Origin of the sequence: Aporhodopirellula aestuarii (genome assembly GCF_023701485.1) — a bacterium.
Taxonomy (GTDB): Bacteria; Planctomycetota; Planctomycetia; order Pirellulales; family Pirellulaceae; genus Rhodopirellula; species Rhodopirellula aestuarii.
Map to the genome: position 1 here is coordinate 1 of NZ_JAMQBK010000044.1, position 57,671 is coordinate 57,671.

At 54.1% G+C, this 57,671-nt stretch carries 46 protein-coding genes (1 of these 46 running past the window's edge); 25 read left to right on the plus strand and 21 right to left on the minus strand.

What is annotated here, in order from left to right; translation table 11 throughout:
• Positions 1-197 precede the first annotated feature (197 nt).
• From NB063_RS16985 to NB063_RS17005, 5 genes are all read right to left on the minus strand, one after another.
• On the minus strand, positions 198-1,733 hold the full coding sequence (locus NB063_RS16985) for an IS1380 family transposase (RefSeq protein WP_250929942.1): 1,536 nt from the start codon (positions 1,731-1,733) through the stop codon (positions 198-200).
• Positions 1,734-2,021: 288 nt separating this feature from the next.
• The gene (locus NB063_RS16990) at positions 2,022-2,168 is read right to left on the minus strand and encodes a hypothetical protein (RefSeq protein WP_250929943.1); all 147 of its coding nucleotides are present in this window, start codon (positions 2,166-2,168) and stop codon (positions 2,022-2,024) included.
• A 269-nt stretch (positions 2,169-2,437) separates the two neighbouring features.
• Entirely contained in the window at positions 2,438-3,214 is a 777-nt protein-coding gene (locus tag NB063_RS16995; RefSeq protein ID WP_250929944.1) for a hypothetical protein, read from the minus strand.
• A gap of 74 nt (positions 3,215-3,288) precedes the next feature.
• Entirely contained in the window at positions 3,289-5,979 is a 2,691-nt protein-coding gene (locus tag NB063_RS17000) for a WD40 repeat domain-containing protein (protein WP_250929945.1), read from the minus strand.
• A gap of 451 nt (positions 5,980-6,430) precedes the next feature.
• Positions 6,431-7,783: a protein kinase domain-containing protein gene (locus NB063_RS17005; protein WP_250929946.1), complete on the minus strand. Its 1,353-nt coding sequence runs from the start codon at positions 7,781-7,783 to the stop codon at positions 6,431-6,433.
• Between the two features lie 1,100 nt (positions 7,784-8,883).
• Here NB063_RS17005 and NB063_RS17010 point away from each other — a divergent pair.
• Positions 8,884-9,969, plus strand: coding sequence for a sulfotransferase family protein (locus NB063_RS17010; RefSeq protein ID WP_250929947.1), 1,086 nt, complete (start codon positions 8,884-8,886; stop codon positions 9,967-9,969).
• A gap of 24 nt (positions 9,970-9,993) precedes the next feature.
• On the opposite strand, the gene NB063_RS17015 is transcribed toward NB063_RS17010, so the two are convergent.
• On the minus strand, positions 9,994-11,601 hold the full coding sequence (locus NB063_RS17015; RefSeq protein ID WP_250929948.1) for a cytochrome P450: 1,608 nt from the start codon (positions 11,599-11,601) through the stop codon (positions 9,994-9,996).
• Between the two features lie 962 nt (positions 11,602-12,563).
• Between NB063_RS17015 and NB063_RS17020 the strand changes: the two genes are divergently transcribed.
• From NB063_RS17020 to NB063_RS17030, 3 genes are all read left to right on the plus strand, one after another.
• Positions 12,564-12,965 carry a hypothetical protein gene (locus NB063_RS17020; protein ID WP_250929949.1) on the plus strand — a complete coding sequence of 134 codons (402 nt, stop codon included), beginning with the start codon at positions 12,564-12,566 and terminating at the stop codon, positions 12,963-12,965.
• Positions 12,966-13,113: 148 nt separating this feature from the next.
• Entirely contained in the window at positions 13,114-13,341 is a 228-nt protein-coding gene (locus NB063_RS17025; RefSeq protein ID WP_250929950.1) for a hypothetical protein, read from the plus strand.
• 241 nt (positions 13,342-13,582) lie between these two features.
• Positions 13,583-13,882 (plus strand): hypothetical protein, encoded by a 300-nt coding sequence (locus tag NB063_RS17030; protein WP_250929951.1) that lies wholly within the window; start codon positions 13,583-13,585, stop codon positions 13,880-13,882.
• Positions 13,883-14,360: 478 nt separating this feature from the next.
• Here NB063_RS17030 and NB063_RS17035 read toward each other — a convergent pair whose 3' ends face one another.
• The 9 genes from NB063_RS17035 to NB063_RS17075 form a co-directional block, all read right to left on the minus strand.
• A complete protein-coding gene (locus NB063_RS17035) occupies positions 14,361-18,758 on the minus strand; it encodes a protein kinase domain-containing protein (protein WP_250929952.1) in 4,398 nt (1,465 codons plus the stop codon).
• A 220-nt stretch (positions 18,759-18,978) separates the two neighbouring features.
• Positions 18,979-19,365: a hypothetical protein gene (locus NB063_RS17040; RefSeq protein ID WP_250929953.1), complete on the minus strand. Its 387-nt coding sequence runs from the start codon at positions 19,363-19,365 to the stop codon at positions 18,979-18,981.
• Positions 19,366-19,639: 274 nt separating this feature from the next.
• Positions 19,640-19,780 (minus strand): hypothetical protein, encoded by a 141-nt coding sequence (locus NB063_RS17045; RefSeq protein WP_250929954.1) that lies wholly within the window; start codon positions 19,778-19,780, stop codon positions 19,640-19,642.
• Complete coding sequence (locus NB063_RS17050) at positions 19,758-20,006, minus strand: hypothetical protein (RefSeq protein ID WP_250929955.1); 249 nt, start codon at positions 20,004-20,006, stop codon at positions 19,758-19,760. Before NB063_RS17050 ends, NB063_RS17045 begins: the two co-directional genes overlap by 23 nt.
• Before the next feature lie 267 nt (positions 20,007-20,273).
• Complete coding sequence (locus NB063_RS17055) at positions 20,274-21,020, minus strand: ABC transporter permease (protein WP_250929956.1); 747 nt, start codon at positions 21,018-21,020, stop codon at positions 20,274-20,276.
• Positions 21,017-21,286, minus strand: a complete 270-nt coding sequence (locus NB063_RS17060; protein WP_250929957.1) for a hypothetical protein — start codon at positions 21,284-21,286, stop codon at positions 21,017-21,019. The genes NB063_RS17055 and NB063_RS17060 overlap by 4 nt, the downstream gene beginning before the upstream one ends.
• Positions 21,279-22,019, minus strand: a complete 741-nt coding sequence (locus NB063_RS17065; RefSeq protein ID WP_250929958.1) for a hypothetical protein — start codon at positions 22,017-22,019, stop codon at positions 21,279-21,281. Before NB063_RS17065 ends, NB063_RS17060 begins: the two co-directional genes overlap by 8 nt.
• Positions 22,020-22,185: 166 nt before the next feature.
• Positions 22,186-22,437 carry a hypothetical protein gene (locus NB063_RS17070; protein ID WP_250929959.1) on the minus strand — a complete coding sequence of 84 codons (252 nt, stop codon included), beginning with the start codon at positions 22,435-22,437 and terminating at the stop codon, positions 22,186-22,188.
• Positions 22,421-27,118: a protein kinase domain-containing protein gene (locus tag NB063_RS17075; RefSeq protein WP_250929960.1), complete on the minus strand. Its 4,698-nt coding sequence runs from the start codon at positions 27,116-27,118 to the stop codon at positions 22,421-22,423. Before NB063_RS17075 ends, NB063_RS17070 begins: the two co-directional genes overlap by 17 nt.
• Positions 27,119-27,282: 164 nt before the next feature.
• Between NB063_RS17075 and NB063_RS17080 the strand changes: the two genes are divergently transcribed.
• The 6 genes from NB063_RS17080 to NB063_RS17105 all read left to right on the plus strand — a co-directional run bounded on the left by NB063_RS17080 (position 27,283) and on the right by NB063_RS17105 (position 30,548).
• On the plus strand, positions 27,283-27,843 hold the full coding sequence (locus NB063_RS17080) for a sigma-70 family RNA polymerase sigma factor (protein WP_250929961.1): 561 nt from the start codon (positions 27,283-27,285) through the stop codon (positions 27,841-27,843).
• A gap of 305 nt (positions 27,844-28,148) precedes the next feature.
• Positions 28,149-28,646, plus strand: a complete 498-nt coding sequence (locus NB063_RS17085) for a YrzE family protein (RefSeq protein ID WP_250929962.1) — start codon at positions 28,149-28,151, stop codon at positions 28,644-28,646.
• The gene (locus NB063_RS17090; RefSeq protein WP_250929963.1) at positions 28,643-29,497 is read left to right on the plus strand and encodes a hypothetical protein; all 855 of its coding nucleotides are present in this window, start codon (positions 28,643-28,645) and stop codon (positions 29,495-29,497) included. The genes NB063_RS17085 and NB063_RS17090 overlap by 4 nt, the downstream gene beginning before the upstream one ends.
• Positions 29,494-29,928 (plus strand): hypothetical protein, encoded by a 435-nt coding sequence (locus tag NB063_RS17095; RefSeq protein WP_250929964.1) that lies wholly within the window; start codon positions 29,494-29,496, stop codon positions 29,926-29,928. The genes NB063_RS17090 and NB063_RS17095 overlap by 4 nt, the downstream gene beginning before the upstream one ends.
• A 61-nt stretch (positions 29,929-29,989) precedes the next feature.
• Complete coding sequence (locus tag NB063_RS17100; protein ID WP_250929965.1) at positions 29,990-30,169, plus strand: hypothetical protein; 180 nt, start codon at positions 29,990-29,992, stop codon at positions 30,167-30,169.
• On the plus strand, positions 30,159-30,548 hold the full coding sequence (locus NB063_RS17105) for a hypothetical protein (protein WP_250929966.1): 390 nt from the start codon (positions 30,159-30,161) through the stop codon (positions 30,546-30,548). Before NB063_RS17100 ends, NB063_RS17105 begins: the two co-directional genes overlap by 11 nt.
• 86 nt (positions 30,549-30,634) lie before the next feature.
• Here the strand turns inward: NB063_RS17105 and NB063_RS17110 are convergent, their stop codons facing one another.
• Positions 30,635-31,714, minus strand: a complete 1,080-nt coding sequence (locus NB063_RS17110; RefSeq protein WP_250929967.1) for a WD40 repeat domain-containing protein — start codon at positions 31,712-31,714, stop codon at positions 30,635-30,637.
• A gap of 565 nt (positions 31,715-32,279) precedes the next feature.
• Here NB063_RS17110 and NB063_RS17115 point away from each other — a divergent pair.
• The 10 genes from NB063_RS17115 (at position 32,280) to NB063_RS17160 (ending at position 43,969) form a co-directional block, all read left to right on the plus strand.
• The gene (locus NB063_RS17115; protein ID WP_250929968.1) at positions 32,280-32,849 is read left to right on the plus strand and encodes an RNA polymerase sigma factor; all 570 of its coding nucleotides are present in this window, start codon (positions 32,280-32,282) and stop codon (positions 32,847-32,849) included.
• Positions 32,850-33,512: 663 nt separating this feature from the next.
• Complete coding sequence (locus tag NB063_RS17120; RefSeq protein ID WP_250929969.1) at positions 33,513-34,634, plus strand: DUF1349 domain-containing protein; 1,122 nt, start codon at positions 33,513-33,515, stop codon at positions 34,632-34,634.
• 84 nt (positions 34,635-34,718) lie between these two features.
• Positions 34,719-35,096 (plus strand): hypothetical protein, encoded by a 378-nt coding sequence (locus NB063_RS17125; protein ID WP_250929970.1) that lies wholly within the window; start codon positions 34,719-34,721, stop codon positions 35,094-35,096.
• A 15-nt stretch (positions 35,097-35,111) separates the two neighbouring features.
• Positions 35,112-38,870 carry a WD40 repeat domain-containing serine/threonine protein kinase gene (locus NB063_RS17130; protein ID WP_250929990.1) on the plus strand — a complete coding sequence of 1,253 codons (3,759 nt, stop codon included), beginning with the start codon at positions 35,112-35,114 and terminating at the stop codon, positions 38,868-38,870.
• A 2-nt stretch (positions 38,871-38,872) separates the two neighbouring features.
• Positions 38,873-39,925, plus strand: coding sequence for a HEAT repeat domain-containing protein (locus tag NB063_RS17135; RefSeq protein ID WP_250929971.1), 1,053 nt, complete (start codon positions 38,873-38,875; stop codon positions 39,923-39,925).
• Positions 39,922-40,407, plus strand: a complete 486-nt coding sequence (locus tag NB063_RS17140; RefSeq protein ID WP_250929972.1) for a hypothetical protein — start codon at positions 39,922-39,924, stop codon at positions 40,405-40,407. Before NB063_RS17135 ends, NB063_RS17140 begins: the two co-directional genes overlap by 4 nt.
• Before the next feature lie 88 nt (positions 40,408-40,495).
• On the plus strand, positions 40,496-40,888 hold the full coding sequence (locus tag NB063_RS17145) for a hypothetical protein (protein WP_250929973.1): 393 nt from the start codon (positions 40,496-40,498) through the stop codon (positions 40,886-40,888).
• Positions 40,889-40,937: 49 nt separating this feature from the next.
• Complete coding sequence (locus NB063_RS17150) at positions 40,938-41,933, plus strand: hypothetical protein (protein ID WP_250929974.1); 996 nt, start codon at positions 40,938-40,940, stop codon at positions 41,931-41,933.
• 16 nt (positions 41,934-41,949) lie between these two features.
• Positions 41,950-43,203 (plus strand): hypothetical protein, encoded by a 1,254-nt coding sequence (locus NB063_RS17155; protein WP_250929975.1) that lies wholly within the window; start codon positions 41,950-41,952, stop codon positions 43,201-43,203.
• A 49-nt stretch (positions 43,204-43,252) separates the two neighbouring features.
• Entirely contained in the window at positions 43,253-43,969 is a 717-nt protein-coding gene (locus NB063_RS17160) for an ABC transporter permease (protein ID WP_250929976.1), read from the plus strand.
• 79 nt (positions 43,970-44,048) lie between these two features.
• Here NB063_RS17160 and NB063_RS17165 read toward each other — a convergent pair whose 3' ends face one another.
• Positions 44,049-46,376: a leucine-rich repeat domain-containing protein gene (locus NB063_RS17165; protein WP_250929977.1), complete on the minus strand. Its 2,328-nt coding sequence runs from the start codon at positions 46,374-46,376 to the stop codon at positions 44,049-44,051.
• A gap of 395 nt (positions 46,377-46,771) precedes the next feature.
• Between NB063_RS17165 and NB063_RS17170 the strand changes: the two genes are divergently transcribed.
• The 4 genes from NB063_RS17170 to NB063_RS17185 all read left to right on the plus strand — a co-directional run bounded on the left by NB063_RS17170 (position 46,772) and on the right by NB063_RS17185 (position 51,763).
• Positions 46,772-47,380 (plus strand): hypothetical protein, encoded by a 609-nt coding sequence (locus NB063_RS17170; protein WP_250929978.1) that lies wholly within the window; start codon positions 46,772-46,774, stop codon positions 47,378-47,380.
• Positions 47,381-47,428: 48 nt separating this feature from the next.
• Positions 47,429-47,800 carry a flotillin-like FloA family protein gene (locus tag NB063_RS17175; RefSeq protein WP_250929979.1) on the plus strand — a complete coding sequence of 124 codons (372 nt, stop codon included), beginning with the start codon at positions 47,429-47,431 and terminating at the stop codon, positions 47,798-47,800.
• Positions 47,801-48,216: 416 nt separating this feature from the next.
• On the plus strand, positions 48,217-49,431 hold the full coding sequence (locus NB063_RS17180; protein ID WP_250929980.1) for a GNAT family N-acetyltransferase: 1,215 nt from the start codon (positions 48,217-48,219) through the stop codon (positions 49,429-49,431).
• Positions 49,415-51,763 carry a YncE family protein gene (locus NB063_RS17185; RefSeq protein WP_250929981.1) on the plus strand — a complete coding sequence of 783 codons (2,349 nt, stop codon included), beginning with the start codon at positions 49,415-49,417 and terminating at the stop codon, positions 51,761-51,763. The genes NB063_RS17180 and NB063_RS17185 overlap by 17 nt, the downstream gene beginning before the upstream one ends.
• Positions 51,764-51,820: 57 nt before the next feature.
• Here the strand turns inward: NB063_RS17185 and NB063_RS17190 are convergent, their stop codons facing one another.
• The 4 genes from NB063_RS17190 to NB063_RS17205 all read right to left on the minus strand — a co-directional run bounded on the left by NB063_RS17190 (position 51,821) and on the right by NB063_RS17205 (position 56,712).
• The gene (locus NB063_RS17190; protein ID WP_250929982.1) at positions 51,821-53,500 is read right to left on the minus strand and encodes a WD40 repeat domain-containing protein; all 1,680 of its coding nucleotides are present in this window, start codon (positions 53,498-53,500) and stop codon (positions 51,821-51,823) included.
• Complete coding sequence (locus tag NB063_RS17195; protein ID WP_250929983.1) at positions 53,497-54,612, minus strand: hypothetical protein; 1,116 nt, start codon at positions 54,610-54,612, stop codon at positions 53,497-53,499. The genes NB063_RS17190 and NB063_RS17195 overlap by 4 nt, the downstream gene beginning before the upstream one ends.
• Positions 54,613-54,743: 131 nt before the next feature.
• Complete coding sequence (locus NB063_RS17200) at positions 54,744-55,802, minus strand: hypothetical protein (protein ID WP_250929984.1); 1,059 nt, start codon at positions 55,800-55,802, stop codon at positions 54,744-54,746.
• Positions 55,803-56,040: 238 nt separating this feature from the next.
• On the minus strand, positions 56,041-56,712 hold the full coding sequence (locus tag NB063_RS17205) for a hypothetical protein (RefSeq protein WP_250929985.1): 672 nt from the start codon (positions 56,710-56,712) through the stop codon (positions 56,041-56,043).
• Positions 56,713-57,109: 397 nt separating this feature from the next.
• Between NB063_RS17205 and NB063_RS17210 the strand changes: the two genes are divergently transcribed.
• Positions 57,110-57,671: the beginning of a thioredoxin-like domain-containing protein gene (locus NB063_RS17210; protein WP_250929986.1), read on the plus strand. Its footprint extends 992 nt past the window's final position; the window shows 562 of its 1,554 coding nt (coding positions 1-562); its start codon is at positions 57,110-57,112; the stop codon falls past the right edge of the window.

A 57,671-nucleotide genomic window follows, 5' to 3' on the forward strand; every position in this document is an offset into this window, starting at 1 on the left:
CCTGAATCAAGCGAACGCTTGATTCATTATCCCAGAAATCTGGCGTGTTCTGAGCGCGCGAGCGGCGAGCTCCCAGCTTGAGCTGGCAATGATTTTCAATGATGTCAGTGGGCATGATGGTGAGTTTCTTTCTGGGTGGGGCGGCCAGCGGCGGTACCAAGAGCATCCACGCCCTTGGCTTCATTGAGCATTGCATGTCAGCATCGAAGTGGCATCGCGATGTGATCCGAGAGCGTCAGTAAACAATCAACGCTTGGGCGGTAAGCTAACAGGCGTAGCTTTAATTGCCGTGCGCTGCGGATCACTTGAGCGGGGATCAGCATCAATGAGTTCAGATAGGTCGAGAATTCCATCCGAATGACTTTGCGTCTGACCTCCGCACGCACTCGACGCTGATTCGGGTTGCCTTTGACACGAACCAGCATCCCGCTCCATAACTTCAGCGTCCATGCCAGCGAAGCCATGACCATGTACGCCCAGTTGCTCTCCAGCGTGTCAAGCGGCGCACTTAGCGCACCACACGCCTTCCCCTGGCTGATCGTGTTCTCTTGATCGCAACGTTGGTTTCCATTTCGAATCACCTCGCGAGCGGAAACCTCCTTCTCCTGTTCGTTGGTGATGTAGAAAAAGTATTTCTGCGTGTCAAAAAGATGCTGCTGCCCACGCATCACCTTGATGTCTTTCCGGACAATGACCATCCGGTATTTGCGATTACAGGCGACAGGCTGGTAGTCGAATTCCGCGTAGCTCTCGCCTTGCAGAATTTGGTTTTCATATTCGTTGGCAACCACAATTCGCTCTTTGTAATTGGGGCGTTTGGCTCGCCCGTTCTCGGGCATGGGTCTTTGACGCGAAAGCGTGTTCCACGCCGATTGCGGCAGTAAATCGGCAATCCCGACAAGTGTTTTGTTCGCATCGTAACCCAGCACAAACGTCACGCCCTCGCGATCCCAATGATCCAAGTGCGTTGTTGACGAGAAGTCGGTGTCACCTCGCAGCCGGATTTTGCGAAAACCAGCTTCCTTGCACAACTCAATCGCTGAGTTGAAGTACATTGCGGAGTTCTCGTGGGAAGGACGATTGCCGCTTCGATTGGCGAGATAAAGAAGCTCTTGTGTCTCGGCGAGCGTGATGACCAACGGATGGTAACCCCACTGACCTTTGTGATTGATACCGATGCCTTGCTTCTTCTCACCGTAGGTTTCCACCATCGTGCCATCGGCTTCGATTGTCGCTTGATCGAGGAACTCATCGGGTTGTTGCTTCCAGACTTTCAGACGAGCTCGGTTGATCCCCTGCATCAACTGCATGATTTTGAACGAATCAAACCGTCGGCAGAAATCTCCAGCGGTCGTTGGATCCGGAATCCTCTGAGCTCCCAAAGCGTTCAGATAGGCTTCGTCGGTTCGACGAAGCTCGATGTGTTCCAAGCAGGTTCCACCAGCGAGCAAATTCATCGCGATATTGAAGACGTGGTCCGCTTCATCATAGGGCAGGTTCATCTTGAACACCGATGCGGCTTCATTGATGTGCTTTCGCAGGTCAAGTTGCTTGACAATCTGCATGATGAGACCGATACCACCGCACGAAATAGCCTGTGTTCTTTCGCTCAATTCAAACTTGGTGGCAGTGGGTCGGATCGCAGGAGACTGAAAAATGCCTTCGCATTTGTCGATGCGTTGTCGAATTCTCTGGTTGCGTTTTCGCAACTGTCGGCGTACTTTGGCGTTCACTCGGAACCCTCGTTTGCGTGCGTGGATTGAAGTCTTGGTAACCTCCAATACACGCGTAAAACGCCGAGGGTTTTCGAGTTTCTTAATTAAGACGAAAATCAAGCTTCGCTTGATTGAGGACTAGTTCGATTTTACCCAACTGAATCACCAGCCGCGGAGTATCGGGCGACCTCAAATAAAAGTCGCCTATCGTTGCACCATGCGAAACACCGTTTTTTATTCAGCTCAGTTCCTTGCAATTGTGCTTCCCGTTCTGGCGGCTGTGAGATTCGCGAAGTGAACTTCGGATCAGATGTCGTAGCGATGACTCTTGCCGGTCCAAGTCGGAAACAACAAGCACACCAACAGCCACAACCAAACGGCGATTAGATAAGCTCGCGGTACCAGCGGTACGCTAAGCGGTCTTTTCGTCTCGGTTCGAGAAACAGCGGTCATGAACTTTCAGCCTTCACGAATCGACGAAAACAGTTTAGTTGTTGTGCAGAGCCCCAAAGCAGCAGTACGCAGCGCTCTCGCACAAGATTTCGTATGGATCGCCAAACCAACAAAGGCAAATTGCGGATGCGAACTTGCTGAGCGGTGGAGAAGGAATGACTGACGCAGTTTAACGCTTACGGTTGCCGTCATGTCATTCAGCCGGTGTGCTGGACGCCAGATGACGTTCGTTGTTTTCAAAATTTCTGAAACACGCAAATTCCTTGGGTTCACTGGTAGATTTGCAGGAAGATTGGAATCAATACGGCGAAGACGCAAACGATGGTTGTCAGGATGCCAATGCGGGTTCGATTTGGATAGGCGGAAAGCAGGTGCAGTCCGCTCAACATGCCAACGATGCCGCCACCTGCCGTGATGCCGGCAAGAAACCCCGCTATTTGGCCTGCCGCAATGAAGGTGGTTACTAAGGCGGCAACAATGCAAACCGTGATAAAAGTCTGGAAACCTGCGGCAGCCAGCCCCGGCGACGCACTACCCTCGGCTTGCAACGATTCGACGACCGCGCGGCGCTTGCGGACGATCCAAGCGATGAGCAAGTGACAGGCAAGAGTGCTACCGATCGCGCTCAACAATACTGTGAAAGCGATAAAGATGGTTTGCTTCGCATCGGTACTGATCAGGGCTCCATAGATGAGCCAAATCACAGGCGCTATCAACGCGACTGCGAGAGCCACCAGGAGGCGTTGTCCTCTCGTCGCTCCACAAATCAAGCCACTCAAAGTTCCTCCTGACAACCCACAGACGGGAAGAAAGACTATCCCGAGCTCCATGAACCCGCCTTGGATGCCGAACCAATCCAAAAGGCCTGACTTGATTGCGATGGCGATCAGCATTACTGCGAGAAATGGAACCAGGCAGCTGCCATAGAGCGATCCAACTATCGCGCCGAGTCCACGATGAAGCACCGCGGGACCTTCGACCGGATCGACTCTGCGGTTTTCGTCCGGAACTCGTCCTGGTTCGTAAGGATTTGGATTGCTTGTCATGTTTTGATCGGGCGCGAGGTCTAGCTCAGTGATCAGCAGCAGGCTATGCGCCATCACAAAGCAGAAGCGACAACTTAATCTGCGGCGCCGTGTGTAAATTCGCTGACTTGCCATAACTTAATGCTCTTTGGTCCCACACTCGCTAAGATCTTTCCGTCGGGCGAGAAATGAAAGCCGGTTGCTGCTTCATGAGATAGCACTCCAAGCATCCGCCCGGTGCGAGTGTCCCAAAGATCAATTCCGGCCACCGAAGACGTTCTCTCGGCTTGTAAATAACCGCGATGATGGCGGATCAGTTTCGTTGATCGAGGCACCATTCTAAGCACGGCAACCACTTCGCCCTCGGGACTGAATTGAATTGACGCACCTCTCGAATGGCCCAAACGCACCACAAGACGTCCGGTTTCTGGATCGAGAATCGTCGTAGTGAAACGCTCTGGCCGGATGCTCCCGGTCACCAACTGACTGTCCGGTGTGAAATCGACGCTTCGCACACCATTGTGGTTGAATACTTCGAGAAGTTCCTTGTTTTCCACGTCCCAAAGTGATATCTCCCCATTAATGGTGTGAAAGCTTGCTGGGCAGCTGGCAATCAACCGGTCCGATGCAATCATCGCAAACTCACCGCTGATCAACACGACGTCCGTTGGTCGAAACACTTGTTTTGCTGAGGGTTGAAGTACAAACTTCCAGTAGCGGGAAATCACCTCGGAGCGGTCTGCTGAAGGTCGTGTTAATTGATCTGCTGAGTCTCCCCGGCCTCTTAGCTCGGAGACTCGAACTTCGTACAAGTGATTTGTCCCGAGATACAATTTTTCTCCATCCTTGGAAAACTGAAGTTGGTGAACGGGGCCGTAGATTCGATCGATGGATCGAAATTCGCCGTTTGGCATATTCCAAAGTGACAATTGGGCATTTCCGCCAACGGCAAGTAGTTTGTCATCGGAAGAAAATGCCAGGCTGTGCGGCTTACTAAGCGTGTTCTGGTGCTTTCCGTATGGACTTTCAGATGGCGAACTAAGCGAGCTCTGGCGCTTTTCGTACTTATTTTCAGATGGCGAACGAACAACGGCATTCGAGGGCGGTAGCTGCAGGCTCAATAATTTGGTTCCAGTCGAGACCTCCCACAAACCGACCTCCGGGCCGGATTGGCTGACAATGCGGCCAATCGCAAGATGTTCCCCTCGACTATCAAATGCCAAACAGAGAACTTTGCCACCTTGATCAATGATCGTGCGGACGAGTTCCCCCGTTTTAAGATCCCAAAGTTTGACTTCGCCGGTCTTTGCATCCCACTGTTGGATTGCTCCCGACCCCGTAGCAATCAGGCGACTATCGGGCGATAGGCATAGAGAAGAAACAAAATGATTGTGACCACTCAACTGGTATTGACGCTTGCCTGTTGCAAAATCGTATGCCGCTATGCGGCAGCTACGTTGCTTCTGAAGATCGTTCCTCCCAGCTTCCAGTACAACGATTGTCTTGCCATCTTTCGCGACGCGTACCAGCGGTGACGTCGAATCGACTTTCCAGTGCTTCCCGCCAAGTTGCAAGTCGGGTTCGTCGAGGGCGATCGACCGAGCTATCTTGCCATTCGCTGTTTCCCAAATGTCAACCGTGCGAGAAACAACATATTCGTCTTTGGTCGTGAAGCCCAACGCATTGTCAAAGACCCAGGGAAGGCTCTGAATCGAGTGACGAAAATTCAATTGTGGAACCGTATTGACAGGCTGTTCCTTCACGGGATTGATAAATTTGGCAATTGGTTCGCCTTCGTGCGAATCCCAGACAAATATCTTGCCCTCGATGATCCTCGCCCGCTTTTTTGAATGCTGGGAATGTAATCTAGGGTGAACGTACAAGCTGAACCAACTCACGTCGCGTTCGAGATCGAAAGAGTTGGAAATTGGTTTCAATTTGGCAGCTTCGATTTCCCAACATACGTGAGATACGAAGAGCGATTTACCGTCGCGTGTGAATCCGATAAGAGGACCAGACCAGCCAGTAGAAGCCGTGCGAAGCGAATCTGGTAACAACTTTGGGATCGGCAGCTCTCGACCCGTTTCAACTTCCCATAGTTTCAACTGTGATGTCCCATTCTTCACGTTCTGTGGCGCCGGCTTGTACCCAGCAACATATTTTCCATCGGCCGAAACGGTAGGACTAATCAGTGGCATGGAGCGGTCGATTTTTGTCTCAACTCGCTCCCAAGTCTTGGTGTTCCAAAATCGCAGTTCTGACGGAACAAGATCAAGCTGCTCTCTGCCCCGTGTCTGTGTAACCAATAGCTCTGCCTGCAGCAGAAACTGTGCGTGTTCGACATCACGATGAACCAGCGTTGCCAGACGATTTCCTGATTCCGGATCTAGAATGCTGACCTCCTGATCTGTCCAAACCGCCAGCACGCTACCGCTGTTATTGAATGCGAAACCCAACCACCCATCCGCGATTTTCGCTTTCGCATCTCCAGTTTCAACATCCCAAATGATCAAATCCACTCCGCGTCTTATGACTGAGTTAAGAGTTGTTCCATAATTCAACCTGCGAGACGTTGCCAGGAGAGAACCATCAGGACTAAAGATCGGTTGCGTTCGCCCCTGCGTCGTTCCGAAATGAAGTTCAGTTAACGGTTTCACCGACTCGTCATCCAACGGCGCAGCAGCAAGTCGGAAAACCGGAAAAAGGAAAAAGAATGAAAAGAAGAACGGAGTCAGGACGTAGCCCTGGTTCAGTCGCCATGCGATCGAAAGGAATCTAGAATCCATCGTTGAACACCCTCTTAGAAACAGAAAGAACGCTTATGCGGCGTGCTGAGTCTCGTAGCGAGCCGACATTTTACCAGCTGACCTGTTCTCCATCCCGAACCAATGAAGTGTACGATATGAATTTTGGTTCCAAGGGTTCGCATACGCCCTTTGGTTCAATGCTAGTCAGTGCTGCCCTGTGCATTTGGATGCATCGGCCGAGGCGGGCTAGCTCGTGGCAGGAATCGCGTCGGTATCTTCAGAATCCGGACACCGAAGCGCCGAAACGGCCCTCACCGAAAGTGCTCCGGTTTCATCGACCGGTGGATCGAAGGCGGAAACTTCGGCGTCGGCCACCGGAGCGCAGTTGAAAAACAGATTGCGATGTCCAATTTTCGACCGCTCTCACCCACCGCTCATCAACGCCGAACATGGTTGGGAACCCCGGAACGCACCCAACAGTGACATCAGATCATCCCTTACGAAGAAGCTCATCAATGGCGGCAAGTAGATTCTGCTGAAGCGGCGAACGTGCTTGATCAAGAAAGCCTCTGTCCCCAATTTGCCAGCGGCCCAGTTCAACGGGCTGATCATTCGGAAAGATGATTGACGCGCCGGTATACGGCTGCAAGGTGACGACGAAGCAAGAGTCCTCGATTGCCGTTCTCACCGATAACGAAAGGCCGCCAGCCTGACCGTGTCTATGCCGAAACGAAATCGTCTTTTGCGCCATACCTTCATTATCAGCTGGAAATGAAAAGTCGAGCGCCCTATCGGTTGTGTCAACCTTTAAAATAGACGCAGACCCTTCCGCAATTGGAACCAGAATGCGTTCGACAAGATCGAGCAATTTCTTCGACATGTCTTTTCCTTGATTATGAACGTCAAGTTTCGCCTGAATCTGGGATTGTCGAACGAGTTCCTCTGTTTCTAGCTTGAGTCGCTCATCAGGACTTACTGAGGCGTTAAGCAAATGACGCACTTGTTCCAAGAGCACGTCCGCGCTCGCCCATCGTCTATCGGGGTGCCACTCAAATCCCTTGTCGAAAATTTGCTCTAGGGTTTCGCGTTTCCATTTATCGATGCCCGAATCGAGTTTAGCACGGGCGCGCTCGTGCGGCTTTTGCCCAATCTCGTCCAGGAGGATTCCAGGTTCATCGCCGGTCAAAGCATAGAAAAGCAAGCCCACACATTGGCATATGTCAGTAGTATCGTTGCGAGTGGTCAAAGATGTTCCGGGTGAGTGCTCTGGCCCGACCAGAAATCGATTTCCCTTACGTTGACCGATTACGGTTGTGGCGCCGCTTGGCTGGTTATCGTCTATGTACGCCAGCCCAAAATCAATCAGCACGGGTGATTCGTATTCACCCGCGTCGGCGAAGACATGGCACGGTTTTATGTCACGATGGACAATACCCCGACTGTGGCAGTGCTTGATTATGTCGAGAACACCGATCGTCAATTGAAGTGCTTCTTCAAATACCAGGCCTTGCGCCACAAAATCTTCCAGATCATGCCCCATGACCCTCCGGGTGATCAGGTACAAATCCTCGGAGGACTCGTAGTCTTCCGCATTTGTATCCTCGACAGGCAGGACGCCTGGATGGTCAAGCAGACCCATAGCCCGTATCTCCGCGCAGAACATCGCCCGTCGGTCAGCAACGTTTTGACGCCGAAGTTTCTTGAGGATATAGCCAAACCCATCTTCAGGATCGGTTACTCGCCGAGCTAGAAAAGCATGCGATTGATTCCCGGCCTTGTCCGCCGCAATTTGCTCATCGCGAATCCAACCGCGTTCGAGTAGTACCTTGTCGAATTTATTCATAGTTCTCAAGCGAATGGTCGCTTCCACACCGTGCTCCCAGAAATCATCGGCAGGTTCACCAATCCGGTAATGACTTCCTGATGTTAGTGCTCGCCCCCCTCCTTCGCCAGGAGTCCGCAGTCACAAGAGTACAGACATTCTTTCATTCCCAATGTTCGCGGCAATTAGTCTTTGGAGCGCGTGGCAGTGTCGAATTCTGCACTGGAGAGCGGCGCCTACCGGAAGTAGTCGACGGCAATGTGAAAGGCTCTTCAGATGCCAACAGGTTTTCCATCAGCAGTTGGACGCTATTGCAAGTTCCAGAAGCACCTAAAAGGAACGCGCGACGCGTGCAAAGCAACCGTCCGAAAGTGGATCAGTCCCGAGACATCCGCTTTCATGGCTCTGCTACACGGAATCGAGGGCGAGTGCCTTTGCTACCAACGGAAGTTCTTGGGCGAATAGCTAACGGTCGATGAAGCCGGAGCACTTTCGGTGAGGACCATTTCGGCGCGTCGGTGCCCGAATTCTGAAGGCACCGAAGCGAGTTTCACCCCGAACGAGCTCAGTTCGGTCGATGCAGACCTCCGCGTTTTGGGTGAACGAATTGGTGAGGCCGTTAGCGACATAACGATCAACGCGGTGATTCTTAAGAGACGCCCTTTTCTATCCGTTGTGCATGGGGAGTCCCTTAAAACGGTGACGTTTGCATAACGCGTCGCATTGAGTTCGGCGGGCGTACCGGTGTGGCGACATCTCCACGCCCGTCTTCAAGGTGAGAAACACGCCGCGACGAGGCACTGCCTAACGCCGGCGATCAGGAGATTATGGGACATTCGTGTCAGATTACCGCTGCGGCGCGCGGTTCGCTGAGTTTTGCACCCTTCGTAGTTTGCGTTTCAGTTGCGTTTCCCGTACTTTACAAACCCGGACCGACGCTTGAGGGCGGCTCTTTACTTCATCGGCGATCAGGTCGCGAAGTTCACGGCTTCAGCCAGCGAGCGGGCCAAATCATGCCCAGGTCCGTTTCCTGCTGTGAACGAAATCACGCACTCAATCCGCGGCTGGCTGGGTGGCCGACCAAACCAAATGCCGAGCTGTGAGAAAGTGTTGGATCTGAAATGCAAACGTCCTTTTGCATGTGGCACGGCCTGACCTTCAACGGACTTTGTCGGGTCCTTCGCTGCCAGCCTCGATTGGCATGGTCTTACCTGCCGCGTTGGTTCTCGATTGCCGCCATGAGTGTCGTCAACTCGCTTGAAAATGTGGCTGAATCCGCCATCAATGGGCGCAGAATTCGCAACAGTTCTATACGACATCCCCCTCTCTTCATCCTGGGCCATTGGCGAAGTGGCACCACCCTTCTTCACAACTTGATGGCACTCGATACGAGTTTCTCATACCTCAATCTTTATCAGAGCATGTGTCCGGGACACTTTCTGTTGACCGAACCCATCGTCGCGCCACTAACGTCTTGGTGTCTGCCGAAGACGCGTCCGATGGATAATATGCCACTAGGCTGGAACGTACCGATGGAAGATGAAATGGCGGTCGCGGTGGACTGTTGTGTCTCACCTTACTTGATGGCCGCGTTTCAGGATCGCTTTGAACTTTACGAACGTTTTCTTGAGCCCGAACGATGGACCGACAAAGAGATGCGTCGTTGGGAGCAGTCGTTCTTGACGTTACTGAAAAAGCTACAGCTTCGCGACGACAAACCCGTTCTCCTCAAGTCCCCGACTCACACGTTTCGAATCCCAACGCTGTTGAACCTGTTTCCGGAAGCGAAGTTCATCTACCTCTTCCGAGATCCCTACGCTGTCATCCGTTCGACGCTGCATTTACGCCGCACGATGTTGGCGAGCAATTCGCTGGAACCGCCACACGGCCAGACAGCCTTAAAAGATACGCTTGAATTGTACGAACGATGTATCCGTCGTTATGAACAGACCAAACAGACCATCCCAGCCAATCAGCTCTGCGAGATGCGGTTCGAAGACCTCGAACTCGATCCGCTTGAACAGACACGTCGCGTCTACGAAGAACTGCAGCTATCGACATGGGACGAAGCATTTCCCGCGATTGGCGAGCACGTCAAGTCCATTCGAGGCTATCGCAAAAACGATTACACAGTGGACCGTGAATTGAAGCAACAGGTCCTCAGCCGGTTTGAATGGGTCTTCGAACTATATGGCTACAGTCAGTAAGCCGAACAGTTCGCAACCCGACACTCATGCGTGGTCATTCAACCCTTGATTAGAATGCGGACAGCCGGATCCTCGAATTGCATCGAAGATTCGGCGATCGCTGATTGGAGCGTCGTCTCGAAGCTCGAGTTTTACCAACGCCCCATCGGCAGGTTTTGTCGAAATGCCCGCGACGGCTGGGTTGTCCGGGCTTTGGGCAGAAAAGCGAAACAGCCTGATGAACGCCCCGACGACCAACGCGACTTCAAGTTCGCCTAGGTGTTTTCCAGGGCAAACACGAGGGCCGTGCCCAAAACCAAAATGAAGAAACTCCTTCGAACTTCGCTGGTGTTCGGCCAACCACTCCCAGCGTTCCGGTGCAAATGCCATCGCCGGATAACCGGTCGATTCAACTCCCCAATGATCTTCGTGACGGTTTGCATTCCAGTGATCCAACAAAACGTAGGCACCGGGGGGAACAACCAAGTCTCGCCCGTCCGGAAGTTCGACACGAATCTTTGTCGGTGCTCGTCGCGGCAGGAAGTAGAGAGGTGGGGTCAAGCGAAGCGTTTCTTCCAAGACTCGACGAAAGTAGGTTGCGCCCTCGAGCAGCTCGGGTGTATAGCGTTCAGCCTGCTGGATCTCTTGGAAAGCTCTCTGTTGGGCCTCCTGGTTACGAGCGAGGTGGGAGATCGCCCAACTTGCCAATGACGTCGTCGCTTCCAAAGCGCCAGCAAGAACGAGCCGCAGATTGCTCCTCAATGCATCGTCTGGAGCATCGGATTTGAACCGTTCCCACAGGCCACGGCCGGCATGTCGCCCTTCCAAAACAAGATCCACCAGCTCATTGAATATACGGTAATCCTCTCTCGCTGCAGCGACACCTGGAAAGAACCTCGGAAGTTCTCGGTAGGGGACGCCCAGCTTGATAACGGTATCGCCGACCATACGGTCGATCACGCGATCCAACGCAGGGACGTAACGCTCCACGATCTGCTGGTAGGAGACTTCGGCTCCGAAAAAGTTATGGGAAAGCAACTCAAGCATGATGGGCTTGATTTCGGTTTCCAAAGCGACGTGAACATTCGACCCGGTTTGTTGGATCCGCTCGTACAGCTTCTTTAAGCGTTTGCGAACGGTTTCACGGAATGTCTGTTCAAACTCCTGAAAACGCTCCGGCTGAAACAGCGATGTCTTTCCAAACGGCGCGGCAGCAAGCTTACGCTGACGGCGCCATTGAGGTCCGTTTGCGTACAGCAGCATGTCGTAGCCCGTCCCCTTGGCGATCCCCGTTGCAAGAATCGTATCTCGCTCGAATTGGCCGTCGCGATCGCCGGTTTCTTTGGAAATGGCCCGAATCAGTGCCGGATCGCGGGTGATCAGGACCGGTGGGAATCCCAAGACGTCGAGATAGCGTGAATGTCTTCCGTCACCCTCCAAATCATCAGCGTTCCAGTGGCAGCTCTGAAGAATCTGCAGCGGATTGCGGTAGTTCCAAAGGTGCGGGAACGGCAAACAGGGTCTCCCGCGACACACCCACGTCGGAATCCGCACAGGAACAATGCTACCAGCGAAAGGATTGCGTTGAAGCAACTGTCCGGGAAGCCGGCGAAGCATCGACGATCCGGTCACGGAACTTTGATGTTCATTCATTGGTCTCTATGTCCCATGCACTTGATATCACCGGCATTCGCCATCAGCTTTCTCCCTTTAATTATCACATCGTACAACGCCGGACGCTGTCGATGCTACAGTTGCTGCATTGGCCATTAGCAGCGAATTAGGTGAAGTCGGTGGAGTAAGTGCCACGCCGCTCATTCACGATCGGCCGCGACTTCCGACGATTGGATACTGCCATCGAGCAACGGATTACTCCCCACCGCAACCGCTATATGTCCGTCTGTGCCTGATTCGCCACGTCGGACATCGCGAGTCTTCCCTCGCCGCCTCGACAGTGCGTGGCGGCTGAGAGCGGCATTCAGAGATAGCAGACCACGGCGGCGACTGAGGTTGAGATGATGGCGGGAGTAAGATCTCCTGAACAGCCGTTTTGCCGCTATTGTCGAGCGTTGCCAAACCATCGCTCAGTCAGCGAAGTTGGACCAGCCGCCAGCTTGAACTTTTCCCAGAAAATGCCGTCGGTGCCTCACACCGAAGCGACTTTTCACGATTCTGTTCGGTGCCCCGGCGGCCGACTCCGGAGAAATTTCGCTAGACAGCGACCAAACTCAAGCATGGTAGGCTCGAAATTCTGAACCTTCCGCCACGGTTGCGGGGCTCATCGTTGCGATTTTTGTTGTACTGCCTCTTCGTCTGTGGTGATCGCCCCAACCAACACCCCATGTTCGCCGAGTAAGTCACCGCCGAGTACTTCATCAAAACCGAGCGCCGCGGTCGGACTGTCGACGAATGGAAAGCTCGACCTGAACAGCCCAACAACCACTGGCTGGACTGCCTCGTCGGCTGCGCCGTCGCCTCAAGGCATGCCCCCCGAACGCCAGCGACGATGAATTGCGGTCGTTCCTTGAAACCAAAGCGATTCCTCAATGCGGACTTTGTCCTAGCAAGCGTGTTCCGTTCAAACATCCCGACCCGACTCAAAGGAGTGAGATTCAATGAGACGTCCACCTGGTTCATTCAGTGGCGACGGTCCGCCGTCATGGCACCCATTCGTTCCACCATTCGATCCGGCTGGCAGTCCATCACCACCAATGCCGCCACCCACCGATCCGCCTGAAGGCTCAAGCACTGATGACGATACCTCTGCCTCAGAGAACGACGAGCGTCCCGATTGGTGGCCCGAGGATTGGCCGTGGCCGCCTGAACCCGAAGGCTCGACCGAAGTACTCGTCCCGCCGCCGCGGCACGTCTGGCCGCGTCTTCCGCCCGACCACCCATACCATTTGCCGCCTGGATTCTGGTGGCCAGACAACATGCCGCCCGGACATCCGGGCACGCCCGAGCCCGGAGACGAACCAGGTGGTAGCGATACTTCGTCAAGCGGAGAATGGGTGTGAGCCAATAGATAATGTGAACACGATCTCTTCGCATCGTAGATGACAGTCAGTTCTCGTCGAGCGTGACCTGCATTTTCATCATGCCTTTCGACGGTTAAAACACTTGCTAGGAATTCGCTCTACCCACTCCAGCAAGGACAGACTCGTCATGGCAAAGAAGAAAGCAAAGGCAGCGACCAAAAAAAAGGCATTGACGCTCAACGACATCTACGACCAGGTTTCTCGCAAGGCAGACACTCAGGGCGTCAAGATCAACGTCGCAGAAACCAAACGTGTTCTCGCTTGCTTTTTCGATGTTCTCGAAGACTACAAACCGGCCGACGCGTTCGACTTTGTCGCCAAAGGATTGAAGCGGGCTGGCACTCGCCGGCGTTAGCCATTTTTAGTGAGTCTCTGCATGCGGTTTGCTTCGCTTTGAGCGCCGCTTGTTTTGATGGACGAGCTTGAGACGAACGACTATCTGAAAAGTGGAATGCATCCACTTCGATCAGCTTGCTTGCCATCGAATGTATCGCTACGTTCGATAGAAGCGAGAGGCAATCGTGACGACAACGCGTTAGTTCTTGCTATGAATGAACGACCCATGCATTCTAGGTGAACTGAGGGAACTCTTTGCGATGTCCGAACCACTGTTGAAAATCAGTAATCATCACGTTCCTGGATCAGGCGATCCACCAATCATTGATGACGCACAGGCAGATCAGTACATCGGCTACTTTGAGAATCTGTTCGGTGAGCAATGGGTATTTACACGAGATCGGGCAACGGGCATTGCGATTCTGCGCGGAGGCGACATCGGCTGGAACACACCCATCAATGTGACCGATGGCATCACTGGAAAGTTGACGCTCAACCCAAGTGAAGCACAGTGGTTGGAGTCTTGTCTCGCCGCCAGCCAAGCATTTGCGAGAAGGTAACACGCCGCTTGTGCAGCCGATCGGAATTCCTAGCAAGGCAGTCGCACGCCTCCTCTGCTCTTCTGCAGTCACGATTCAGTTCGTAGTGATCGTGACGATCACGCAAGCCTTCAGCGTCCGATAACATGGGCTATGTCGCGAGGAGTTGCGGGTCTCGCCGATTGTGCGGCTCGGGTCTAAGCGATTACTCGCACTGGACCGCTACGACTCAGTAGGCAATCAGGATCGCGAGGACCGCACCAACGATTCGAGACCGAACAGGACCCATCGAGCGACTCCAAGTGCTTCGGGCGTGTCAGTTAGCGGGCGACCCGCCGCTTCCTCATTGCGTCGTTTATTCTTGACATTCGTTTTCTTGTGTTCCGAGCTATCGAGCGATTTCTTCAATTCTCGTTTCCGGGCCCTGCCTCAACTGATGGATCCGAACTCGCACTGTCTTCAATTTCAACGGTGAGACATACGTTGTCGTGTGGTGGGGTCACGGTTGCGATCCGTTGTTTTCCATACCGCTCCACTTGCGGTACTCCGCCCTTGTGATGAGCTCGTCTAGCATGTAGAAGCTGAGGCTGCCACGGAACTCTTGGCGACCGTCGCCAGCCACGCTGTGTAGCACTCCATCGTTGTCATACACAGCGGCGAACACCGGACCATGATGGCCTTGCAGAGTATCAAGACTCGTGCCGTCGGCCGTTTCCAGCACATGAATCTCGCCTTGTTCGGTGGAGCATGCGAGTCTTGAGCCGCTTGGCGAGAAGGCCACGTGATGAACCAGCAAGTTGGCCAATTCTCGCCGGAAGATCAACGCACCCGACTTGATGTCGCGCACTTCAACCACGCCACCCGAAAATGCGATTGCCAAACGCGACTCATTGGGCGAAAAACACAGGGCAACTACCGCGGATTGATCATCGAGGTCGCTTGATTTTGCTGTGGACGGGTTCGAATCTGTCACTTCATCGTCTGCAGTGGTCGCTTGCGGTATGACGGTGATTGCGGCGCTCGCTTCGGCCTCCGACTTGAATATTTCGCTAGTCAACCGCCAACATTGGACGGTGCCATCTTCCCGTCCGACTGCTAGCAGCTTGCGGTCATGGCTGAATTCCAACTTGACCGCGGGGGACATCTTCGACGACAGCGTCCTCCGCTGGCTAGTCTTCACATTGAACAACTGAACCTCGCCTTCCTCGAGACCGCACGCAAGCAGCGTTGCGTCGCGACTTAAGTCGAGCGAGCGGACCTTCGACTCCACCTCGCCCAAGACGGTTCGTTGCTCATCGGTCATTGACTGCAGATAGAGCTGATCGACGCCATCCCATGGTCCCTGGGCCCACGCGACCGTCAGCCCCTGATCGTAAAAGACGGCGCGCGCGTTTCTCGCCGTTTGAAAATTCGCCTGCTCCAGTTGTCGCCCCGTCGTTAAATCCCAAATCATGATCGGCGCGTCATCGCCGTAGGTCGCCAACCGCGTGCGGGATCGATCCAACGTCACTCCGAGCTCGCCGTCGGCGTAGCCGGGCAAGGGCAGAAACTGCTGAGGTCGACTCACCACCCATGATCGCACGGTGCCGTCTTTGCTGCCACTGAGCAGCGTGCCGTTGGTCGACAACGCCAGCGACTGTATCTCGTCTTGATGACCGGTTAGGGTCAGGAGTTGAAGTCCGTTCGTCGCATCCCATACTCGCACCGTCCGATCGCGTGAGCTGCTGAAGAGTCGTCGCCCTCGTGGTCCGAACAGCACCGAGGTGGTGGGCCGGCCATGCCCGTCGAGTACAGCAAGCGACTTTCCGCTGCGCGCGTCCCAGATCTGCAAGCCGCCATGGTGGCTGGCACTGGCAAGTTGGGCGCCATCAGGACTGAAGGCGATGGCGACGCTCACGTTTTCGGCTGTCGGTCGGACGCGGTGTTCGTTGGCGAAGATTTGCTTGCCAGTCTCTGCGGACCATAGTTGGACCTGTCGTCCCCCCGTGGCGACAGATTTGCCGTCGGGGCTGAACGCAATGCCGTTCACACGGCCGTCGATGTCGCTGACGACGAGACGCTGGTCGCCGGTCGTTGCATTCCAAATTCGCCACTCGCCTGGCCGCACGGCGTCTTCGTCGGGGCGTCGTCGATACGCGCCTCCGCCGCTTGCGATCCATCGGCCGTCCGTGCTCCAAGCCACTGACTTCACGGTGACCCGATGTCCCTTGAGGGTCATCAGCTCGTTGCCCGTTTCGGCGTCCCAGAGACGAACGATGCCGTCTTTGCCCGTGTAGCCCCCGACAGTAGCGAGCCGCTTGCCATCGGGACTGAATGCCATGCTCCAGATCGTGTTCAGATGAGCGTTGAATTTGCAGAGCCGCACGTGCCTTCGCCGCTCCCAAACCTCGACCGATCCCTCCGGCCCGTCGACCGCCAAGCGACCACCGTCACTGCTGATCGCGATCTGGCCGACAGGCTCGTCTCGCTGCACTTCATAGGGCTCGGGCTGCGCGGGCCAGAGCCGCACGACACCATCATCGCCGCCGCTGGCCACAAGTTGTTGATCAGGTGAGATGTCAACACTTAAAACGGCGCCGAGATGGCCTCGATGCAGCGTCCTGGGTTCGCCCGTCGCTAGATCCCAGGTCCGCACGGTACCGTCGTCGCCACCACTGACCAACACCTGATCGTTGCGACTGATCGCTAACGTCCGCACATCATCGACATGGCCCGTCATGACTCGCAGCATGCGGCCCAAATCAATATCCCAGACACGAATCAATCCGTCAGCACCTGCCGTCACGAGACGCTCGCCTTTGAAGTCGAACCGTAGGGCATGAATCGCTTGCTGACCGGCCTCCAGCCGAAGCTGCTCCTCGCCCGTCTCGGCGGACCAGACTAGCACCTGGCCATTCTGCAGTCCGGCAGCGACCTGCTTGCCATCCGGCGAGATGCACGTCGTGAGCGCACCGACATCAGTGGCTTGACTCCAAAGCGGCTCGCCGGTCGCGGTGTCGCACCACTGAACCTTGCCTTCAGGCCATCTTGTGGCCACGGCCAGCCGCGTTCCGTCGTGACTGAGCGCCAGGGCATCGGCACGCAGCTTCCGCTTGCTGGCGGTTGCCATCACACGCTTCATCTCCGCTCCATTCCAGAGCTCCACCATGCTGCGGTCGCCAATGGCAATTGTTTCGGACGACAGATTGGCTGCCGCGGCCGACAAACTTAGTTTGGTCGTGGTGGTCGTCATGAGTCGCCCCTCGGCGACATCCCATCTCCGCAGTGTTTTGTCGGTGGCCGCGCTGATCAGTTGCCGGCCTTCATCAGCGAAAGTGACGAACTTGACGGCACGCGTGTGGCCTCGCAACGCGCGACCTCGCGTGAGTTGTGTATGAATAAAATCGTGCTCCCAACCGCGCAGGTCCCAGCGACAACCATCCAATGCGGACCAAGCCGAACGTGTTCGGTTGGACTGCAGGCTTTGAAACGCGTCGCCAATCCGCATTGCATACACCTGTCGCTCGGAGTGTTCCTGAGCGGCCGTGGCTTCGGCCGCCAGTGCTTCGGCCTGGAGTTGGAGTGACGCGGACCTCTGCGAAGCCTCTTCGGCGATGCCCCTCTGTCTTGCTTCTTCGCGAGCGCGACTCTCTGCGAGGATGGCGAGCGAGCTGGAAACGGCAAGACCAATGACCAGCGACAGGCCGAGCAAACTCAACAGCGACGCGACCAGTGGATTCCGCCGACACCATCGCCAGCCTCGTTGCACGCGACCGATAGGCCGAGCCCGCACGGGGCGACCATCCAGAAAGTTGCTCAGATCATCCGCCAGCAGCGCGGCTGTTCCGTACCGCTTGTGCGGTTCTTTCTCGAGGCACTTTAAACAAATCGTCTCCAGGTCCTTGGGCACGTTGGGATTCAGGGTCGCTGGCCATACCGGTTCCTTGTGAATGACCTGCAACAGTGTGTCGACTGCGGAGTCGGCGACAAATGGCGCGCGACCGGTGAGGCACGCGTAAAGCACGGCGCCGAGCGCGTAGACATCCGCGGCGGGGCCAACGAGGTTTTGTCGGGCTGCGGCCTGTTCCGGCGACATGTAGCCAGGCGTTCCCAAAATTTGACCGCTAGCGGTCAACTCCTCCTCACCTGCGCCGCCCTTTTCGTCCTCAAGTATTTTGGCCAATCCAAAGTCCGTCACGTGCGTCTGATTCTCCGCGTCGACCAAGATATTGGCCGGCTTCAGGTCTCGATGGAGCGTACCCTGTTGATGAGCGAAATGGACGGCCTCAGCCACCTGCCGCACGAGCGTGGCGGCGTGAATGGGCGACAGCGTCTGATCCCGAACTTCTTCCGAAAGGCCATGCCCGTTGATATAGTCCATGGCGATGTAGTGATGACCATCATGCTCGCCGACTTCGTGAATCGTAACAATGTGAGGATGCTGAAGACGACCGGCTGCCCGAGCCTCGCGATAGAACCGTTCGACATCACTTGCTCCCGCCAGTCGACCGGCCAGGATCATTTTCAGAGCAACGGTTCGCCCTAGTTTTTGCTGACGCGCCTTGAACACCACGCCCATGCCACCACGGGCAATCTCTTCGATGATTTCATACTCACCGATGTACCGAATCGACTCTCCCTGTTTGAAGTCCTTGGGGCCGGATACCGAATCCATCGTGTTCTCATAGGCGGAAATAGCAACACGCGATGGTGGGACGTCACCAAAGTCTGATGCCACTTGCTCGAGCAATTGCCGATCATTGAGAAACCGACCAATCTCCTCGGCGAACTTGGGAAAGTCTTTGACTAATGCGTCCCGGTCGATGGTCTCGCCCCGCTCGAGCGACTCCAGACAACCAACCAACAGCGATTGGAACTCGGGATCGTCGAGGAATTGGGATTCCGATGGACTGGTCATGACTCTTCAATGAGAACGGAAACGCTACGCAGCAACCTAATCAGCCTACTGATTCAGGCGGGAACGAAAGGTGGAGATGACGGAGATTCTTGACGAATTTACTTGATTGAACCGAATCGACCGCGGGCCTGACCTGCTGGTCGATCTGGAAAAACTCGTGTGGTCGCGGCAGCGCACAACAAACGCAGTTGTAGGCTGCTAAAGCCGATAGACGCGAAATTCAACTTGCCACCAACCAACGCAAAAAGAAAAAAGCGATCAAACACGATGGAATTTGTACGATCACCAGGGCGACTTTCGCTCGCGGATACGATCGAAAGCCAAGCTTCATCCCGATGAAGGAGAGGATGACGACCGGACTGACGGGGAATCCGAGGAACAGAAGCCAGAGAATATCTCGACGCTCGAATGATTCGATGGTCATGTGCAGCAGCGCGGCTGTCGTCAGCGGGAACACGATCGCTGAGAGCACGCCCAAGGCTTCGGGCAGCCCATCGTACCAATGCCCAAAGTGGGTTTCGTCGTGCCCATCATTCGCGTCGGTCTTCTCGTCATCCGAGAGCGGCGCAGTATCGTCGAGGAACAACGAATCATCTGTCCCAGTCATTCGTTGCCTCCGGGCGAGTGGTTTCGTCTTCGGATTGCATCTTCGCATGTCGCCGAATGCCGGAGCCAATGGCGATCCCAAGCACTGTTACGCAAACGCTTGAGATCATTTCGGCTTCTGTGAAGTCCGACGCTCCGAACCGATAGTTTGAAAGACAAAGCTGCGAAACTGCGGCGACGGAAAAAGCCAAGCGAAGCGACTGCTTTCGCAGTCCAGTCGCCAGGATCCAGGTTGTTAATTGAATGACGTGAAACATGTTTGAGCAAATCCAATGTTAATTCGCGATCGCGACGAGGTAATCATAGGATGCACCCGAATTGGGGCGATCAGACCGCCGCCGCGATCCGGCGTACTCCAGCAAGACTGCCGTCACGGCACCGAGAACGCACACGTTAAGCTTGCTGATTATTGTCATGCGAGTGTTTCTTAATCGCGGCATGCTGCCTGGAGCTGTGAATCGAGGAGGCGATGACAAACCCTCCCACCAAGGCGGCCGAAGTCAGAATCAACACGCGCCAGATCGGGACTTGATCGTATTGAACCATCTGCCTTGCCATCTCGCCGATAATTACACCGAAAATCGCACCGGTGAACGATTCAGCGAACCGCCGATTCTTCTTTTTGTTAGTCAGTTTTGGCATTGTTTCGGTGTGTTCTGATATATTGAGCAACGTCTTCAGTTCTCGACGGAAGACGAAGAAGTCCACCAATACGTGTCTACCCTGCGTAGGAAACACTCCAGGCGGTTGGGCAAAGGATCGGGCAATGTTTCTAATCGCCCGGCGTATCGTGTGAGCCGGTGAAGCGTGAGTGATCGGCATCCAGGGCCATCGGTGTCAGGGGATCGAGACGAATGCGCTCGCATGCAACGATACGTTTCGACAGCACACTTCATCAACGACTCAATCTCATTGCCCCAAAACCATGTCATGCTCAGCAAGGATGGAATATTGAATCCCTGGATGATTGCGAGCCAGCACGTTTCGGATGATTTTCTTCGTCGGCGTGACCTCGCCCAGGTCGCCGACTTTGATCCAGATCCGATCGAGTGGTAATGTGGGCGGCAGGTCTCCGGGGCTGGGAACGGGTTGAATCGTCGAAGGCTCCAGATGTGGATTCAGGTCCATGTAGATATCCGCAAGAGCCACTCCATGACGGGTGACTTTCGGTTTCCCCACAACACCAATGATCTTGAATTCACGATTGTTCAGTAAAACCGTTTTGCCTATTGCCTCTGCCCCCGCAAACAGCTCGTCGGCCATCGTTTGCGAGATCACAATCACGGCATGACTATTTTTCGCGTCTTCGATGCTGAAGAAGCGTCCACTGGAAAGTTCGGCTCGTGCATCAGTGAGCAGATCTTGCGCGTCCAACAACGTCGCACAAATTTGCACCTGCCGTGTTGTGTCGCCGATGGATATCGCTGCATCGGTCCGGCGTTCAGGAACTGCTTTCTGTGCGGTTGGAATGCTGGCTCTGAACTCATTGAAATCTCGCTCGGTCAAAATGGCGTCAGAGTCTTGCTGGCCTTCGGCGACCTCAATACGAATCCACCGGATCGGAAGCATCTTTTCGGTTGGTTGTGAAAGCTGGCAACCTGCCATGACGCAGAATGCCAACGTTGCGACGGCCGTTTTCATCAGTCGGATGCTCATTTTTTGGCTTGGAGGTAGTTCACGATCCAACTTGCCAGGTAGCCCAGTGCAAGGATAACGAACATCAGACTCGCACCTAAAGCAACGCCAACTAAGTTCGGTGTTGAGTAAATGGCTGCGCCAAATGCGGCAAGCGCCACAAACACTGCCGTCGGTAAAATAACTCGTTGGATCATGACTAACTGTTGCTCCCGGATCGTGTGTTTCTTTGTGGTGCTAGTGAGTTGATCGTGGTTGTGATGTGCGTCGGCGAGTTTGCTATTCACTGTCTTTCGATCTTTGATGTTGAACTTCACTCTTCTTTGCGAACGCGCGTTCCGGAAACTTTTTCATGGCGACTGTGTAGTAACATGCCCATGGCAAAAGTTCCTTGCCGGTCCCCGTCATCTGATCCGGCGCCGCGTCAAATCCCCAGAACAGGTAGAACGGTTTTTCAGCGATCAAAAGATAGTGATCATCTCGGCTCACTTCGTGACCAATCGGGATGAGACTTGCATTGGCTCCCGAGTGTTGGATGCTGATTTGGCGGGACTTTGTAAAACAGTCGTGAGTGCCTTTCTCGGTTGGCTGCGGGCGAAAACTGTCCCAGAAGATGGCTTCCACGACAGGCTGAATCGTGGTCAGCTCCCCACGATTGACATTCAGGTTGCCGAGTTGCATTCCCAACTCGCTCAATAGTTGTTGGCCGCCGCCGCCCATCGCCAGAATGGGAAGTTTGGCGTTTTTAATCACATCGTCGGCGGCATTGAATCCCCAAACGGGAGTCGTGTCCGCGCCGATAATGATCAGATCTTTCCCAGCGAATACCTGCTCGTCCAGGTCGTAGGCTGGCAGAATCTGCGTATCAATCCGCCGCAGCTTCAGCAGCTTGGCGAATTCTTGCGCCGCACGTTTTTGGTCTGCATAAACAAAGACGACTTTCAGCGGCTCTTTAAAACCTTTGGAGCGTTCACCATCCTGCTGTTCAGCTTGCTGAGCTCGACAATGCGAATCAGGCAAGACGGCAATGCCAACAAACGCTATCAGTATCAAACCCGCAAGGAAACGTTGCTGAGGCCAGAACGACTGAATTGGTGTGGATGGGTTGATGGAGATGGTTGGGGGGCGTCCAACGTTGCCACGTGCTATGCGCCGGCTAGCGTTCAGGTCGTGTCGTCGTTGATCTTCAATCTGATTCGCTGGCTGATTCATTGTTGTGGGATTTGTTCTGTGCTGGGGAGGAATCCTGTTTGGAACTGCGCAACGAGAAGGCGATGGCAAACCCTCCAACCAAGGCAGCCGTGATAAGAATCAACACTCGCCAGAGAGGGACGTGATCGTATTGAACCATTTGCCTCGCCATCTCGCCGATAATTACACCTAAAATCGCACCGGTGAACGATTCAGCGAACCGCCGATTCTTATTTTTCTCGTTCATTTTCGACGCTCTTTTCGTTGTGTTCCGAGAGATTGAGCAATTCCTTTAGTTCTTGACGCAGGGCAAGGAAGTCCACCCATACGTGTCTACCTTGCGTAGGAAACACTCCAGGAGGTTGCTCGAATGACTTTGCAATTGCATTCCCTACGCGAAAAACCTCTTCGGCTTCGTCCGCTTTTCCTTGATCGTAAAGGATCAATCCACGTCGAAAAAAGAGACTCGCTTTGTTGAGTCCTTTCAGATCTGGAAAGATTGCATCGATTCGGTCCAGTTCTTCAATCGCCTCGTCCAGATGTCCGATTCGGTGCAGCACACCAACCAAGGCGATCTGCCGCCAGTTGTTCTTTGGTCGTGCTGCGGCACTCGCGCGTATTTGCTCTAGCAGCGATTGATCAATGCCCGCATCACCTGGAACGAGCGCGGCAATCCTTGCGGCCAACCAGATCGACTCGATGCGATCTGGCTGTTGAAAGCGATCGAGCAACAATTCTGCCACCTGTGCGGCGATCTCGTACTCGCCAGCGAGAATGGCACTGGTCGTCGCTGCTTCAAAAACATCAACGTCGTCGGGATTGAGCTCAAGTGCTCGCCCCAAGTCATTCATCGCGTCGGACCAACGATGCCAGCGGCGGTGAAGATCGCCGCGATGAGCGAGCAGTGCGGCGTCTTCCGGATTGGCGTCAATCGCCTCGTTCAACGCTTGCAGAGCAATCTCGCTGACTTCTCGCCAGATCAGGAGATCCCAGATGATGTCGCTAAAGCCTTCTCGTTCGATGTAACGCCCACGTCCGAGTGGTGGCATGTCGCGTGCGTATCTGTCGGCGGCACGTTTGAGAATCTCGCTTGCCTCGTGAACCTCGCCCAGCCGGTACAGGGCACCCGCATGGAGAAACTGATGCGTGACGCTGGCTCTCCCAATGCCATCATTCTGTTTTCTGAATTCGACAATCTCGTCATCGCGCCCTTGTCGGAACAGAGTGTATAGCAATGACAGTCCGGTCAGTTTTTCCTTTTCTTGCCAGGCTCTTCTGGCGATTCGCAACGATTGCTCAGGATTCGGGTCCGTGTCGGGACGCAATTGGGCTGCCAGAATCAAACGAGCTGCGAGAGAAAGATTACTTTCCTCGTACTCCTTTGCACGCTTCGCGCTGTCGATGATTAGCAACCGAGTCGCCTCCGTTTGTTCCGCCAAGGCTGCTACTTCGGCGGCGTGAACAAACGCCCATGTTAAATCGGGCGCGCCTGTTTCGATCAGCCGCTCGTACTCCTGAAAGGCTTCGTCCCAGAGTTGGCGGAGAGCCAATGTTTTTGCCCGCGCCTGAAGTGACTCAGGGTCAGGTGATGGTTCGCGAACTCGGGTGAATGTGCAAAGCAAGTGAGCTTCATCACGGTCGCGTCCAACCAGCAGGTAGTTTCCGTCGGGACTGAAGATCGGTGCAAATCGGTCATTCTTGTTGCGGTAAGCGAACGGAAACGCCATGACACTTTGCCATGTCTCCGTCTCCCAAAGTTTGATGGTGCTGTCTGTTGACTGAGTGACCAATCGTTGATCGTTGGGATGAAAAGCGACTCCGCGAATTGACTGGGTATGAGACTGCAACTCGTGAATCACTTTCCACGTCGAGGTATCGTAGATGTGCAGCGCGCCGTCAAAGGCTGCGGCCAGCCAACGTCCCGAATGCGAAAACTGCACAGGTCCGGCCTTCTTTTGCTTCATCTGCAAGACTGCCTGATTCTGCGAGCAGTCCCAAACCTGCAAAAGTTGTGTATTGCTACTCGCGACGAACCGGCCGTCGGGCGATATCGCCACATCGCGAATCGAGAAATTAGGTGGATTCATCGGAATCGTCGCAACTTCTTGCCCCTTATCGTTGAGTATGCGAACTTCACCTTCGGAATTGCCGACAGCAAGCGTTTTCCCAGATTCCGCAACGGCAAGACAAGTCAGTGGCTTTTCAAACGAACGTGTACGGATGGGATCGAAAGTTTCCAGATCCCACGTGATTAACTTGCCGTCATGGCCTGCAGAATAGACGTGACCATTTGCAATCGCGACTCCAAAGACGCCGCTTTCATGACCATCCAGCGCCGGCCCCGTCGCTCCGTCGGCAAGGCTATAGAGCCTGACTGCCCCCTGTCGCTCAGTGTCCCACGAAATGCCTTGAGACGTAGCAAGCCATTTCATGTCTGGACTGAATGCGGCATCTGAAATGTCGATTGAATCTCCCTCGAATCGCTCGACACCCTGGTTTTGACGCGTATCCCAAACATGGATCTTTCCGGTGCGATCACACGTAACAAGTTCCTGAAATCCAGGCCGGAATAAGACAGATCTGATCTCGGCTTCGTGACCACGAAACTCCCTGACTGGTTCTCCGTCCTTGAAGTCGAACAGACGCGCGATCTGCTGCCTCCCGGCAGTCGCAAAGTGTTTGCCCGCTCCGTCGGTGGCAACACCATAGATGTCGTTGGACGATACTTGCCATGACTGCATCAGCTTTCCGACTTGCGGATCATGGCGAGCCACAGTTCCATCAGAAGTAACAACGGTCAACCAACGACCATCAGGAGAGTACGACAAGTCGCCCCCAACGCCGCCAATGGACCATTTTCGCAAGCTGACGCCGGTGCGGAGATCCCATACACGGATCATGTTGTCGGCGCAGGACGCAGCGAGCTGATCTCCCGATGGGCTGATGGCTGCCGCGTAAATTTTTTCCGGGACTGAAATGCTGTGAACTACCGTACCGGTCTCTCGATCGCGGATGCGAATTGTTGCGCTGCTCACGCGATTCTTCTCCTCCACGACATTTGCCGAGAGGACTTGTTGGCCATCGGGGGTGAATCCTACCCAAACGGTATGCGGTTCGGATTCACCCTCCCACACCAACGCCTCATCGTCGATGCTCCAAAGCTGGACCAGATCCTGACCAGCCGCGACGAAGCGTCCAGTGGGATCAAATTCGACACCACCCCGCATGGAGTACGGCGTTTCAAATTCGTGAATCAGCGCGCCCGTATCCAGGCGATGGATCATCAGACGCGCGTTGCAAAGTATCGCAATGGATTTGCCATCGGGAGAAATGTCGGCATCCAGAAAGGTCCTTCCAGTTTCGATCGTCAGCCGACTGGATTTCGTCAGGTTGTCTAGCCAGTACCACTCAAAACCTCTCAGGTCATCCTCGTCGCCTTCCGGTAAGTGCTGCCCCAGAAGTTGTTCGACCCCTGCCGTGTTGCCGTCGCTCCATTCCCGCAGTGCACGCGGCATTTGTGCCACGTAGAGTTGCCGTCGCAATTCTGACCCGCGTTGCTGGGCAAGCGCGCGTGCCCGATCGGCCGCGTCACGTTCACGTTCAGCTTCGTCGCGTGCGTCCTCAGCATGTTGCCGTTGTTCGGCTTCATTCGCTGCATGCTTCTGTGCGGTGTTAGCATAAAAGGTGGAAATCGCTGTTCCAGCGACCATTGATACGAAAACCAAAGTCAGCAGGGACGCCACTATTGGATTCCGACGGCACCAGCGAATCGACTTACTGATCTGACCAACCGGCCTTGCCGACACGGGGCGACCTTCGATGAATCGCTGTAAGTCATCAGCCAATTCCTGGGCCGTGCCATAACGTTTGTGGGGTTCTTTGGTCAGACACTTTAGACAGATCGTTTCCAGGTCCTTTGGCACTGCAGGATTCAGTTCGCGTAGAGAGACCGGCTCCTTGTTCATGACTTGTAGCAACGTGTCGACCGGCGAGTCGGCAACGAACGGCGCGCGGCCGGTCAAACAGGCGTACAGAATCGCTCCGAGCGAATAAACATCCGACTCCGGGCCGACTAAGTCTTGGTTGCCGGCGGCTTGTTCGGGGGACATATAACTTGGCGTCCCAAGAATTTGTCCCGATGCGGTCAGCTCCGCCCGTGTTTCGTCGTCAACTCCGCCGAGCATCTTGGCCAAGCCAAAATCGGTCACCATCGGTTGACCGTTTTCGCCAAGCAGGATGTTGGCCGGCTTCAAATCGCGATGCACGGTTCCTTGCTCATGGGCATATTGCACGGCCGCGGCGGTTTCGCGTACCAGCCGGGCGGTCGCTTCCGGAGACAGCGATTCTTCGCGAAGGGTGTCGGCGAGACTTGGTCCATCGACAAAGTCCATCGTGAAGTAGTGTCGACCATCATGTTCCCCGATCTCGTGAACGGGAACGATGTTGGTGTGCTGCAGTTTTCCTGCCGCTCGCGCTTCCCGATAGAACCTTTCCACATCCGATTTGTCAGCAAGCCGCCCGGCAAGAATCATTTTCAGGGCGACAATGCGATTGAGCTTCTGCTGACGAGCTTTGAAGACGACGCCCATGCCTCCACGAGCGATCTCTTCCAAAACCTCGTACTCGCCGATGTACCGAATCGCTTCACCGATCGAAAAATCGGCAGGCCCTGCATTCGAGTCCATTGTGTTCTCATAGGCAGAGATCGCGACACGCGATGGCGGCACATCACCGAAGTCAGACGCTGCCTCCTCCAAAAGCTGCCGGTCGTCGAGAAACCTGCCGATCTCTTCGGAGAATCCGGGGAAATCCTTGGCCAGAGCATGACGATCGATCGTCTCGCCGCGCTGCAGCGATTCAAGGCATCCAACCAGAAGCGATTGAAATTCGGGGTCATCCAGGAATTTTGAATCGAGAGATTTTGCCACGGGATTCTTCAATCGGTATCAGACAAATCAGACAACAGAACGGCTTGCTTACAGTTTTTAGCGGCCTCGAGACTCACATATGACGGTCAATTTTGTGGGATTCGGCTAACCTGACCGTCATCGGCTCGACGAAATGCCGCTTTCAATAATGTAGAGGAGCCTCCATGCACGATGATCATGCAGCTGAACTAGAACAATACCGCGAATACCTCGGTTTGCTGGGCCGGTTGCAGCTGGATGACATGCTCGCCGGCAAGGTCGATGTGTCCGGCGTGGTGCAGTTGACGCTGCTAGAAGCCGGTCAAGCCGGCTGGGACGAGCTTGCGGAGACCAACCGTGTGCCCTGGCTAAGGCAAATCTTTGCAAACAATTTGCTGGACGAGATCCGTAAATTTCGCACTCAAGCCCGAGACGTTGACCGTGAACTCTCAATTCATCAGGCCATGGAACAGTCCGCCTCGAGGGTGAACGAGTGGCTGGTCGCCTCTCAGTCAAGTCCTAGCAACCAGGCAATGCGTCACGAACGAGAATTGCGGCTTGCCAAAGCGCTGTCCTGCTTGCCGGCAGCACAGCGTGAGGCAATTGAATTGCATCATTTGAAGGGCTTACCGCTAGAGGAGATTGGCAAGCGATTGAATCGAAACAAGGGTGCGGTGGCGGCTTTCATCTACCGGGGAACGACGCGACTCAGGGAGCTATTGAGCTCCAGCAGCGAAATTGATTGATGTTCCATTGAACCAAAGACCGTTGAAATTGGGAGAATGCGTCTTAGGGCGAAACTCGAATCTCGGAGCAAGCACATGCTCCATCGCTCTTCAGGTCGGGGCGGCGGGCGATTTTGAGACCATTGCCGATTCGCATTCAGGAAATTGGGCTGAGCTGGATTGAAGGGAAGCTTGCATCGCAATTCATTCTTGCGGAGCCTAAGTGACCAGTTTATGGATTTTTAGCGTCATGCTCACCATTGCGTCGACGCTTCATCGAATAGGCACTCCACTGATCAGCCAATTTGACGGAAAATAGTAATCCAATGAGCGATACGAAGGATGGCGGATTCGAGCTGCACCACTCCCAAAGGACCGAGGAGCGACCGTACAGCCTGAATCGAGGCTGCGAAGGATGTCTCGCTGCCTGGATCGTCATGTTCGCACTGATGATGTTCGTGGCGTTTGTTCTTGGCAAAATGCTGGGATGGATCGACGTAGAAGGACAACAGACGCTTGGGTACCTAAACTGGCTGATCGGAATAGCGGTTGGTGGCTATGTCGCGGGACGTCGTGGAAAGACGACCGGGTGGAGCAATTCGTTGCTGGTTGGGATATTTGCCCAAATCATGATCGTCGCACAAATCATTGACCCAAAAGACATGTTTGCTGGACTTCACGAACTGCTCGCGGACCCGAGTGACTCGTGGCCGAAATTGACGGCAATCATTTTGACAATCCCTGCAGCGTTGGCTGGCGGACTCATTTGGAGCCAAAGTCAGGAAAGCGAGGGGAGTCAGGGAAGCGAGGGAGGTCAGGAATGAGCAGACCCTGGAAATACAGGAGCGTCCTGATCGTTGCGATCATTGGACTGGGACTGATCTGCGCTGGACTGGTGCTAGCTTACCTCAGCGATCCGTCCAGGTACACGATCAATGTTCGCGACGACCACAGGATCGTGAGGCTTTACTTAGCGGGAGTGCTGGTGACGTCAATTGGTTTGATTGCTTTTGTCGCAGCGATCAACCAAACGTCGGTCAACATTGCTCCCAAGCCGCGGCGAGATATTAACCTCGGCATTGGCGGTGGGATCACCTGTCAAGTGTGTGCGTTCTCGGAACAAGATCCCGCCATGATCATTGGTTGGCTCTTGACGGCAATGCTGCTGATCGTCTGGGCGTGCATGCGATTTGCCGAGGCCAAGGGTTTCTCAAAGTGGTATGGCGTATTGGGCGTGTTAGGAATCTTCGGATTGATCATTTTACTCTTATTGCCGACGCGGACCGCACAACCTGGTAACAAGGATTCGGACACTTCAGCTTCTAACTTGTCCCAGCGGCAAGGCGATGAAAGCAACGATGTCGCAAGCGCAACCCGAGTAGAATCAAGCCAAAATCCTTACGAACCGTCCAGTGGACCTGCCGATCATCCAGCGATTTCGACAAGTCGGTTGAAACCGGCCATCACTTTCGGGCTGGTCTTCCTGCTCGGATGTGCGGTGGTTGTATTACCAATGTTTGCTTACGCGATGGCGATCCAAGCGGACGAGACTGCCAGGGGAGAACCAACAATGGCTTCCGGTATCCAGATGTTCTTGGGAGTCGTTTTTGCACCGCTCGGCGGAATCGTAGCGTGCTTCATTTTCCTGTTTTACCGTCGACGTCAGAGTCCATGAACGCAGCAAATCCATACGAACCACCGGATCCGAATTGTGATCCGTCATCGCCTGATGAAGATGTGTCCGCAACCACAGGCAATCCGCAAACGAGGCGGGGTGTCGTCTTTGTCGGGACTGCAGTATGGATGGTGGCTACGTGTTGGTTGACGAACAAGTTGGAGCTGCCTGACTATCAGGTGTTTCTCGCTCTTGGTGTAAGTCTGGCACTGAGCATGTTGGTAACGGGTCCGTTTTTGCCGACTGAAGATGCAGGGAAGTCGAAGTATGCAGCGTTGGGAGTCCTCACGGTTTCCGTCGTCGCTGCCGCCGCGCAGTACATCGGCGGCAATGATTGGAGGGAAGCCGCATTTATGGTCATGTTGTGTGTCTCGCTGGCGGGCTCGCTGATTCAATCGAAGAGGCGTTCGAATCGCTCGGAGCAGAGTTGAACATGGCGACACGCAGCGAAATGCTCCGAAGGGGCTCTGGTACACCAAGAGGTCATCAAAAATGAAACGCATGTTCCAAGGCAGTTGTTATTCGGTGCTGGCTGCATTGATCGGGCTCGTCGCTGCCCAATCAGTTGGCGGGTTGTACGGTGCCTGCTTCGGTTTGCCCGTGGCATTCATCTGGGGGCCAATCGGGCTTGTCGAAAACAGAATGACGTCAGGACGCACCAATGACCAGTAATTCTCCATCGCCGTACAGGCCGCCAGCAGAACCGGCACAGAAACCGTCGGCTCACCAACCAATGACCGAGAAGGAACTGCTGTCGGCGATCGGGTTAATGATGTCGTTGATCTCGCTGTTTGGACCGATGATTGTTTGCACTTTGGCCATGTTCCGAATCATCAAGGTTCCATGGGACTCGGCGCTGGTTCCTCTTGGGACCTTGATGATCGGTTTGCCAGTTTCAGTCATTGCTTTGATCCTCTCGATTGTCGCACGGGTGAAATACCGAACTTGGAAATCAACCATTGGAATCGTCGCAGCGATTCTGGCGATCCCCGTAACGCTCGCTGCTACTTGGCTCGTGGCGATGATCGCACTAGCAAATCATCCCGTATAGGTGTGATCGACATCATTGCGGCAAGGACGACTGCGACAGATTTCATATTTTGTCGCGGGACCAAGCGTACTTTCACGACGAGAATCCTATCGGTTTGGGTTTGGCAATTGCCATATCTGGATCTCACCTGAGCGAAGAAAATCACCACCTCCAGCGACGAGCCGGTCTCCATCTGGACTGAAAACGAGAGTATTGACTTTCGCCGCACTGATATCGAATGATTGAATCTGCCGACCCGTTCCCGTTTCCCAGAGACGCACGGTTCGATCGAGTCCACCTGACGCAATGCGCTGACCATCCGGGCTGAATGCAACTCTTCGAACACCGCGGCGATGCCCCTTCATTTCGATTCGCGTCTTTCTAGTAGCGACATCCCAAATTCGAACGATTCCATCCGAGTAGGCAACGGCGATGTTGCGAGAGTCCGGGCTGAACGCAATGCCGTTTGCTCCGAAACGTTCTTCACCCGGCTGCACGGAATCCTTCAGCTTCCAGAGGTGCAACAGCATTCCATTGCTCACGTCCCAGACTCTCAATTCGCCAGGTTCGGGAAGTTCGCCTCCCGCGCCATGAGTTCCGGCTGCAAAGAGCTTGCCATCGGGGCTGAACGCGATGCTGTCTGATGCATGAGACAGATCGTCAAATCGACGAAGTTCTCTGCCAGACTTTGCGTCCCGGATCGTGATGAGTCCTCCCTTGTAGCCGTGTGGCCCACCCACTTTGGAAGAAGCCCCCGACGTTGCCAATTGTCGCCCGTCGGGGCTGAAGGCAAGCGCCATCACGTAGGGTGGCGAATACTCTTCCGCAGTGGTACTGATCCGCCATAGTTCTTGCCGAGTCTTCAGATCATACACAGCCGTCGATTTGAACCCGGCAATGGCAACCTGAGATCCGTCCGGCGTGATAGCAATCGCGTGGCTGCGGACGCCGGTAATTTTTCCGGCGGCACCGTCGATTGATTCTAATGAATTCTCCCCAGGAACGACTTTGGACACTCGGTCGTTTCGCAGACTGGTCGAAATCAACCTTACGCCATCTGGGGTGAAGATCAAGCCGGTGACTTCAGATGTGTGCCAAGTGTTGGTCCCGTCGTCGGCGACGCAAACGAGAGGGAGATACAGGCAAATGAGAGTGAGCCAGACCCGTGATAAGACGCCGTACTTCATGCTTTCTCTCCGTTGGTGGATATTCCAGCCGGAACGATTCGCTCGGCCCAACGATCAATCGGATCACGTAATCTTTTTCGTTTCAGAACGAAAAGCTTCTTCATGATTGTGGACTAACGAAAGACATTTTTGAGTTCGGTATCGGAATGTCTTGCACCAGTCTGACGCGTAACTCAGTTGCAATGAACTCATCTCATTGGTGTTAGCGGAGCACACAATCGCAGATGACGTTCGTTTCCTGAGGAAATGTTCGTTTCTGTCGTCATTTATCATGCGGATGCCCGCTGGGGTTATAGGCGGCGTTCCATTTGCCCGGGCCGATAACGGCATGGAGTAGAAGCAATAGCGGAAGGTGCGAGTTAAATCATGACGAACGATGTCAAGAATCACTTCGATCGGCAGACGCAAGAAAGAGTAGTTTGAAGGTCCGATCACCTCAGCTATGTAGCAAAGCGCCGCCGCACTTGGCGATTCGTCCGATTCAGGCACTTTGAAACGCACGCATGGTGATTACGCAGTCTCTATAATGTCAGTGACGGTTTCAGGGGATTTGCCGGATGTTTGGATGTCAAAAGAAAATACATTTTGGGCCGAGCAGTATCGGGAGTATCTCCGATTGCTCGGCACCACTCAGCTATCGCCGGAGTTACTAGGGAAGCTGGATTTGTCTGGGGTAATTCAGGTCACGATGCTTGACGCTTGCGAATCCGACGCGACGGAGATCACCACTGAGAAAGACCAGCGTGTCTGGTTGCGTCGAGTATTTCTGAACAATTTACTGGATGAATTGCGGAAGTTGCGAGCACGGAAACGTGACGTGGGACGGGAGCGGTCATTAGACGCCAGCATCAATGAGTCAGCTTCGCGATTGAACGCCATTTTGGCGAACGATGGGTCAACGCCCAGCGTCAAAGCAGGCCGAGTTGAGCAGGCGGAATTTCTGTTGCAGGCGATCGCCGCGCTTCCGCCGCTACAAAGACAGGCGATTGAACTTCACCATCTGCAAGAAATGCCGTTGGAAGAAATATCGCGAATCATGAATCGACCCAAAGGAGCTGTCGCTGCCTTGATCTATCGCGGAATGAAAACGCTGAAAGCGTCCAAGGTCTTGTTGGACTACGATTCGTTAGCGTAAGCCACACTCCGGTCGTAAACTGTCCATCGTTCACACCGAAACGACGTGTCGAAATGGGCGCCGATTAGCAGTGAAAGGATTGTCCTGCTCGTGCCACACTCTCATTTAACAAATGGATACTGGTTTTTCTGACTTTGACCGTCATCCCCATCGATGGTCTCCGCTATTGAATAATAGACTGAAGCGACCAAGGAGGTCACCTGCAATTTGCTGAATCGCAATCACCCGGAGATGGATTTTGTACTGCGTTAAGGCTTTCCAATCACCACCGCAGAGTAATCAATGCCCCGTCACCAAACCTACTTCATCGCCACTTGCTATACGTTCCTCGTTGCCACGTTGAATGGTCCCAACTTGCGTGCTCAAGAGACATCAAGGATCGATCAGCGCTTTCGGGACTTAATTCCTGCTGCCTCCGCAATTGACCAGAAGGTTTTTGAAAGAATTGCGACGTCACCGACGTCACCCACGCGCGATTCATTTGACGAATCGTCTTTAACGGCCGAGCAAGGGGAAGGAATTACTTGTCTGGAGTTGTCGCTTTGCGGCGTCGATGAATCGCAACGTCGAGAATTGAAAATGTCTTGTGCTCCGATGAATCCAGTTTGTCACCGTGATCGGCGGGCACTGCAATACTAGAAACGAATATGAGAGGATTAAACAATGCGTACGTCATTAATTGCTTGTCACAGTCTGCTAATATTCAGCTTGGGCATCCACCCTGGCTTTGCCGACGACGGCCCGGAAATGAGCAGGGACTGGGGGCAAGTGATTCGACCTGACGGTGACAGTCAAGTCCGAATTGATGGGCAGAAACTGACGATCGAGTACGGCCCTGGTGTCAAGAAATTAGACGCCGAGGGCGGCGGCATGAATTCGCCACGTGTGCTGCAAGAACTGTCGGGCGATTTTTCGATCCAAGTCACCGTCGACGGTGATTTGCCGCTGCCCGCGTTAGACGGCAAAAAGACACGGGCTTACATCAGCGGTGGCCTCGTCGTATTCCAAGACGAAAAGAACTACATTCGTCTCGAGCGAGCCAGTTTTACTCGCCAGGGCACGATCTGGCACTACGCGAACTTTGAACAGCGTATCAATGCAAGACGAACACGGATGGGGCGGTTCGCGGACTTTCCGCTGCAGCCTGCCAAGCCCGTTGAGTTGCGACTAGAAATCAAGGGCGAAACGGTGCGCGCTCTTGTTCGTCACGTCGGAGATGACTGGCACGAGCTAGGAATCGCCAAAATGCACAACCGTGACCGATTGCTCGCTGGAGTCTCCGGGGTGAAGACTGATGCAGGCAGAGCGGAAGTTTGTTTCCTAAACCTGCAAGTCAGCAAAGACCCTATTGCCGCTGACGCTGAGTCGGCTTCGGAAATTGACTTGAACGAAATGCGACAAATCATCCGCACACAGAAACCGGAAAACGTGCGTTGGCGAGATTTGATCGCTGAAGTCGAGGAGTTGCAACGACGCGGAAAGAAGGTTGCCACACTTTCAGAAGTCGAGCAAACGCTGTTGATTAACGATGCGAAAAGAGTCGGTACCACGAAGACGCCAAAGATGAAAGCGTATTTGGGCCCTTCCATCGCACGGCGACTCGCCGAAAGTTTCTCGAAAGCCGGTTTAAGTCGGCAATCCATTCGCGTCTATCGTGAGTTCGCTGAGTCGCTGGAGAAATTGGGCGAAGACGGATTGCGAGAGGTAATCGGATCGCTGCGGCAGTCCGCCGATGATCTGGAAAACAAGCTTCTTTCTCGCAAAGCCGAAAAAGATCATTGCTGATTCTAATCTAGTGCGTCATCACTCGCCCGCTCCTGACGCTATTGTGAATAGAATCTTAACAACCCCGTTGGTGACGTTGCCTGAATGACCGCCGAATCTGCCGCTGACGACGAACCCTTTCAAAAACTGCTGGCTGAACTGCTCGAAGCAGTTGAGCGTGGAGAGGTAATTGATCGAGAACAGCTGAGTCGCGAGCACCCACCGTACGCCGATTCGATCTGTGACTTTCTGGATAACAACGCATTAGTCGACGACGCCATCAGGGTGCTTCGAGATTCTGGCGCTGTCTCACCGGTTGATTCTGCGTTTGCCGCAACGCTCGATTCGCAGGCGACTCAACAGCCGCGGCCGTTTTCAATCGGGGATCATCTGAAGTACATCGGTGAGTACGAACTACTGGACGAAATCGCTCGCGGCGGGATGGGCGTTGTTTTTAAAGCGCGACAGATTGAGTTGCGATGAACGGTCGCGTTGAAGATGATTCTCGCCGGGCGGCTTGCGTCAGAGGCTGACGTCGACCGATTTCATCGGGAGGCTCGCGCAGCTGCGGCGCTGAAACATCCTAACATCGTGGGTGTTCACGAAGTCGGACAGCATGAAGGGCACCATTACTTTACGATGGACTTTGTCGATGGCGAAAGTCTGGCACATGTCATCAGCAAAGGCTCGTTGGCGCCGCGTCGAGCTGCCGAGTTGATGAAAACGATCGCTGAATCGATCGAGTACGCTCACCAGCGAGGTGTGCTGCATCGCGACCTGAAACCAGCCAACATATTGCTTGACGCAAACCGCCAACCACACGTCACCGATTTTGGCCTTGCTAAAACGCTGGTCGACGATGCAAGCGGCGTCGACTTGACCACGACCGGACAGATCCTTGGCACGCCAAGCTACATGGCGCCCGAGCAGGCATCTGCGAAGCACCAATTGGTGAAAAGGTCCAGCGATGTCTACTCGCTTGGCGCGATTCTGTACGCCTGCCTCAGCGGCCGCGCTCCATTCGTCGCCGACTCGACCGTCGATACGATCAGGCAAGTGATTGAGAAGGAGCCGGTTTCGCTCAGACTATTGAATGGGCAGATTCCCAAGGATTTGGAAACCATCTGTTTAAAGTGTTTGCAGAAAGAACCGCATCGACGTTATGTAACCGCCGCTGAGTTGGCCGAGGACCTGCAGTGTTTCCTCGACGGGCGACCGGTCACGGCCAGGCCGATTTCAAGCACCGCGAAGGCATGGCGATGGGCACGTCGAAATCCATGGGGCGCTTCGCTGGCGACCCTGTCGGTATTGTTGCTGCTGACGGGGACGTTCGTTTCGACCTACTTTGCGATCCAAGCCGGCCAGCGAGCCACCGCGGAGAAAGTCGAGCGAGAACGAGCTGATCGAGAAGCCGCCGCCGCAAAATTAGCTCAAATGAAAACCGAAGCGGCAAAACGAGACGCCGAAAGGCAACGCGATTCGGCCAAGCTTGCCGAGGCACAGGCCGAAGCGGCACTCGTCAACGAAGCCGCCGCAAGAACATTGGCTGAAAACGCGACTCGGCGTGCTTTGTGGCAAACCTATGTCGCTCGATTGCAACCGATTCGACAGGCCTGGCTGGAAAAGGAGTATGGCCACCTTTCTCGACTCTTGGAGCAGTACTCACCAGCCCAAGGCGAACCCGATTTCCGTGGCTGGGAGTGGGACTTCTTCGCGGATCAAGTGCAACAACTTGCCCCCCGCGTTGCCGATGAGAATTTGCTCGGTGGCGAATTCCTCTTCGACCATCCACGCAATCGCATGTTTGCATGGAAGAATAATCGCTTATTCATTTGGGATTTTGAGTCGCATGCGATCGTTAAAAAACTTTCGATTCCAGTGGGCCGTTGGGAATCGCTAACGATTTCACCCGACGGCAAACTGCTTGCCATTGCGTCGTGGAAGACTGACGTGATCGTATGGGATGCTGACTCTGATACTTTGGTTCAAGAGTTGCCAACCCTTGACAAAACTTCCGCTGATAAAAGTAGGGCTTGGTCAACACTTTGGTCACCCGACGGAACGAAGCTGTTGACTGCCAGTCGCCGAGGTGAAGTACGAATCTGGAATCGCAGCGATTGGAGTCTCGATACCATTTTGCTCAAACCCTCCCATCGCAACACGATGGGAGCCATGGACTGGCACCCTGATTCGGGACTCGTCACCGGTCATCGTTTTGGCTGGTTTCGAATTTGGGATATGAATGCACGAAAAGTATTGCATACCGGTAAGCATCAGAATTCCATTATCGAGAATTTGAAGTGGTCGCCGTCTGGTGATAAGTTTGCGATCGCCGAAGACGGACTCGGTATCTGGAACGCGGATGGAAAACGAATCGGCGAACACCGAAATTTTGGTTTGACACGGGCGGTCGCTTGGTTGGACGATCAAACCGTCGCCTGCGGTGGTGACGATCAAAGAATCAACGTGTGTGATGTCAATGATCCATCGGCCGATCAAACTCTGCGTGTCCACTCAGGCCAAGTTCGTTCGCTTGAACGTTTCAACGAGAACCAGATTGTATCCGGCGCTGCAGGAGACGGCGTTCGGTTGGTTCGACTCGATGTCATCAATCCAGGGATTGCTTCGGTCCGCGCTCATGAGCGGAATGCCGTCGAAGTGCAGTGGAGCCCAGACGGAGAGCGGTTGGCTACTGCGGGCGAAGATCAAAAAGCGAGCGTGCGCGACGCGGACTCACTGCAGGAAATCTTTTCGGTTCGTCACGATGATGGGCATCGGTGGGTATCGGATGTCGACTGGAATAATGCGGGTAATCGCTTGGCCACGATCAGTCACACTGGGATCGTCAAGCTGTGGGACGGAAGTGACGGCACGCTCATCAAACAACGCCGCGTTCTCGGGCTTGACCACCCACGTCTCGATTGGCGACCATCCAGCGACTTGATCATATTGGGCGGAGTAAAACCCCAAGTCATCGACGCCGATACGCTGGAGCCGGTTTGGACGGCCCCGGAAAACGCCGGCTCAAGCTGGATGATTCACATGCATGTCAGTCCCGATGGCAAGCGGGCGATCGGTAACTCACGTTCCGGAACCGTCAAAGTCGTCGGGCTCGATCCGCCATCGTTCGAGCGTGGATTAGCGACGCAAGATCCTGGTGATGGTGCGGGAGCTTGGAGCCCTGATGGAACGAGATTTGTCGCGGCCGGCACCGATCTGTCGATCTACGACACGCAAACATTTCAACGGCTGATGCGTTTGGAAGGGCGTCGCGGTCCAGTAGGCGGTGTGTGTTACCATCCGCGCGGATCCAGAATCGCGTCGGCCGGGCACGACGGTCAAGTTTACCTTTGGGACACAGCGACCGGCGACCTACTCGTTCGGCTGCCGATCCTCGACCAAACAACGTTGACTGCAATCAATTTTTCACCTGATGGAAGCCGTCTGGCCACAGTCGGTCGCAATGGAGAATTGATCCTGCTTGGTAACAAAAATAACGCGCGACGAACCCAACCGGACATCCTGCCAGCGGAAACTCCGGAAGTGGAACTGGCCAAGTTGACGTGGGCGATTGCCAAAGCTCCCAATGACGCGGATCGCATCGTCGCACGCGCGCGTTGGCATGCAAACCATCTGCATTGGACCGATGCACTTGCCGACCTGGAATCATTTCTCAAATTAAATCCGCAGAGCGGTTGGATGCACTGTGAAGCAGCCTGCGCGGCCCTGTTGTGCGACCGAATGGACGACTATCAACGGCATCTGAAATTCAATCTCGACAAACTGTCGGATTGGGACTTTTCTCGGGAAGCCAGCACGGGAGCGTACGTGGCCGAAGTGGCAGCGGCGGTACCCGGATCGATCGACGACCTTTCGATCTTGCTGCCCTTAGCATCGCGACATGGGAAAATCGATCTCTCGAAACCCTATGAAGCCATTTCACTGGCAATGGTGGAACATCGCATGGGGAATGATGAACGAGTCTTGGAAATACTGGCCCCCTTTGAAAATCGAGGCGGACACCACTATGCGGAATTAATTCTTGCCGATGCTTTGCGTGCCCACGCTCTAAATCAGTTGGGTCGTCACGACGAAGCGGAAGCGGTATTGAACAAAGCCGAGCAGATTGTCAGCATCGCCTGGCCCGAGCCTACGCCCGATAACCCGGCGACCTACGGAAACCTCAAGTCATTCGTATTCGCAACCCTACTGCTCAACGAGGCTCGTTCGGCAATCAATCAGCTGGGAGGAATATGATCATGGCGATCCCAAACACACGAAGCCCGATGCGAGCGAGTATGGCTCAAGCTGCCGGGCTGGCTCCCGGTATCCTTTTCCTTACCGTGACACTAGCGATGACTGCGGCCGCGTCCTTAAACTCTCTGGCGGTCGATCCTACAACACCCTCAACTCAAGAACATGTGATCGATGGAAAGCCGTTGGATTACTGGCTACGCACCCTTCAATCGTCCGACTCAGACGCGAAGTCACACCGAGCGGCAGCGACCGCACTCGGAAAGCTGCAAGCTGAGAACGCGCAGGTGCTGGAGACGCTCTCAAGCTGTGTCAGGAGCGGGGATCGTTGGCTCCGTCTGGCGGCGATTCTCGGCCTGAAACATCAAGGCAGCGCTGCGGTGCCCGTGTTGCGAGAGCAACTCGGCTCGGCGGACCAGAATATTCAAGTGGCGGCACTCAAGACACTCGGCCAATTGGGACCCTCAGCGATCAGTGCGCTGCCGGACATGTTGAAATTGATCGAAGATGAGAAGGAATTCGTGTACATCCGCCAGAACGCGGTGCAATGCCTTGCGGCGATCGAGAGCGGTCAATCGGCTCAAACGACAATCGATCGATTGCACGCGTTACTACGAAACGAACAAAACAAACCGGCCGAGGACTATTGGAAGCATGCAATCCTGCGACACCGAATCGTCGGGGCATTGCCTCGACTTGGACCACACGCCGAAGTTGCCATTCCAACCCTAATCGAAATGCTGGAGCATCCTGTGCGGCCCGAAAAACGATACCTAAAAACAAGGGGAGCACCATCGGCGTTGGGATTGGCCACACCGATTCTCCGCCAAGATGACAAGGGAACCTACACCGACCCCAGCGATATCGAAACCATGTATGTCATCGGCAGTTTGGCCGAATTCGGCCCTGCCGCCAATGAGGCTCTGCCAATCCTGCGACAGCTGAGCAAGGATCCCGCCATGCTAGCTGCGACACGCGAAATGGCCAGCAAAGCGATCGAGAGGATCGCGGAAACCAAAGTCAAAACGGATGCTCCTGAGCGTAGGTTAACGCCGTGAAACCGAACATCAATCCCTATGAACCAAACGACTCGTCTACCGATTCAGACGATTTATCAGCAGTTGCTACATCGGCGAGCGACTCCGATCAGTCGACGGCTCATGTCCTACCGGCAGTGATCGCCGGCTTGATTGGTTATGGAACATGGATAGCCGCTGACCGGTACTTCGAATTTTCGGATCCCGAATCATGGTTGGTGCAAGGCGTTTCGCTGGCGACGTGCGCACTTCTCGTTTCCCTTGTTTTCCCGCTGCCGCCGAAGCGGTCGCGAAGATGGCTGCAAATCATTTCGCCTTCGGTGCAGATCATGGGTCTCTGGGGTACTGCATCGATCGTCTCCGCATTCACGAAGGCTGGAGTCGCGAATCTTGTCTGGCTAGTTGGACTGATACTGTTGATCTACCTTGAGAGTGCCGCAGCCAAAAGGAGCCGTAAAAAGAATCCCGGTGGTAACGATGAAGATCGCGCAGTAAGACGATGAGCTAACCGCGATTTCCAACGCGTGGCGATAGTAAGGCAATTTTAGCGATGGCCATAATGGCCGCAGTACCGTTTAATAGGAGTTCGTTATGAACCAGAAGTGGATCGTCATTTTGATGGCGGCGATTGGGTTATTGGCAGTCGCTGCATTCGTTCTCACCTTCAGCCCATTGTCGAAGAACCTGTTTGGTTCCTCTGGCGAAACCGACATCGTGGATGACGCGCTTGGGCTACTGTTTGGAATCCTCATCCTTTTTGGTTCAGTCGCGATGGTCGTCACGTGGATCGTCGCTTGCTGTTATTTGGGAAAGAGACTCGGTTACGATTTGTATGCCGGCCTACTTTTGATCGTTCCCGTGGTCAACGTGTTCGTGTTCTGCTACTGGGCGTTCAAGGAGTCGCCCAATGAACGCAAACTCCGGCGAATGCGGTCAACAAAGCGCGACGGGATGCGAGGACAAACCACCGTTTGTCCTTCTTAATCAAAATGAATACGCCGAGTCGCGAATCTCCGCCGATCCCAATTAGACAATGAAAAACATCCCCTCTCACCTGATCACAGCGTTAGCATTCGCCGTTCCCGGCGCGGTGTTTGCTTGGTGTCTATCAAACGGACAAGGACCAGCGATGTGGCGTTGGATTCCGCTCTCTGCGGGCATCGGCACGTTTGCGACAGCAATAGTGGTTTGGCCGTGGGTTGCACAAGAAGAGACCAGTTGCCTGCGATGCAGCATCGCGGGGGGCGTTGTCGGAATGCTTGCGCATCCCGTCACCGCAGTTGTCTTGATCGTCATTATGAGCGTGTTGTCCGCTTTCGAATTGCTTCCTCCGCTGCCAGAAGTTCGCGCGTCGTGGCCAACATCGATCGAGGAGATGCTGAAGTTCGCCACATTTTTGGTGTTCTGGTGGTGTTTACTCGCGATTTTTTGGATTGGATGGCTGACCGCTGCCATCGGAGCAATCCTCGGTTTTATCGGCGCCTTGGTACGTCGTTGGACTTCTTCTTATGTAGACCAAAAGCAGCTGCGACTGACCGGCCACCTAGCTGTCCCGTCGCTCTTCCTATTGCTGACCAGCATGCTGTCAATCGTGGGATGCGCCGCGTTCATGGTTCTGCGATTACCGCCTCCGACGCAGGATGTCGTGGTCAGCAAGTCCGCTGAACACTTTGAGGGCGAGCCGAATCCAGGCGATGTGTTTGCCGATGTTTTGACCGGCGCGAAGCTGATTAAATACGAGGATCCTGACGGCGATTTGTCGTGGAAATTTACCGAAAAAGGCTTTGGAATTGTGGTCGGCGACTCGGGTTTACCGCCGGAACTGATGTATGAATTGGGACTGCCAACGCGCGATGTGCAGCGGATTCATGGCAGTTGGTCCGTTAACGGGCAATTGTTGTTCCTGACCAACATCCAGGTTGACGGCCGCCCGTCCGAGCATGACGAGGTGGTTTTAGGGTGCAATTATGCCTCCGGGAAACTGCTAATCTACGCGGCGGACCATTACGAGTTTCAGCCGGGGTCGTAGCGGAGGGGAACACCACATGACGCGATTTGATTTACATTCCACAACAGGGAACTCGCTCCTCCCGGCGATGTTTTCTGCGGTGATGTTGGTTGCCGTTGGATGTGACCAGAGTGGGACGTCGCGACGTGAAGACCGAGAGACCGGCCCTATCGATGTTTCTGTCGTACCGGAGATGCTTGTCGGAGCACAATATCGTGGCAGAACGGGCGGTGATCAGTACGACGACATGATTTGGCGATTTGACGAAATGCATTTCCGAATCGTTGCGGGCCGAGCAGGTTTGCCTGCGGATTTAGTCCGATCGCTCTTGCCTGCCGACGCGACAGGCTACCGCATTGAAGGTCGCTGGAGTGTTGAGGACGAAGTGCTAACGGTCAGCGAGCTTGCTGTCGATGGCAAGCCGGTGGCTCAATCACCGCGCACATTGCAAACGATGTGTACTCCCGTCATCCGAATCCATGCCGACAAGCATCAGTACATGTTTGCTCGCGGAACGGCGGAGTCCGCGTGGAGACAAGGGGACATCCCGCCCTGGCCACCTGGAACCACGAGCGTGTCCGGCAGCGTGATATTTGACAAGCAGAAAGAGGGATGGCTATCGGTCGGCTACCACGGCATTGTGGAAGAGAGCGACTCGATTGGCGATGGAGCGACCTTGAACTGGGAACCGGACGATAGCGGCTACGGCTCAGCGCAAACAACAACATTCGCTCCGCGGTTCTGCCGATTACAACTCAACGGCAGCCAACCGGCGACAGTGCGAGGCATGGCTCTTCCGCCTGGCGTCTATTTGTTTTACGCGAAATGGAAACCTTCGGACCTGCGCGTGTCCGAAGAGAAGATCGTGGTGGAGTTCACTCGTTGGCGTTTGCAAGGCCGTTTCGCAGCTCAGTGGGTTGTTGCTAGTCAGCGTCCGGTGAGCGGGCTGGAATTTGATCTAGCCGCTACCGAGTTTGGTGAACTCAGGGTTCATGCGCCTGCAAGCGAGCCGTTCCAGTCGGCATTTCTGTTGCCCTGGAGCGAACCCGATGTGGAACCACCGCCTATAGATGCCGATCAGGCATGGCAGATGTCCCGCTGGGCTGGTCATCAAGTTCGTATCGAGGCAGGAAAAGGTTTGTTCCCGTTGGTACCAGCGGGTCGGTATCGCGTATTCCTAGTAGAACACGATGTGCCAGTCGAAGACGACGACACGGTGGTCAAGTATCGAGTCTCCCACGACGAAGTGGTAATGGTGCGGAAAGACGCAGTCGTAGGGGTGACTTTTTAAGTCTTGCGCTATCTCGCTAATCTAACGACCGCTAACTGAAAGAGTAGTCATGACTGAATTAAATTTTACGGCCCCGTTCGCTTACATCGCTGTTCTGCTCATTTTGCCGATTTGCTGCGGCTGTCCATCGACTCCTTCGTCGCACGTGGGACAGCGACAGGCAACCCCGTCTCGTTGGCTTCGTATCGAATGCACCGACGCCATAGCCGAGTCTCAAGGCGGCCTAGAATATCGTGATGCCGAAGCGATAAAGGCCACCGTTCCAACGCTCGAAAGGCTCGTTCCTGAACGTCTGGGCTTAGGCACTGCTGTGCATGAAGAGGCAAACGCTCGCGTACTGCTCAGTGGAACCGAGGCCGATTATGTTCAAATACTTGGGGACGTCACCAAGGCGAAGGTGATCAGCGGTCGTTTTCTGACCGAGGCAGATGGAAAGACGGCCGCTGCAGTCGTCGTGATATTCGAGCACTTGGCGGAACAACTTTTCCGCACGGGTTCGCCCGTCGGCCAATCCTTTACGATTGGAAATCTAGACTTTACCGTCGTTGGCGTGCTGAGTTCCGATTGGAGCGTAGTGACTTGCGACGCCATTATCCCCATCCAAGTGTTCGATCCTGACCACTTACAACTGGATGAAACGTCGGGCACCGAGTTGGATCGTATTTGGATCAAAGTCAATTCATTCGATCAAGTACCCACTACGAAAGAGATCATTAGCAATCTCCTTCGACAGCGACACCCAGACATCGGGTTTAAAGTCCAGTAGTTGGGGCGACCGAACAGATGGTATTCCTTTAGTGCCAAGGCGATTCGCCAGTCAATCGCTATGATTGTATCAGCACCCGCTACTTTTTGAATCTTTCAAGCGTTCTCTGGCTGACACCGGATTCTTCCGCGCGAATGTCACGCAAGTTCGGGGCAAAGCGTACGTGCCGTAGCCCTCGCTCGGTGATCGCCGTGTTGCTGATGTCGAGTGAGCTGAGTTCAGTCAACCCGCTCAAATGTGCCATCCCCACGTCCGTGACATGCGTCCCATCAATCTGCAGGGTTTTCAATCGGGTCATCTGGCCCAGATCCTTCAGTCCCTCATCGGTGATCTTCGTGTCCGAAAGACAAACAGCGGTGAGCTTCGGAAACGACTGGAGATGTGCCAGCGATGAGTCAGTGATGGCGGTCTCGTCCAGGCTCAGCCAATTCAATAAAGGGAGCGGTTGCAAAGCCAGCACACCCGCGTCCGTGATCGCGGTCTCGGACAACACAAGGGTGGATAGATTGCTTAATGACTGCAAATTCGGGATGCCTGCGTCGGAAACCTTTGTCCCATTCAGGTCCAGGTGACCGAGGCTTTTAATCAACCCTAAACTCGCAAGACCCTGATCGCCGATCGCCCTGCAGTCTCGCAGATTCAGCTCCCGCAAATTCCCAAGACCGATCAAATTCGCTAAGCCAGCTCCTGTCATCGTCCCGCTTCGGAGATTCAGCGATTCCAGCTTAGAAAAGCCAGCGATCAACTCCAGACTGGCGTCAGAGACTTCACAATTGTCGAGGTGAAGTGCTTTCAAGTTTCGCATGCCCTGCAAATACTGCAATCCTTCGGTCGTGACCGGATAGCTGTAGCTGTATCCGATCGAAAGAAATTCCAATCGCGTCAGTGATGAGAGGTGTTTGAGACCCGCTTCTGTACCACTTCCGGATAATTCGAGCCGTTTGAGACCGGTCAGACTGCTGAGATGCACCTGTCCCGAATTACCGATCTTGGTGCCTGACAGGTCGAGTTCTTCCAGGTTCGTTAGACCCGACAGATGCCGTGCCCCCTCGTCAGTCACGTGACGACAACCTGGTAATCTCAATTCCTTGAGCGACTTCAGGTTTGCGACATGGCGCATCGTCTCGTCGCTCGCAGAATAAAAACCGAGATGAGTGATCTCACCCCGTTTATTCCGTTTCCGCATTTGCAGCGAACCTATCTCTCCCAATGCCTTCCACCAGTCCCCAGCGTTCTTTTTTAAGGCTGGCCCCAGGTCGTCGTTGGGAGGCTTTTGCCAATCAGGCACGTCTTCCTTAAATCGTTCCGGCACCTCGTGTTCATAGCTGTACTGCACCCGAATTAAGCGGGGTTGAATCTCAATTACCTCGCCGAAGCGAATCTGTTCGGCAAGCGTATTCGCATCAACGATTGGCGGAATCTGGTAATCACATATATTCCCGCCTGAGCCCCAACTGGACCTTCGAATTCCGCGTGGCAAGATCGCTTCGATTTGATCTCGCACGTATTCGGCGTCGCCGACGCGATAGGTTCCGATGACTTCGATTTTCAGGGTGTCTCCTTCCTCGGCCGCAGAATCCATCGTCGCGGGCTTTGCGTTCTGCATCGTCGCATTCTGCTGCGGCTTTGGGGGAGAATCGACGAAACAACCACCCGTTGTGGTGAGGATTGCGATGAATGCGATTGCCATGAAGGTAGCAACTGACTTTCGCATCAGTGCACGACTGTCGCCGCTACTTTCGTTGAGCAATCGCCGTATCTCTGCATCCCCCTCATCCATCGTCCCCGAAGGGCCGACATAATCTACAACGGGGACCTCAAGGAAATCTGCAAGCTGTTGACCAATTTGCTTGACCCTATCAGGGTATTTCTGCTCGCTGACGTTGCGTCGCGTTAGAGTCGAATCTCGGAAGACCAGATTGACTTGATATTGCAAAGTGATTTTGTCGCGTCCATCGTCGCTACGAATCACCTCGTTCTTTCCACGGCAATATTGAATGGCAAGTAAATCCACCAAACGATGCTCCCAACCACTGCCAAAACAACCGTCGTATTTTATCTCGCGGCGTCCTCGATCCAATCGAATTGGACGTTTAAAAAGCGTTCCGAAAGCCAGTGCCAGGCTAAAGATTACTCCCAGCGACGCGAGGCCAACCAACAGCCAAGTCTCAACTGTGTAAGGGAGATCGCCGATGAACTGTCGCTGCAAGAACCAATACAGAAAAAGGGAGCTGAGGACACCAATTGTCGCTGCCAACGAGAGAAAACCGATACGGCTCAACCTATTCGTTTTGACGATTAAAACATCGTCCGACCACTGCTCCAGAACCACACCACCTGCGTAGACCGATCGCGGTGGCACGTACATGTGGAGAAGCGGATCAGATTCAGATTCTTCGGAACTCATTGATATCATCGGTTGCTGGTTTAATCTTGATTGTACTAACTCTATTCGTTGAAGCGGGAGACTGAACGCCAGATGACGGTCGCAATCAATGAAACTATCTTTTTTGCCGAAACAGTGATTGAAAACGCACTCAAACACTGAAGGCAAGTAGTTTCGTCATCAGTCTGGTCAGAATTGCCCTACCGCAAAACGAAGTCAGCCGACATTTGACTTGATCCGTGGCAGTTCACCCTCTTACGATATGTGGTGCAAAAAGCGCGTCATGGTGTCGTCGGAAGCACGCTTATAGTGCTGGGGACATTGCGGCTACTCACACGGATTTCGTGACGGCGTGATGCCGCACGAAAACCAAATCCTCGGAAACACTTTGAGTCAACGAGCCGTTGGACCATTCCATGCGTAAGCACTTAAAATCAGTACTTTTTACGACGACTGTATTCGTGGTGGTCGCGATCGGCGTCGGATTGCTCTATCCATGGATTCAGGCTCACCGTTGGGAACGGCAGATTACCAGTTCGGAATCCTTCGACGATGTGCATCAATTGCTTTCCAAGCTGGTCACGTCGGATAACGTTGCGGCCAAGAAGGTGCTGGAGCGGCTTTCGCGAGAGAACGACCGAAGTGCTTATGATCGACCACACAATGTTTTGTGCTGTATCGATGCTGAAGTCGGGACCACGCATTTGTTTACGTCCAGCTACTCGACACATCGTTGCGATCCGCTGACCCGCTATAGAGACGTGCACATCGTCGAAAGCATTTGCGAAGCGGTCACATTTGCAATGTCTGACGAGGATACTGGTAAGGTCTCACTGCTGGTGGTCGCTTACAAGCATTCTGGCGACATATGCTCATTGTCGGACGAAGAATTTGCAGCTTGGCAGAAAGAAGGGTTCTGGAACACGTACATCCAGCGGCATGGTGATCCTGTGGATGATCAAAGGAAGAACAAAACGTGGACGCCCCAGGACGAGAAAGCCTACGCCCAGTGGCGAGAGAACTGATAGTCGTCATCCATACCGCTAGGTCATTCACTTTTGCAAGGATCGATCATGAACGAATTGCTGTTGCCGCTGATGTTCATCGTTATTGGCTTGGTTTTTCTGTCTGCAGTCGTGGCATTCGTCACGCAGCTCTTCCGACCGTGGCTTCAATGCTTTTTGGGCAATGCACCAGTGTCGCTCCCGGAAATCCTAGCGATGCGGCTACGCGGCTCACCGGTTCGACAAATTTGTGAACAGCGGATCAAAGCTAGCTTCGTTGGAGTCGATTTGTCTGCGCGGCAGCTTGAGGAAGTGTATTTGAAGGGTGCCGACGTTGAAAAACTGGTCGATGCGTTGTGCCAGGCTCATAGAACCAACCAAGACATCGGATGGGATGATCTGCTCCAAACAGATTTGAATCGATCACCGGGGCCGACATGAGCAATTATGAAGGCAATCCATATCGCACCTTTGGGTATCGGACGGAACCAAAGCGACGAGTCTCGGAGAAGACTTGAGCTGCTCCAACGCGTCGTTGAACCGTGTCTCACCAAGCCACTGACAGGACGTGTTCGCTTTTTCAGAATACGACAATAACATGCGTCATGTGGCTTCGGCTACACCGCGTGAATAGATAGTAATACTGACTATTGCTACGAGGAAGACCGAAATGAACCGATCGCTTACTGCATGATTGAAAACCGTGAAGGTGCTAAACCAGCCGAGGCAGTTCGGTTACGCTGAACTGTTGGCTGAATTCAAAAACGACGAACCGAATAACGACGCTGTGATTACAAGCCTGCAATCGTTGGCGGATATTTTTCTTTACTTCGCACACTTCGGAAGCGGTACCCGTCATGCCTCATAAGAATCAAGACTCCGTCACGAGGAAAGCCTCTGGCTTTCAATTCGCCGTCGCTGGCAGGATCGAGTTCCTGAATGCGGATCACTGGGACAAAGTGACGGCAGGGACATCTGTGTTCTTAAGTCGCCGGTACTTGAGCTCCGCTCAGGATGAGTTCTCAGGGGAGATTGTTCGCGACTTCGCCATCATCTACGACAGGGTAGAGCCTGTGGCCGCAGTCGCGACACAAACATTCAATGTCGTCGGAAATCAACTCGTTTGTGACAATTCAGCGGTAGTGCAGAATTTGCCCGAGCAATGGAAACGGAAGTCACTGTCACTTTTGAAACGCCGGATTATGATGTGCGGCAATGTTCATACATGGGGGCCTCATGGCGTTGCAATCGCAGCGGGCCAGGATCATCAGCGGGTTTGGCAGGGCATCGCCGATTGTCTGTATCGAATCCGGCGCGCCAATCGACTCCATGGACAGGTCGACTATGTGATCGTGAAAGACCTACTCGAATCTGACCCTTTGGATGCGTCGGCATTGGAACCGTTTCGCTATCGATCGATGGAAACCGAGCCGAATATGGTGCTTTCGCTCAATCCGAAGTGGCAGTCGACGGACGATTATCTGGGTAGTTTGACAAAGCGTTACCGGGCTGCAGCGAGGAAAGTCAAAAAGCCGTTCGATGGCGACACTCTTTCAGTGTCGCCGATTCAAAACCTGCGGAACGAATCAGAACGAATCTTGGAATTGTACAAGGCCGTCGCAGCGAAGGCGGATGTCTGTCTGTTTGAGTTGAGCGTCACGACGCTCCCGCGAATCGCCGAATCGCTTGACGATGATTTCGCGACGATTGGGATCCGTGAGAATGGTTTGCTTATTGGATTCGTGACTGTCATTCGTGACGGTGAAACAGCCATTGGTTTCTACTTGGGCATGGACTACGAAGCAAACGCACGCTTGCCTGTCTATCACGCTTTGCTCTTGGCCGTGATCGAGCAAGGAATTCGTTGGCGATGCAAACGTATTTCGTTTGGACGAACAGCGTTGGAAGCCAAGAGTCGTTTGGGTTGCAAACCCGAGGCTGTTCACGTTTGGGTCAGGCATCGTGTTCCTCTCCTTAACTTTGTCGTTCACCAAATACTGAAGAACGTCAATCACGACGAACCGCCAGAGCGAAATGCTTTTAAGGATGCCAACAATGAAACGCTACTTTGAATTCTTCGTGGCTGCGATCGCTTTGGCGATTGTTGCGGTCGCAATAGTCGCTGTGTTTCGGTTGGCTGACAAATCGCGGATTCAGCAAGCGAATCTCGAAAGTGAATTTGAGGAGGCGGATGCAGCCACGGTCGCCGACGTTCAGCAGCGACTGGAAGCTCACCTGTCAGCGTTGCCTGTCGATGATCCGATCGTTGGTCGCTTCGGACCCTTCGTGGCCATCGAAGGAACGGGGTATTCTCGGTCGGGTGATCCGCTGGAAAACAGACCGATCACATTGAATCGACAGATTGAATTCCAAAAAGCTACCGTTCCTTGCCTCATCAAGGTTTCAGCACGGGGGACTCTGAAGTTTGATGTTGAGTTGCTGCCACGAAAATCGGGCGACTCGCGCAAGGAAGACCAATCTGGTCAGCCACGGCTTGTCGTCTCGGTGACACACCCTCGCTACAGCATCAACACTTCCGTCTTTCAGGATACGGTTGAAACCAACGACAGTCTTGTCGACATTTTTGAAACCTTCGTTCAAGGTGTAGATGCGAACGACCAGCAGCAACTGACCACGGTTCGACAGTGGTACGATTCGCAGCGGGAAGGCGAGTTGACGGAAGCATTCTTGCGTCTTGCGATCGCCCATCCTAACAAGGCGGTGCGACTCAAGGCGGTGGAATTCATTTCAACTCCAAGCAGGGGCGGGCGCGTTCATTTCTCCGATTCCATGATGAAGGAACTGCTGATCGCAGTGGCGGACGAAAGTCAGCCCGTTGCCGTACGTCAGCAACTCGTTTTCACATTGCTAAAGGAATCCGAACCCTACCGGGCAGATCTCTATCAATTGTTGCGTGACCTGGGCGACAAAGCATCCTTCGCCGTCAAGCCGATTTCGGAATTCATCGTCGATCGGTCTCAGCGTCACTGGGCTCGAGGTGGAGGTTTTGATGCGCCCATTGGGGCTGTCGAGTTGCTGCAGGCATGGGGTAGCGATGCGAAGGAAGCGGCGCCAGCACTGCTCGTTGTGATGCGTGAACATCCAAACCATGGAGCCTTCGCATTAGCCGCCGCTCGGGCACTTGGGACCAGCGGTGTTGAGTCACCGGAACTGATTGCAGAATTGCAACTCGCAACCACCGCGGGGAGCGTGAGTTTACAAGAAGCCGCCACCGAAGCATTGAAGCGAATGTCCTTAGCCACGCCATCGATCGTCGGAGAACCACTCCGCTTTGCTAAACCAGAAACGCGAGAAGCTTTCTATCCGTTGGATCAAAACAAAACCTATAGCTGGCTCTCCGAAGACAGCGAAAGCGTTATGTTCGCAAAAGTCGACTACAACACCGTAACGCTTTACCAAGCCGATCTGCACTCGGCGTCGTGTGAGCAGGTGCTTCGGTGGGAGGGCGAAAACATTTGCTCGGTGGCCGGTCAAGGAAACGAATTTGTAGTCTTGAGAGTACATGATGCTGGTGAAACCCAAACGCTGTTCGCCGATACGTGGTCGACCTCGCCATTGAAACGAACGAAGATCACGACGGTCTGTCTACTTCGACCCGATAAGCCTGGACAGAAAATGACGATCGGTGATGTTCATTGGAGCGAAGATCGCAATTGGGTTTCATTCGTGGCGATGATCTTCCTGTCACGTGATCGTACGCGTTCAAGTGAGCCGGCAACATGGCGGCGGACGTCAGCCAAACAAGGGTTGCAAATCAAATCCATTGACCAGCCGAATCCGTTTCCAGACAAACGACTGAGCGAATACTTGATGATGCCGGTGGGATTTTCGACTTCGGGAAAAGAAGTGTACTCGTACGGTTGGTGCTTCGAGAAGAAAACGCACTTGCTCGGAGTGCTGGACTTGGAGACTCGAGAAATCGTGAAGGTTTTTCCCGATAAGAAAAATCGAACGGGTTTGCAAGCGAACCGCGGCGACCACGATTGGATTGTCACTGATCACCAATCCAGCCGAAGCGGGGCGTCGATCGAACTCTTTGATCCGCACGCCAATTTGAATCGAACGTTTACTCTGAGCGACGCCCCCGCCTTCTACCAGAACCCGTTTGAGATCGCCGTGGCCTTTGCGAACGGTGGTCAGCGAGTGGCGGTTGTAACCCAATCAAGCGTCGATGTCTTCGACGCCGAAACAGCAACCCTGGTCAGTCGAAGACCTCTGCTATGGCCGAAAAGTCTTTACAAGGTGCATCCAATTTTTCTCGCAGCGGATGACGATGGGTTGGTGCTTGCCATGACCCGAGGGTCTGGACCGCAGCGAAACAACCCTTCATCAAAAAACGAATTGCGTCTCGTTCGCATCGGTATTGACCAAGAGAATGATTAGAGAGTCCCTGTGCGATGCCATTTGTGACTGCGATCGGAGGAGAATCGTTTGAACTCTTCATTCGGATTCCATATCGAGTCGTTTCGTCCAAACGATGTTGTAGCGTGTCGTTCCCTGTTCATCGACGAACCACTGACGCCAAATTTCTCTATAGGCATGTCGTTGAATCCCGAGAACGCGGTTGTCACTGCTACGCAGTTGACCTCTGCGATTGCGGAATTTTGGCAAACGAGGAGACTCTTCGGTCGTGTTGTGTCGGGCGAAAAACGTCAGATTCTCAGGTAAGTCAATGAACTGGCCGCGAAACTGGCTTTCTCCACCTTCATTTCTGCCGACAACAGTGAGTGGGTACTTTCCGTCAGCCACCTGTCTCTTGAATTCCGCGTCGTAGTTGCTGCTTGACCTCCATGGGGTCCATTCAGCCTGACTCCGAACCGTGGCGTCCGGCACTTCGACAACCGTTGCTGGCGCATTCTTCTCGCTCGTTCCATGCTCCTTGAACGTCGTCCGATGCATCCAAAGCGAAGGGAAATACGACGATTCGACGCTATCCAACGATGTTCCGACGACCACAATCTGCCCATTGTCTCGGCCAAGAAAGATTGGCTGGATCGACTCTTGGTCATCGGGTGGTACATCAGGAAAACGACTCACTCGAGCTCCCATCTCGGTTGCGTAAACGCTTAGCGTTCTTTCGTCGGCCACCGCAACAAGATCACGACCTGCAAAGAACTCGACCTTCAGGACCCGCCAAGGCGATCCGCCATCGGTGCGAGTAGGAAGTGTCGCGGTTTTCTCGCCGGTCCGCGTGTTCCAAATTTCGACTCTTGAAGGGAACGCGAATGCCACCCTTTCTGCATCGTCGCTGATGGCTAAGGGAAGTATCCGTGGAAGTGCAGGAATTGCGATTGATTGAATTTCACTGGACAGCGTATCGAGGACGACAATGGACCGTTCCTTTTTCTCCGCCTCCGGCGATGCGGCACGACTGTTTCGAATCAGAAACAACCGACTTCCGTCGTGGTTGAAAGCCAAAGCCCTGTGATCGACAAGAAACGGTTCCGAGTCGGGCATCTCGATTGGCAAACCGGTTTGCAAGTCAATGACATAGGTGCGAAACGACAGCACGTTATCTCGACTGGATTGAGCGACCGTGAACGCCAGAGACGATCCGTTTGGGTGCCAAACTGCCTTGGTCGGTCGCGATCCGAAATGAAGCGGCAGATTAAGCAGGGGTCGGGTTGCCACCATCCGATTCTCTGAAATCGAATAGATGTCGGCAATCATTTGGTATCGCCCACGGGTATCCGTCCGCAACAGGTAGATTCGATCTTCGGTTCCAAACGCGTCGTCATACCAGCGCTGTTTCATCTCAGCGACTCGGGTGCCTTCACCAGTCAGCACCGATACGCGATCAACGGCAACTTCATCTCCCCGCAGATTCAGCAAATAGAGAAATTCACTCCCGGTCGGCCACCACCAACGCAATTTGCTGTCACCGGGCATCATCGTGGCATTGACAATGTTCTGACTGCCATGGCCGGGAAACTGAAGCGCAAGCTTGCCGGTCGACTGAATATCGGAATCATCGATACTCGGTGTTTGCGTTTCCTGCGAATGGTTTTCGCGCACTCGACCTGCGTTCCAGACGAGCCCGCCCAGCGCCACTGCGATTAAGCATAGTGTTGCAATCAGAAACACAAAAACATCACGCGAGCCTTTGTTAGTTCGACTCATGGCGATCCTCCGTTTGCTCTCTGGTTTCGCATGCTGGTCAACTGTCTGGCTAGATACGGTGCTCGCCAGAACAATACCAGTGTCGCGGCGAACTGCATCCAAAACAGTGGCCAGACACCCGCTGGTACGCGAATGAAGGGTGCAAACACGTTGCCGCCACGTGGCCAATCAGGCAGGACGTAGATCAACACGACGACCAAAAGCTGGCTCAGCCCGAAAACCTGAAAACGACGCGGCAAAAAGGGAATCAAGACAAATTGAATCCAATACGCCATCACGACTGAATCAGGCTCCAGCCGGTAGGGTCCAAAGACATCACGCCCCACAGGCCACGGTTGGCTTGCCACCAATCCCCATACGAAAAACTGAAATACCAGGTAGGCAGGAACTCTCCACCACCAATTCAAGCTTCGCATTGACGACAACGTAGATGTCTTGGAGGACTCCTTGGGATCCGCGACGGCGGCAGAGTCTGCCGATGTCGATTCGGTCGCGGGAGTCAATTTCGGTGGCGATGGTTCACATTCACCTACTCGCAGAACGACCCCACCAAAGATGAGCCCCAAAGTCATCGCGACGATAAGAACGCCGATGACAACAGGACTAATGAGCGCGAATCCCATCGAGGCCGCGCCGATCCCTGCCAACACAATATTCGCCGTTAGGATGGCGACCGCGATCGCGCCGGCGATCAACAGGACTCGATCCGGTTCCCGGACACACTTCGTCCAGCGCAGGACCAGGACGACGAACCCTGCAAAGAACAATCCGCTGGTAAATCGCCAAAGCGTCGCGGCGAATTGAATTTCAATGCTGTGCTTAGCTTCGATCGGCGCGAGTGGCCAGCGAACGACCGTGGGAAGACCTCCGGACGAACGAGGCGGATTCCAGATCGGGGCGACGCTTGTGAATGGGTTTCCGGATCCCGTAATGCCGAAGGCTCCTCCGTCTCGCCACTGTTCTTTTCCCTCGTCGTAGTGGTAGATATTGCCGGTCCAAATCGGAAACAGCAAGCACACCAATAGCCAAAGCCAAACGGCAATTAGATAAGCTCGTCGCACCAGCGGTACGCTAAGCGGTCCTTTCGTCTCGGTTCGAGAAACAGCGGTCATGAACTTTCAGCCTTCACGAATCGACGAAAACAGTTTAGTTCTTGTGCAGAGCCCCAAAGCAGCCGTACGCAGCGCTCCCGCATGACATTTTCCTAGATCGCCGAGCGGACAAAGCCAGATAGTGTTAATCCTTACTGTGAAGCGACGATGACACCCCAGAGGAATAGACAAGTCAAGAATGAGTACGCCGCGTTTCGCCATGCTTGGCGATTGTTGAGCCAGCTCCATGGCCCGGTCCTTGCATGGGAAATCGCTGCCAGTGTCCCGAAGATGGGGATTCCCCAAAATCCGATGACGATTGGCATAAAGACTCCCCAATTGTCGGTGTTTCGATTTCCTATCACGGCAAAGAGAGTGAATAGGCACACAACGGCGTAAAAGCTGAACCCGCCGAAAAGGAACACAGCAAAACCGTTTGTTCCACCCGTTCGGATCTCTTCTGCTTGGGGCGACTCGCTCGCGGGCGGCGATGGCGTCTTGACGTTTACGTCTGACCGTCGTGTGCCGGTTGCCATGGCGTAGGCAAGCAACAGTACCGCGGCTAGGAGCAATCCCGGAAGCGGCAACATGAAATAGGCGTGCATCAGCGACAGAATCACACCGATGCAAATGACTCCCGTGGAAATCTCCCAACGTCGAAACCTTAGGTAGGCGGCGACGGCACTCGTTCCCCAAATTGCAGCATTCAAAAGTTGAATCAGCCACAGAATCGATCCAGCCAAGGCTCCCGGGCCAAAGCCGAGGGTCAGGGCTAAAACGAGCATCATCGCTGTGTAGGCAGCCGCGGAGTAAACAAGAATGGTGCGGATGACAGAAATGCTTGCAGTCGATGATTGCGGAACGCCGAATTTGTCATCAAGCAAACGGAGGCATGAGGAGACAGAAAGAATGAATCCCGCAATCGCTCCTAAGATAGATAATGCGATTGGAATTAGCCCCAGCGAAAACACGTAAAGTGCCAAGAGCTGATTCGTACTCTGCCGGCCGCCTACCAAACCATACTCAAGGTCGTGCCTAGCTGATTCGGAAAACATCTCACCGGGATCTCCGCCTGATCCCCAAATGGCACCCTTGATCCAAGCACAGATGAAAAGGACCACATGAATGGACACCGCCCCGATGAGCGTTGCCCAAATGATTCGAGACCAAATCGAAACGCGTGATTTGGACTGAGAGCTTTCTGGTTCCATGTTTGATCTTTCAAGAAGGTTGCGGGAGACAGTTGGTTCGCAACTCTCACCCAATTTTCGGCGTGTCCGTAGGACTCCGTTGTCACAGATGAGGGATAACGACTGCCAACAGGATTACGGTTGCAAATCCGAGCACGCCACCAACAAGCACTGCATGCGACGGTGGGAAGGCGCGCTGGTCGCTGCGCTTTGCAAGATCCGCCAATTCGTGCTTTTCTAACTTCATGGATTATTGGGTTTACTGATAGAGTTGCAGGAAGAGCAGAATCAAAACGGCGAAGACGCAGACAATGGTTGTCAGGGTGCCGATGCGGATGCGATTTGGATAGGAAGCAAGCAGGTGCAGTCCACTCAACATGCCAACGATGCCGGCACCTGCCGTGATGCCGGCAAGAAACCCCGCTATTTTGCCTGCCGCGATGAAGGTGGTCACCATGCCGGCAACGATGCAAACCGTGAGAAACATTTGGAAACCTGCGGCAGCCAACCCCGGCGACGCATTGCTATCAGCTTGCAACAATTCAACAACCTTACGGCGGTTTCGCAAAATCCAACCGATAAGCCAGTGACAGAGAAGTGTGCTACCGATCGCGCTCAACAAAACTGTGAAAGCGATGAAGATGGTCCCCTTCACATTGGTACTGAACAAGGCTCCATAGATGAGCCAAATTACAGGCGTTATCGATGCAACTGCGAGAGACAACAAGCGACGTTGTCCTCTCGTCGCTCCACAAATCAAGCCACTTAAAGTTCCTCCTGACAACGTGCAGACGGGAAGAAAGACCAGTCCGAGCTCTATGCTCCCGCCTTCGATGCCGAGCCAAGCGAAAAGGCCTGACTTGATTGCAATGGCGATCAGCATAAACGCAATAAATGGAACCAGGCAGCTGCCATAGATCGATCCGACCAACGCCCCGAGTCCACGATGAAGCACCGCGGGACCTTCGGTCGGGTCGGCTCTGCGGTTTTCGCCCGCAACTCGTCCTGATTCGTAAGGATTTAGCTTTTTTGTCATGTTATGATCGGGCGAGAGGTCTAGCTCAGTAAGAAGAATCGTGGCGGAAAAGAAAGGCTTCCGAACTCGCTCATATGTATCTAGCGGGCAGTTACCATCCTGATGACGAACATTCCCACGGAATATCGATTATCGGCAAGATGTTCGCTAGGAACCCATTTTGCGACCGCGGTCTCGGGCCTCCAACCCGTTGGGATGCTATGCCAAAATATGCCAAGTATGCGCGTCATGATGCGACCGCGGCACCGCTCAGTAGATAGTACTAACGACCACCACCACGAGGACCACCAAAATGAAGCGATTACTTGCTGCGGGATTAGTTGTTGTTCTGTCGATACTCTCGGCGACTGCCGCCGATTCGCTGTACGGGACAATCGACGGTTGGGGGCAAATGGTGGATCCAGACGGAGATTGCCGTTTTGAGATTGGTGACGACTCTGTCACAGTGACATTCGGCCCAGGGGCTCACGGGCTGGATGCTGAAGGAAACCGCATGAATGCCCCACGTGTGCTGCGTTCAGTCAGCGGTGACTTTTCGGCTTCAACGGTCGTCCACGGAAATCTTCCGCTGCCGGAACTGCCCTACGCCTATGTCAGCGGCGGGTTGGTGCTGATGCAGGACCCGAAAAACTACATTCGCTTGGAACGTGCCAGCTTTATTCGCCGAGGTAAGAAATCCTACTACACCAACTTTGAGCAGCGAATCGACGCCAAGCGAACGCGGATGGGCAAGTTTGTTGATTTCCCGCTGGATGCCGAGCGTGATGTCGAATTACGTTTGGAAGTGGTCGGCGAAACCGTGCGAGCACTTGTCCGCCACGTCGGCGAGGGCTGGCACGAATTGGGCACGGCGA

Excerpts from the sequence above, each read along its gene's own strand:
- NB063_RS16990 (WP_250929943.1), bottom strand. The coding sequence starts at position 2,168 with ATGACCGCTGTTTCTCGAACCGAGACGAAAAGACCGCTTAGCGTACCG.
- NB063_RS16995 (WP_250929944.1), bottom strand. The coding sequence starts at position 3,214 with ATGACAAGCAATCCAAATCCTTACGAACCAGGACGAGTTCCGGACGAA.
- NB063_RS17000 (WP_250929945.1), bottom strand. The coding sequence starts at position 5,979 with ATGGATTCTAGATTCCTTTCGATCGCATGGCGACTGAACCAGGGCTAC.
- NB063_RS17005 (WP_250929946.1), bottom strand. The coding sequence starts at position 7,783 with ATGAATAAATTCGACAAGGTACTACTCGAACGCGGTTGGATTCGCGAT.
- NB063_RS17010 (WP_250929947.1), top strand. The coding sequence starts at position 8,884 with ATGCAAACGTCCTTTTGCATGTGGCACGGCCTGACCTTCAACGGACTT.
- NB063_RS17015 (WP_250929948.1), bottom strand. The coding sequence starts at position 11,601 with ATGAATGAACATCAAAGTTCCGTGACCGGATCGTCGATGCTTCGCCGG.
- NB063_RS17020 (WP_250929949.1), top strand. The coding sequence starts at position 12,564 with ATGAGACGTCCACCTGGTTCATTCAGTGGCGACGGTCCGCCGTCATGG.
- NB063_RS17025 (WP_250929950.1), top strand. The coding sequence starts at position 13,114 with ATGGCAAAGAAGAAAGCAAAGGCAGCGACCAAAAAAAAGGCATTGACG.
- NB063_RS17030 (WP_250929951.1), top strand. The coding sequence starts at position 13,583 with ATGTCCGAACCACTGTTGAAAATCAGTAATCATCACGTTCCTGGATCA.
- NB063_RS17035 (WP_250929952.1), bottom strand. The coding sequence starts at position 18,758 with ATGACCAGTCCATCGGAATCCCAATTCCTCGACGATCCCGAGTTCCAA.
- NB063_RS17040 (WP_250929953.1), bottom strand. The coding sequence starts at position 19,365 with ATGACTGGGACAGATGATTCGTTGTTCCTCGACGATACTGCGCCGCTC.
- NB063_RS17045 (WP_250929954.1), bottom strand. The coding sequence starts at position 19,780 with ATGACAATAATCAGCAAGCTTAACGTGTGCGTTCTCGGTGCCGTGACG.
- NB063_RS17050 (WP_250929955.1), bottom strand. The coding sequence starts at position 20,006 with ATGCCAAAACTGACTAACAAAAAGAAGAATCGGCGGTTCGCTGAATCG.
- NB063_RS17055 (WP_250929956.1), bottom strand. The coding sequence starts at position 21,020 with ATGAGCATCCGACTGATGAAAACGGCCGTCGCAACGTTGGCATTCTGC.
- NB063_RS17070 (WP_250929959.1), bottom strand. The coding sequence starts at position 22,437 with ATGAACGAGAAAAATAAGAATCGGCGGTTCGCTGAATCGTTCACCGGT.
- NB063_RS17080 (WP_250929961.1), top strand. The coding sequence starts at position 27,283 with ATGCACGATGATCATGCAGCTGAACTAGAACAATACCGCGAATACCTC.
- NB063_RS17085 (WP_250929962.1), top strand. The coding sequence starts at position 28,149 with ATGAGCGATACGAAGGATGGCGGATTCGAGCTGCACCACTCCCAAAGG.
- NB063_RS17090 (WP_250929963.1), top strand. The coding sequence starts at position 28,643 with ATGAGCAGACCCTGGAAATACAGGAGCGTCCTGATCGTTGCGATCATT.
- NB063_RS17095 (WP_250929964.1), top strand. The coding sequence starts at position 29,494 with ATGAACGCAGCAAATCCATACGAACCACCGGATCCGAATTGTGATCCG.
- NB063_RS17100 (WP_250929965.1), top strand. The coding sequence starts at position 29,990 with ATGAAACGCATGTTCCAAGGCAGTTGTTATTCGGTGCTGGCTGCATTG.
- NB063_RS17105 (WP_250929966.1), top strand. The coding sequence starts at position 30,159 with ATGACCAGTAATTCTCCATCGCCGTACAGGCCGCCAGCAGAACCGGCA.
- NB063_RS17110 (WP_250929967.1), bottom strand. The coding sequence starts at position 31,714 with ATGAAGTACGGCGTCTTATCACGGGTCTGGCTCACTCTCATTTGCCTG.
- NB063_RS17115 (WP_250929968.1), top strand. The coding sequence starts at position 32,280 with ATGTCAAAAGAAAATACATTTTGGGCCGAGCAGTATCGGGAGTATCTC.
- NB063_RS17120 (WP_250929969.1), top strand. The coding sequence starts at position 33,513 with ATGCGTACGTCATTAATTGCTTGTCACAGTCTGCTAATATTCAGCTTG.
- NB063_RS17125 (WP_250929970.1), top strand. The coding sequence starts at position 34,719 with ATGACCGCCGAATCTGCCGCTGACGACGAACCCTTTCAAAAACTGCTG.
- NB063_RS17130 (WP_250929990.1), top strand. The coding sequence starts at position 35,112 with ATGATTCTCGCCGGGCGGCTTGCGTCAGAGGCTGACGTCGACCGATTT.
- NB063_RS17135 (WP_250929971.1), top strand. The coding sequence starts at position 38,873 with ATGGCGATCCCAAACACACGAAGCCCGATGCGAGCGAGTATGGCTCAA.
- NB063_RS17145 (WP_250929973.1), top strand. The coding sequence starts at position 40,496 with ATGAACCAGAAGTGGATCGTCATTTTGATGGCGGCGATTGGGTTATTG.
- NB063_RS17150 (WP_250929974.1), top strand. The coding sequence starts at position 40,938 with ATGAAAAACATCCCCTCTCACCTGATCACAGCGTTAGCATTCGCCGTT.
- NB063_RS17155 (WP_250929975.1), top strand. The coding sequence starts at position 41,950 with ATGACGCGATTTGATTTACATTCCACAACAGGGAACTCGCTCCTCCCG.
- NB063_RS17160 (WP_250929976.1), top strand. The coding sequence starts at position 43,253 with ATGACTGAATTAAATTTTACGGCCCCGTTCGCTTACATCGCTGTTCTG.
- NB063_RS17165 (WP_250929977.1), bottom strand. The coding sequence starts at position 46,376 with ATGAGTTCCGAAGAATCTGAATCTGATCCGCTTCTCCACATGTACGTG.
- NB063_RS17170 (WP_250929978.1), top strand. The coding sequence starts at position 46,772 with ATGCGTAAGCACTTAAAATCAGTACTTTTTACGACGACTGTATTCGTG.
- NB063_RS17175 (WP_250929979.1), top strand. The coding sequence starts at position 47,429 with ATGAACGAATTGCTGTTGCCGCTGATGTTCATCGTTATTGGCTTGGTT.
- NB063_RS17180 (WP_250929980.1), top strand. The coding sequence starts at position 48,217 with ATGCCTCATAAGAATCAAGACTCCGTCACGAGGAAAGCCTCTGGCTTT.
- NB063_RS17185 (WP_250929981.1), top strand. The coding sequence starts at position 49,415 with ATGAAACGCTACTTTGAATTCTTCGTGGCTGCGATCGCTTTGGCGATT.
- NB063_RS17190 (WP_250929982.1), bottom strand. The coding sequence starts at position 53,500 with ATGAGTCGAACTAACAAAGGCTCGCGTGATGTTTTTGTGTTTCTGATT.
- NB063_RS17195 (WP_250929983.1), bottom strand. The coding sequence starts at position 54,612 with ATGACCGCTGTTTCTCGAACCGAGACGAAAGGACCGCTTAGCGTACCG.
- NB063_RS17200 (WP_250929984.1), bottom strand. The coding sequence starts at position 55,802 with ATGGAACCAGAAAGCTCTCAGTCCAAATCACGCGTTTCGATTTGGTCT.